We start from the raw sequence: 49,398 nt of genomic DNA, 5'->3' as shown, positions 1-49,398 counted from the left end.
TTGCCGAACAGGATGGTCGAGCCGTCATCAGCCAGGCTGAAGCTGCCGGAATTGCCGGTGCCGCCCTCCTGGCCATGATCGGTTACCAGATCCGGGGGGTAGTCGTCGGCGTCATAGCCGCCGCTGTAATCACCGAAACGGGTGTTCAGGCCCTTGACGGAGGGGCCGACGGTATTGCCCGGTTTGGTCTGCACATTCTCGCCGATCTGCGGGCAAAGGGTGCCGCCTCCGGCCATCAGGTCGCCAACCGTCTTGCCCCCGGAGCCGAAATCGAGCAACTGGAAATTGCCCGGACCTATGTTGGCATCGTTGTGCGAGGCCGACTTGAGCACCTGAAGCGCACCGAAGTCGAAGCCGAAGTTCGCTTGCCCAGGTTCGCCGCAGACCATCACCGGAGCCAGTTCGCAGGGGCTGGTCGGGCTGGGGCCTGCCGTGGCGATAGCGGCTACGGCCTTGTCCGCCGGGTTGCCGAACATCTGCAGGACACCCCAGAAGAACCCTGCCAGCGGGAAGTCCGGCACGGCTACCCGCACGTAGCGCGCATCGCTGCCGGCACTCGTCGCGAAGGGGCCGTAGACGCTTGCCGAGAAGGTGACCAGAGCCAGGTCGCTGACGCCAGCCAACTCGGCATTGCCGGAAGCGGCTGCGTTCAGATCGAGTGTCAGCGTCACCGCGGCCTGGGCGGCAGAGGCCCCGGCGCTCATGTCGCCGCCGACATATTCGCTCAGGGTCTTAGCCCCACTGAGTGCGGCGGCGTCCACCGCGCTCTGCAGGCGGGTCTTGTTGACCAGCATGTGCCCGCCATCCAGGGCCAGGGCGGACATCAGCAGGATGGACACCAGGGCGATGACGATCAGCACTATGGCAGCGCCCCGCTGACGTTGTGGCAGCGCGGTGGAGCGGCGCGGCTTGCGGGGGCTCATGGTGCAGGCTCCTCTAGTCGATGTTGATCTGGATGGGCTGGCTTACCTGCTTGGCATCGCTGGTCTTGCCCCGATAGCCGTCCAGCACGCGCTCGGTCAGCGGCCCGTCGGTTCCCACCGCCGAGGGTGCGCTGCCGGGATTGGCAGCCCGCTCCTTGTCGGCGATCTGCTCATAGTTGGTGGCGTACACGCTCTGTCCCAGGTGACCGACACGCCCCTCGTCGTAGGTCATGCATCCACCCAGCACAACGGCCATGACACACAGCAGATTTAGCGTCTTCATCGTGGCGTCTCCGTTATTTGAGGTCATGGCCGAAGCTGCTGCCGGTGACACCCAGGCTGACCGGCACGGCACGATCGGGGCCGTCACCCTTGGTCTTGCCGAGCAGGTAGAAATCGAGATCGCTGGGCTCGACGAAACGCTCCGTGGGCAGACGTACCAGCTTGGCATCGACCGGCTTGGCGATATGCGGGGTCACCAGTATCACCAGCTCGGTTTCGCCCTTGATGAACTCCTGACTGCGGAACAGGTGGCCGATCACGGCAATGTCACCGAGGCCTGGGAAGCGGCTGACCAGATCGCGGGTGCTCTCGTTGATCAGGCCGGCGATGGCGATGGTCTGACCATTGGCAAGCTCCACCGTGGACTGCGCGCTGCGCTTGGTCAGCGAGGGAATGACCTGGCCTACCCCGTCGCCCAGCGGCGTATCCAGGCCGGTGTCCAGGACCAGGGCATTGGCGTTGGAGATCTCGCTGACCGAGACATTCAGGTTCAGGTTGATACGGTCGGCATCCAGCACCACCGGCAGGAAGCGCACGCCGACGCCGAACTCCTTGTACTCGATGGTGATGCCATCCTCTTCGGTGATCGGTACCGGGAACTCGCCTCCGGAGATGAACTCGGCCTGCTGGCCGGTCAGGGTGACCAGTGTCGGCTCGGCCAGGACCTTGGCCGAGCCATTGTCCTTGGCCGCCTCGAGCACCACGTCGAAGAGGAAGCTGCCGGAAGCGAACTGGGCCAGGAAGCCCTTGCTGTCGCGCAGCAGGCCATCCTCGAGCAGCGAGGAGCCACCATTGAAGGTGCCGATGTCCCAGTTGCCGGCTTCGCCGATGGCCAGGAAATTCACCCCGAGACGCTTGACCAGGTTGCGTTGCATCTCGGCCACCTTGACCTCGAGCATCACCTGCTGGCCACCGCCCACACTGAGCAGATTGACCACCTCCAGCGACTTGCTGGGGCCCGCCTTGGCATCCTGCCCCTCGCCCTGGGCAACGCTGACGCTCTGGGCCGCATAGCTCTTGGCGATACTCATCGCCGAGTCCATGGCGGCCGCGCTGCTGACCTGGCCGCGCAGCACCAGGGCACCCTGAGCGCTGAACACCTCGATCTTCTCGTTCGGCAACAGCTGGTAGAGCTTGCTCTTGAGACCGCCGAGATCGTGCACGACCTCCAGGTCGAGACTGTCGATCAGCCTGTTGTTGCCGTCCCAGAGCAGCACGTTGGTGCTGCCCAGAGCACGCCCGAGCAGGTAGAGCTGGGATGGGCTGGTGATCAGGATATCGGCGATGTCCGGGTTGCCGACCGAAATGCGCTTGACCGGCACCCGCGTGCTGAGCACCCGGGACTTGTAGATCGGTACCTGGATACTGCCGTCATTGAGCGCCGGCATCACGCTGACGGCCGCCTTCTCGGCTGCCTGCAACTGGGTCACCACCAGGCTCAGGCCCAAGAGCAACGCCGAACCCATCACTCGAATGCTTTGCATGTCCCTCTCCTTGCCGGGCCGCTTGTCCCGTATGCGCGGGCTCGGCCCGCGAAGCCTGTCTCGCCAGGGCGCTGGCGCCTACAAACGCACGTTGGCCACTGCAGTGCCGCGAATCACCGTCACCCCTGCTCCCTCGTTGCTGCGCCGTACCACCGGCTTCGGCTGGGGAGCCGGTGCCGGGGCCGGCTGAGCGGCAACAGGCGGGGGTTCGGGCGGGCGCTTCTGGTTGTCCAGCGGGTTGCGCAGGGCCAGCTGCAGGCGCCCCTCAGCCATCGCCTTGACCAGGATTTCGGCCTCCTCGGGAGTCATCTCCAGGGTGACCGCACGCACCACCACGGGCTGGGTCTTGTCAGTGCTGGCGGTCTGGTCCACGGCCAGCACGCGCAGGTCCTCGAGGATGGTCTCGGCCTGGGCATTGGCATTGCCGGTCTTCTTGGTGGCCAGTACATCCACCCGGTTACCCGGCAACAGGAACCCGGCCACCCCGACCACATCGTCGACCCGGACCGAAATGGCGCGCTTGTCGGTTTCGATCAGCGAGGCCAGGGTGCTGCCGCCCAGGTGCTCGGCCAGCCGGGCACTGCGCAGGATGTCTCCACGCAGCATGGAGAAGGTGGCGATCTTGCCGATGGCCTTCTCCGGACTGTCGAACGAGTCGTCGGGAGCCGTGGCCTTGGGCATGCGCACCATGGTGATGTGCTGGGCCTCGATCATGGTGCCGAAGGGAATTTCAACGGCTGCCACCATCACTCCGCGCATGTTGTCATCGGGAGCGGCGCTGAGCCGCTCGCTAAGCCAGTTGTTGGCCATCCAGGCGGCCCCCAGCCCGAGTACCACGGACAGGACCACCAGCGTGAGAGTACGAGAACTCATGTCTGCATCTCCTCAGCCGAGAAAATCGAGTTGCACGAAGTAGTTGTGCCATGCCCACTCGAGCTCCCGAGGCGACAGCGGCCCGGGACTATCGAGGTAGCGTTGGCGGTCCAGCGCCATGCCGAGCAGATCGCGCGGATGACAGGGCACCAGTGGCATGCCCTCCGCCTCGTACAGCCCCTGCAGGACGTAGCGCAGCAGGATCGGATCGAATGCGATGCCGAGCCGCTCGCACTCCTGCCGCCAGATGCGCTCGTAGTCATCCGGCTTGAGGTAATCGAAGTGCAGCTTGTAGCCGATGCGCCGCAGGAAGGCCTCGTCGGCCAGCTCCAGCGGGTTCAGGTTGGTGGAGAACACCAGGATCAGGTCGAACGGCAGTTCGCAGTGCCGGCCGCCACCAAGGCTGAGGAAGTCGCGCTTCTCCTCCATCGGCACTATCCAGCGGTTGAGCAGCTCCGCCGGCGCCATGCGCTGGCGCCCCATGTCGTCGATGATGAACATGCCGTTGCTGGCCTTGAGCTGCAGCGGTGCCTGGTACTGGCGGCTGTAAGGGTCATAGCGGACATCCAGCTGCTCCATGGTCAGCTCGCCGCCGGTGATCACGATCGGTCGCTTGCAGCACAGCAGCCGGCGGTCGATACCCTCGTCCAGCAACAGTGGATTCTGCTGCGGATCTTCCAGGCTCTGGTGCACCTGGGGGTCGTAGACCTCCACCACCGACTCGTTGATGACGATGGCATAGGGCACCCATATGGCCTCGGCGAACAGGCGGATCAGCTTGGTGCTGATGTAGGTCTTCCCGGTACCGGCAGGGCCGTAGATCATGATCGCCCGACCGGAATTCATCGCCACGCCGAGCTGATCCAGCATGCCCTCGCTGAGGACCACGCCCCCGAAGGCCGATCGCATGTCGCGTGACGTGATGTTGCCATGGTGGATGGTCTGCACCTTCAGCAACGAGCGATAGGCGCTCACCGGGAAAGGTGCCGCCCCCAGGTAGCCGCTGCGCTCGAGGGCATCGCGCGCCGAGACCCTGCCACGTTCGGTCAGGCCATAGCGCAGCGCCTGTCCCCCTGTCTGCCCCAGCACCTCGATGCGTCCCTGCTTGCGCAGGAACTGCAGCACCTCTTCCACCACTGCGCCCGTCAGTGCCAGGCGCTCGACCAGGCGCGGCAGGTCGAGGACGCCGGCATCGTGAAGGTGCTTGCACAACAGATCGCCGAGAAAGTTCTCGTTCAGGCCGGTGTCACGGATGCACTTGGGCTGAGGTGCAAGCTTCTGGACGGCCTCGCGCTCGCTGGGATAGGCGTTACTGTCGCTGATGGCGTACATGATTCCCCTCCCTCACCAGGGCCGCAGCGGTAGCCAGTAGAGACTGGCCACAGTCCCCAGCAAGATGGCCAGGGCGAAGGGGAAGCGCAGCTGCGAGGCATCCCCGGCCTGCGCCGGTACGTAGGCACGCAAACTGGCCATGGCCCAGTAACGCTGCGCGAATCGGAACAGCTGGCCGCGCCACAGAAGGATCAGGATGCCCATCAGGCTGCCCGCGATCAGCGTCAGCGCGGCAGCCCATGCCACGCCCAGTGGGCCGAGAAAAGCGCCGACCACGGCCATCAGCTTCACATCGCCCGCCGCCATTCCCCCCATCGCATAGAAGGGCATGAACAGCGCCAGGCCAGCCAGTGCGCCATAAATCGCCTGGGCCGGACTGCCTGACAGCAGGTACTGGCCGAGCAGCCCGGCAAGCAGGCCAATCAGCACGAAAAGATTGGGAATGCGGCGGCAAGCGACATCGCTCGCCGCCGCGAGCATCAGCAGAGCCACCAGCCAATACTGCATCGACATCTGCCAAGCATTCATGGTGGACGACCCGACTAGCAGGGAGTGACGGAGCCGTTGCTCGAGCTCACTGCGCCGCAGAGCTCGCGGATATTGTCATCCACTGCACCGCCCAACAGGTTGAACGCAGCCACCACCGCCAGAGTGATCAGCCCCCCGGCCACCGCGTACTCCACAATCGTCAGGCCTTCTTCATCCTTCAGGAACCTCACTACCGAGGCTTTGACAGTATCGAATTTCATCTCGCTCACCTCTTCAACTGGATCAACGCCAAGCTGGCTGGCAGTCGCGCCTCATGCCCGACCTGTTCCTGACGCTAGTGAAGGCTGGCTCGATGGGTTAGGAGTTTTTTGTCGATCACTAGGAGTTTTTTGCTGCTTCCTCGCATTCGGCATGAATGCCATGCGTGTGCTCCTGCACCCCATTCGCATGCGACAGACGGCAGCCCGTGCGGCAGCCTCTGGCAAGTTTCCGCCGAAGTGCTTCCCTATATGTTTCAAATAGTTGTCATGTCTCCACGGAGCGGTTATCAAAAAAATGACGGATATTGCCATTCGGTATTTGCACTAGTGGCACTGTGACAATACTGCTCAAGTGGGGCGAGAGAAAAAGGCGCAGAGCTAAGGTTATGAAGTCGGACTTGGCCAAAGCACAACGCAGACCATTCCTGTTGTGGATGGATCTGACTCATGATCGTTCGGCAGACGAGCTGATCGCGCAGTTTCGTTCGACCTGCGATTGCCGCCTGGCCAAGGACTCGACGATCTCCGGGCGTGACTCGGGGCAGCCGCCGGACATGATCTGCATGCACTTCGACAGGCCCGATGCTCTGGGGCTGAACCTGCTGCTGGAAGTCAAGCGCACGGTCCCCTCGATCCCCATCAGCATGTTCACCGTCCAGCACTCCGAGGAGTTGGCCGTCTGGGCCATGCGCTCAGGCGTCTGGGAGTACGTGGCACTCCCGCTCTGTGGTACCGAGAAGAGCCGCTTCCTCAGGGCTCTGGAGCGACTCTGCCAACTGCGCTGGCAGGAGGATGTACATGCCCGGAAGCTGCAGATCGAGCGCAGCAGCAACCTGCCGGACAGCATTCGCCTGACCAAGGAGCACCAGAAGCACCATGCTCTGCAGAAGGCCGTGAGTTACATCGACCAGCACTATCAGGAAGGTATCGACCAGAAGGACCTGGCCCAGCGCTGTGGCATGACTCCGTTCCGTTTCTCCCGTCTGTTCAAGGAGGTGCTGGGGCTGGGCTTCATGGAGTACGTGCTGAACAAGCGCATGGAACTGGCCAAGGACCTGCTCGCCAATAGCCAGATGCCGGTCACCAGTATCGGCTACGAGGCGGGCTTCAAGGACCCCTCCTACTTTGCGCGCGCCTTCAAGCAATGCCTGGGCTGTACCCCCAGCGAATACCGCACTGAAAGCCGGCCTCGGGAGATGCCGCGCTTCATGGGCGATGACGAAAAGGCGGGCAACAACGAAGCGCCCAGGGCCTCATGACGCAGGAGTGAATGCAGGCCATGACGATGGAACCCGGCAGGCATCAAGGCAGCTCCGTAGCCTCCTGGCGCCTCTGGCTGGGGGGAACGGTATTCCTGCTGCTGCTCAGCCTGGTCTACCTGCTGTTAACCAGTGCGCCGAAACTGCACATCCTGCTGAAAACCCGGGTTTATGAGTCGATCTTCTCCGGCGGACTGCTTCACTCCCAGTTCGCCTTCGACATGCTGTGGTTCGCCGTGGCGTTCATCCTGCTGCACCTCCTACTCGCCGCGCTGATCCTGGGTTGCTGGCGCTGGCTGTCACCACGCTGGCTTGCCAGGGAAAGAAGCGGATACAGCCTGTTGCTGGTATGGGGCGTCGTACTCGCGCTGGTAGCCAACAGGTGCTTCTTTCCGCAGAGCTTCTTCTCTGGCAGTGAGGAGGCTGGCCCTGTGCTCTGGGCCCTCTTGTGGGGCGGTAGCGCACTCTGGCTGGTGCTGCTACTAGGCGGAGGGATGCTGCGCAAACCCGTGTGGGCGCTGGCACTCATAGGCGTTCTGGCCGCCTGGCTGCCCTGGCCGGATAACCTGGTCACAGACGACGGGCCCAGAGTGCTGCGAGCTCATCCCGATGTCATCATCGTCGGCTTCGACTCCCTGCGCCCGGATGTGATTGGCGACACCTACACGCCACACCTGCAGGGTTATCTGCGCGACTCCGTGATCTTCCCCGATGCGGTGACGCCCCTGGCACATACCTACCCAGCCTGGATGAGCATATTGACTGGCGTCTATCCGGTTCGCCACGGGGCACGCTTCAATCTGATTCCGGACAGCTTCCTGGATCCGCAGTACAGGACCCTCCCCCAGTATCTGAAAACACTCGGCTATCAAAGCATCCTGGCGATGGACGAACGCCGCTTCGCCAATATCTCAGGCCAGCATGGCTTCGACCGAATAGTCGGCCCAGACGTAGGTGCGGGGGATTTCATGCTCGGTGCCACCTCCGACACCCCCGTGCTGAACTTCGCTCGCCAGACCTCGCTGGGTCGCCACCTCTTTCCTTACATCCACAACAACAGAGCGGCCTACAACGCATACCGCGGCTCGGTATTCGTCGACAGTGCAGCCGCCGAACTGGTCGGTATTCCTGTCGAGACCCCCGCTCTAGCTGCCGTGCATTTCTGCATGGCTCACTGGCCTTATGCATTCGTTCCCAAGCGCGCTCTTGCAGAGGAACGCTTCAAGCGTTTCTCTCCTGAGGTCTACAGCGATGAGTACTACCTCAACTACCTGAAAGCCGTCAGCGAAGCCGACGCGCAGTTCGGTCGTTTCATGGCTCAACTGAGGTCTGCCGGCCGTCTCGACAATGCGCTGATCTTCTTCATTTCGGACCATGGAGAATCCTTCTCGACCGATGCCCTGGACCTGGCCGGCACAAGAAGCGATGAGAACAGGTGGCAGTTGTCGGTCAATGGGCACGGAACCCATGCCACGCTCCCCGCCCAGTACCGGGTCCTGCTTGCCATGCAGGTCTATCGGAAGGGTAAACCGACGCTCTCCAGCACGAGTCTGTCGGTCGACAGGCCGGTCGGGCTGATCGATATTCTGCCTACGACTCTCGACCACCTCGGGCTGTCTCCAGATGCCAAACCCGATGGCCTGTCGCTATTCCAGTCTGCCCCCACGCAGCGCGATTTCTTCGTCGAATCGGGATTCTCGGTACCCGCCGTCCGCAGCAACGACCCCGACCCCGACCAGGCACTGCAGCAAGGTATCGGCTATTACCGAGTCCGCCCGAGCGGCGAAATCGAGCTGAAGCCGGAATGGATTCCTGCGCTCATCGAGCGCAAGGAATACACACATATCGGCACAGGCGACATGCTTACCTACGGCAACTATGACGAAGAGCGGGTCGGCTTCCGCCTCCTCGACCTGCGTAACGCGACATGGCAGAAAGTGGATGAGCGCGCCCCCGCCGAACTACTGGCACGGGCACGGAAGCTCTGTCAGCAATTCGCCGGTGACCCCCGCCTGACCAGAGAGCCCGTCTGCCGGCAGACGCTGGTGGTGCAAGACACCGATCAGGCCGCACGTTAATCAGCCCGGATGTTGGGCCAGAAGGTCGATGAACGCGGCCTCGTCCAGCACGCGAACCCCCAGCTCACCGGCCTTGGCCAGCTTCGAGCCAGCCCCTGGCCCTGCCACCACGCAGGTGGTCTTGGCCGACACCGAGCCGGCCACCTTGGCGCCCAGGCTCTCCAGCTTCTCCTTTGCCTGGTCGCGGCTCATGACTTCCAGGGTGCCGGTCAGCACCCAGGTCTGGCCGGCCAGCGGCAAGCCATCGACCACCTTCTTCTCGCTCGCCCAGTGCATGCCGAACTCGCGCAGCTGCGCCTCAATGCGCAAAGCGCGCTCGGCGTTGGCCGGGATGTCGAAGAACTCGCGCAGCGACCTGGCGGCCTTCTCGTTGAGGCGCTCGACCTGGCGCAGGTCGAGCCAGTCGGCGTTGATCACGCCTTGCAGACTGCCGAACCTGGCCGCCAGCTTCTCCGCGCCGGTGGCGGCGATGAAGGGGATGTTGAGCTTGTCGATGAAGCCCGCCAGGGACGCGCAGGCGGAGAACTCGGGACTGAGATCGCCCTCCTCCTGCAACTCGATGCCACGGGCCAGCAGGTCATCGATGACCTTGAGGTTGTGCGCGTCCTCGAAGAAGTTGCGAATTTCCGAGGCCACTTCCAGGCCGACGTCCGGCAGGTAGGTCAGCACTTCCGGCAGGGCCACGCGGATGCGCGCCAGCGAGCCGAGGGCACGGGCCAGCAGTTTGGCGGTCTCCTCGCCTACGTCCGGAATGCCCAGGGCATAGATGAAGCGCGCCAGGGTCGGTCTAGCGCTATCGCGGATTGCCGCCAGCAGGTTGCGCGTGGACAGGTCGGCGAAGCCTTCCAGAACCACCACCTGCTCGTAGGTCAGGGTGTAGAGGTCGGCCGGCGAGGCCACCAGGCCGGTATCGACCAGCTGCTCGACAATCTTGTCGCCCAGGCCCTCGATGTCCAGGGCACGGCGCGAGGCGAAGTGGATGATCGCCTGCTTGAGCTGGGCGGCGCAGGACAGACGACCGACGCAGCGATAGACCGAGCCCTCGCTGGTGGTTTCGCGGCCCTTGCTGCGTTTGACCAGCTGGGTGCGCTCGACAGCCGAGCCACACACCGGGCACTGCTCGGGCACCTGCACCGGGCGGGCATCGGTCGGGCGGCGCTCGGCCACCACCTGCATCACCTGCGGGATCACGTCGCCGGCGCGGCGGATGATCACGGTGTCGCCGATCATCAGGCCCAGGCGCGCGACCTCGTCCATGTTGTGCAGGGTCGCGTTGGAGACGGTGACGCCGGCCACCTTGACTGGTTTCAGGCGCGCCACCGGGGTGACGGCGCCGGTGCGGCCGACCTGGAACTCCACATCGAGCAGCTCGGTGAGCTCCTCCTGGGCGGGGAACTTGTGGGCCAGAGCCCAGTGCGGGGTGCGCGCGCGGAAACCGAGCTGCTGCTGGTCCTCGATGTTGTTGACCTTGAATACCACACCGTCGATGTCATAGGGCAGCGCCATGCGCCGCTCGCCGATATCGCGGTAGTAGGCCAGGCACTGCTCGATGCCGCGCGCCAGCTTCAGCTCGCGGCTGATCGGCACGCCCCAGGCCTTGAGCTGTTCGAGCATGCCGACCTGGGTGGCCGGCAGCTCGCCGCTGACCTGGCCGACGCCGTAGCAGCAGAACTCCAGCGGGCGGCTGGCGGTGATCTTCGGATCGAGCTGGCGCAGGCTGCCGGCGGCCGCATTGCGCGGGTTGGCGAAGGTCTTGGCGCCGCTCTCGGCCTGGCGCGCATTCAGTTCGTCGAAGCCGGCCCTGGGCATGTAGACCTCGCCGCGCACTTCCAGCACAGCCGGCCAGCCCTCGCCCTTGAGCTTCAGCGGCACGTTGCGGATGGTGCGCACGTTGGCGCTGATGTCCTCGCCGGTGCTGCCGTCGCCGCGGGTGGCGCCGCGCACCAGCTGGCCATCGCGGTACAGCAGGCTGACGGCCAGGCCATCGAGTTTGGGCTCGCAGCTGTATTCCACCTCGGCGCCGCCACCGAACAAGTCGCCGCCAGAGAGGCCGAGGCCACCCTGCACGCTGCGGTCGAAGGCGCGCAGGTCCTCCTCCTCGAAGCCGTTGCCCAGGCTGAGCATGGGCACCTCGTGGCGCACCTCGCCGAAGGCGCTGAGCGCCTCGCCACCGACGCGCTGGGTCGGCGACTCCGGCGTCACCAGCTCCGGATGCTCGGCCTCCAGCGCCTGCAGCTCGCGGAACAGACGGTCATACTCGGCGTCGGGCACGCTCGGCTCGTCCAGCACGTAGTAGCGATAGTTGTGCTCATCCAGCTCGGCGCGGAGCTCGGCAATGCGTTGGGCGGCGTCGGTCATGGCTTGGGTCCTGAGAAACGACAAGAGCAGCCTAGGCTGCTCTTGGGGTTGCATGGGGGTGGAGCGCTTAGCGTTTGCCGGCGAGCTGCTTCTTGCGCTCGAACTCGACGATACGCTGGCGATAATGCTCGATGGTCTGCGCGGTCATCACGCTGCGCTGGTCGTCCTTCAGCTCGCCGTTCAGCTCGTGAGCAAGCTTGCGCGCGGCGGCGATCATCACGTCGAAGGCCTGCTTCGGATGGCGCGGGCCCGGCAGGCCGAGGAAGAAGCTCACCGCCGGGGTGTAGAACAGCTCGAAGTCGTCCAGGTCGAAGGTGCCGGGCTTGACGCCGTTGGCCATGGAGAACAGCACTTCGCCGTTGCCAGCCATGCTCTCGTGACGGTGGAAGATGTCCATCTCGCCGAAGCGCAGGCCGCTCTCCAGGATGTTCTGCAGCAGTGCCGGGCCCTTGAAGCCCTCGGCATCGCGGGCGATCACATTGATCACCAGCACTTCCTCGACCGGCGCCTGTTCCTTGGGTTTGGCGGCCGGCTTGTCTTCCTCTTCCTCGACCGGCGTCAGCAGCGTGGGCACAGGCTCGTCAGAATCCAGATTGAGGTCGCCCTGCTGCGGCTCGAGGTTGCGCCGGCGATTGATCTCGCTGGCGCTCATGCTGGGCATGTCGGCTTCGTTGAATTCGGGTTCGCGCTTGCGATCGATGACCCGCGCCGGGCCCAGCAGATCGGGGTCGGCATCGTCGTCGGGCAGATTGCTGAAGCTATGGTCGAGCTTGAACTTCAGCTTGCCGCTACCGCCCCGCATGCGGCGCCAGCCGTCGAACAGAATGCCGACGATGACGATGACACCAATGACGATCAGCCAATAGCGCAGCTCCATGAAACTCCCAAGCCCCTGAACGATGAAAATGTAATGAAAATAAGGGCTTCCTGCCCCTTTGGAACGCGAACAACTGTATGTTTTTACAGGTGATTTTCGCGTGTAACAAAAGTGAGGCCTAAGCTAGCACGACGAACGGTAAATGTGCACCGTCGCAAGGCATTTCCTGACTTTTCAGGCCTCGACCAGGGTCATGGCCTCCTCGACATCCACCGCCACCAGACGCGAGCAGCCCGGCTCGTGCATGGTCACGCCCATCAGCTGATCGGCCATCTCCATGGCGATCTTGTTGTGGGTGATATAGATGAACTGCACCGTCTCCGACATTTCCTTGACCAGCCGCGCATAGCGGCCGACGTTGGCGTCGTCGAGCGGCGCATCCACTTCGTCGAGCATGCAGAACGGCGCCGGATTCAGCTTGAAGATGGCAAACACCAGGGCCAGCGCGGTCAGCGCCTTCTCGCCGCCGGACAGCAGGTGGATGGTGCTGTTCTTCTTGCCCGGCGGCCGCGCCATGATCGCCACGCCGGTATCCAGCAGGTCCTCGCCGGTCAGCTCCAGGTAGGCATGGCCGCCACCGAAGACCTTGGGGAAAAGCGCCTGCAGGCCGGCGTTGATCTGGTCGAAGGTCTCCTTGAAGCGGTTGCGGGTTTCCTTGTCGATCTTGCGGATGACGTTTTCCAGGGTCTCCAGCGCCTCCACCAGGTCGGCGTTCTGCGCATCCAGGTAGCGTTTGCGCTCGGACTGCTGCTGGTATTCGTCGATCGCCGCCAGGTTGATCGCGCCCAGCCGGGCGATGCGCCCGGCCAGTTGCTCCAGCTGCTGGTCCCAGGCTGCCTCGCTGGCGTCGCTGGGCAGGGTGGCGAGCACCCCGTGCAGGTCGTAGCCGTCTTCCAGCAACTGGTCCTGCAGGGCCTTGCGCCGCACGTTGAGGCCCTGCCAGTCCATGCGCTGCTGCTCCAGCTGGCCGCGCAGCAGTTGCGCCTGCTGCTCGGCCTGGCTGCGCCGCTTCTCGGCATCACGCAGCTCGCGATCGGCATCTTCCAGGGCCAGACGGGCGAGCTTGAGCTCGTCCTCCACGCCCATGCGCTTCTCCAGCAGCTCTTCGAGCTTCATGCGCAGCTCTTCCAGCGGCGCGGCACCCTCCTCCAGGTTCAGCGAAAGCTGCTCGCGGCGCTCGATGGCGCGCTCGAACTGCAGCTCCAGACGCTCCAGCGCCTGGCGCGTGGACTCGTGCTGAGCCTTGATCGAACCCAGGCGCACGGCCAGCTGGTGGGCATGATCCTTGTGCTGGCGCGCCTCCTGGCGCACCCGGTCGAGCCGCTCGCGCAGCTGGTCGCGAGTGGCCAGCAGTTGCTCGCGCTGCTCGGTATCGGTGGCCATGGCGTCCAGCGCATCCTGCAGCACCAGGCGCGCTTCGCCCAGCTGCTCCTGCTCCAGCTCGCGCTGCTCGGCAGCCTCCTCCTGCTCTTCCTCCAAGCGGCGACGGCGCAGCGCCAGTTGCTCGGCCTTGGCCTGGCCGGCGGAAAGCCTGGCTTTCAGCTCGCCCTGGCGACGTGATTCGTCCTGCACCAGGCGGCGCTGTTGCTCACGCACCTCTTCCTGTTGGCGCTGGCCGGCCTGCAGGCGCTGCAGGTTGTCCTCGAGATCGGCCAGGGCCGCCTCGCGTTCGTCGCGCTCGCCCTGCAGGCGCTCCAGCTCCTGACCACGGGCGAGCACGCCACTCTCGGCCTCGCTGGCACGGCGCACACGCAGGAAGTGTCGGCCGACCCAGTAGCCGTCACGGCTGATCAGGCTCTCGCCCTCGCCCAGCTGCAAGCGCTGGGCCAGGGCCTGATCGAGGCTCTCCACCGGGCGTACCTTGCCCAGCCAGGGCGCCAGGTCGATGCTGGCCTCGACCTTGTCCAGCAGGCTGCCAGCGACGCGGCCTCCACCGTTCTGCGGATTGACCAGACGCAGCTCGCCCTGGTCGAAACCGCCCAGGTTCAGATTATTGAAATCGTCCAGCAGCACGGCCTGCAGATCGGCACCGAGCACCGTCTCCACCGCCAGCTCCCAGCCGCTTTCCACGCGCAGGCCTTCGGCCAGGCGCGGACGGTTGTTCAACTGGTGTTCGCGCAGCCATTCGGCGGCGCCCTTGCCCGGGTTCAGCGCGGCCTGCTGCAACGCCTCCAGCGAGGCGATGCGGCCATTCAGCCGCTGCAGCTCGCCCTGGGCCTGCTGCTGGGCCTGGGTGGCCTGCTGCAGCTCGCCACGCAACTGTTCGAGGCGTTCGGCCTGGCCTGCTTCGGCGGCGTGCAGCTCTTCCAGCTGCAGCTCGCTGGCGGCCAGATGTTCGGCCAGCTCGAGGATGGCAGCATCTTCCGGATCGGCCGCCAACTGGGCCAATTCGTCGGCCAGGCGGCGCTGGCGCTCGGCCAGACGCTCCAGGCTCTGCTCCAGCTGGGCGATGCGAGACTGCTGTACTTCGGCCTGGCGGCGCGGCTCGGCGCTGCGCTGGTTGAAGCCTTCCCACTGCTCCTGCCAGCCATGCATGGCGCTCTCGGCCTCTTCCAGGGCGGCGGCGGACTCCTCGGCGGCGGCGCTGGTCAGCTCCTGCTCGGGTTCGAGCATGGCCAGCTCTTCCGCCAGGGTCGCCAGCAGGGTGCGGTCATGGCCCAGGTGCGATTCGGTCTCCAGACGCGCGCGCTCGGCCTCGTTGAGATCATCCTGCAGCTGGCGCAGGCGCTGCTGGCCGTGCTGGATGCTCTGTTCGACCCGGGCGATGTCGCCGCCCACGGAATAGAAGCGCGCCTGCACCTGGTTGAAGCGTTCGGACAGCTCGTGGTGGCCGTCGCGCAGGCGCTCGATGCTCGCGTCGGCGCTGCGCTGCTCGGCCACCAGGGCCTCGCAGGCCACTTCCTGGTCGCCGATCACCTGTTCGCGGCTACCGACCTGCAGGTTCAGCGTCTGCCAGCGCAGGGCCGCCAGCTGAGCCTTGAGCTGACGTTCCTCGGCCTTGTATTCCTGGTACTTCTCGGCGGCCTGGGCCTGGCGGTGCAGGCGTTCGAGCTGGCGCTCCAGCTCTTCGCGCAGGTCGGTCAGGCGCGCCAGGTTCTCCTGGGTGCGACGAATGCGGCTCTCGGTCTCGCGGCGGCGCTCCTTGTACTTGGAGATGCCGGCGGCTTCCTCGATGAAATTCCGCAGATCCTCGGGCTTGGCCTCGATCAGCTTGGAGATCATGCCCTGCTCGATGATCGAGTAGCTGCGCGGGCCCAGGCCGGTGCCGAGGAAGATGTCGGTGATGTCGCGGCGGCGGCACTTGGTGCCGTTGAGGAAGTAGGTGTTCTGCCCGTCGCGGGTGACCCGGCGGCGGATGGAAATCTCGGCGAACGCCGCGTACTCGCCCACCAGCGAGTTGTCGCTGTTGTCGAAGATCAGCTCGATGGAGGCCTGGGTCACCGGCTTGCGGGTGTTGGAGCCGTTGAAGATGACGTCGGTCATCGACTCGCCGCGGAGGTTCTTCGCCGAACTCTCGCCCATCACCCAACGCACGGCATCGATGATGTTGGACTTGCCGCAGCCGTTGGGGCCGACCACCGCCGCCATGTTGCTGGGAAAACTGACGGTGGTGGGGTCTACGAAGGACTTGAAGCCCGCCAGCTTGATGCACTTCAGGCGCATGCCGAGGCCTCCGCGAAGGACGGGCGGGAAATGCGCAGGACGAGGCGGTCCGCTGCCATGAAGTGCATGGAGATCCTTGTGACAAGGGGCGAAACGGGAAGTCGCGCGAGTGTATCACAGGGTTTTCCGCGGCCAAGGGCGAGCGCGGAGTGACGCCGCTCAGTGACCTAGGCTGCGCCCCAGAGCGGCCGGCACGCCGCTGCTGTCGGTGGGCTGCCAGGGCCCGCGTGGGCTGCTGGCCCAGCTCCAGCCGCGATCCCAGCGGTAGTAGACGCGCTCGCGGTAATACAGCTTGCTGCTGCCCTGGAGCACGTACACGCCCAGCGCCGGGTCCCAGTAGGCATTGCCGCCGGGTGGCGGCGCGTAGCGCGGATGGCTGTGCTGGCGTGCGGGCTCACCCGCCCCGGGCGTAATGGCGGGTTGCAGGGAGCAACCCGCCAGGGCCAGCGCCAGCAGTGCCGGGGCGAGCCTCAAGGGGCCTGCTCCGGGCTGTCGATCAGCAGCTGTTGCGGCTCGCGGGTGCTGCTGGATATCGGTTGGCCGCGTCCGACCCATTCACCCTGGGTGGCCACGCCGCTGCGCGAAACGCGGGCGACCAGCTGGATCTCGGGGAAGCTGGAGAGCTTGAGCTGCTCCATCATCGCGTCGGCATCGCTGAGCTCGATCTTGGCCGGCAGATCCGCCACGGTCAGGCGCTTGACCGCCAGCGGCATGGGCGGGCCGGAGGCGGCGCGGGCGAAGACGAACACCGCATCGCCCGGCTGCACCTTGGCCTTGAGCTCCGGCGCCAGGTCGACGCTGACGCTGATCACCGCCGCGCTCGGAGCCGCCGGTGCCTCGGGCAGCGACTGGCCGGCGGCCTGCAGCTGCTCACGGGCACGGTCGATGCCAATCTGGATCGAGGCGCGTGACGGGTCGTCCGCCGGCATCTGCGCCAGCAGGCGCTGCCAGTAGTCGACGGCATCGGCGAAGCGCTGGTCCTCGAAGGCGGCGATACCCAGCAGGCCGAGGCTGGTGACCTCGCCCGGGTCGCCCTTGAGCGCCTCGTCGGTCAGCGCCTGCAGCTTGCCGCCCCACTGCTTGCCGGCGGCGAAGTAGCGGGCCTGGGCCAGCTGGCCGAGCAGCTCAGGCGCACGCCCGGCGATGCGGATCACCTGCTCGAAGGCCTTGGCCGCCTCGGCGGCACGGCCCTCGCCCATGTAGATACGACCGAGGAAATACCAGGCCTCGGAAGAATCGGGATTGTCCTTGACTGCCTGCTCCAGCTGCGCGGTCATGCGCTGGATCGATGGCTGCTCCTGCATGGCCGCCAGCTGCTGGCTGGCGCCCCACTGCCAGTACAGGCCGAAGGCCAGGCCCGGCACGGCCAGCGCCATCAGCAACGGCAGCGCCTTGCCCAGGCGATGGATACGCCCGCCCCTGCCGCCCTCGGTATCGGCCAGCAGCTCGCGCGCAGCCTCGGCCTGGCCGGCGTCGAACTGTTCGACGGTCAGGATGCCCGCCTCGCGCTGGGCGGTGAGTTCGGCCAGACGCTCCTGGTACAGGGCGACGTTGAGTGCGGTACGGTCTTCCTCGGCCTGGGCGCGGCGGCCGCGCAGCACGGGAATCAGCAGAAAAGCCGTGCCGACCAGCAAGAGCAGGCCGACGGCGAGCCAGAATTCGATCATCTGTCTTGGGTATCCCGGTTTTCTTTCAGCAGAGCGTCGAGGCGCTCACGTTCGGCGGCGCTCAGGGCGACCTGCGCGGGCGCCCGCTCGACCTTGCGCCGGCGCAGCACCAGCACGCAGAGCACGACGGCGCCCAGGCCCAGCAGGCCGAAGGGGCCGTACCAGAGCAGCCAGGTGCGGCTGTCCAGCGGCGGCTTGTACATCACGAAGTCGCCATAACGCATGACCAGGAAATCGACGATCTCCTTGTCGCTGCGCCCCTCGTCGAGCATGCGGTAGATCTCGCGGCGCAGGTCGGTGGCAATCGGCGCATTCGAGTCGGCGATGTTCTGGTTCTGGCACTTGGGGCAGCGCAGCTCCTCGGTGAGGCTGCGGAAACGCTCACGCTCGACCTCGTCCTTGAACTCGTAGGTGTCGATGGCGGCGCGGGCCACGCCGACTAGGGAGAGGCCGAGCAGGCAGGCGATCAGCAGGCGTTTCACGGCTGGTCCTCCAGCAGCGCCTGGTAGCGCGGCGCCAGTTCCTCGCGCCAGACGCGCTCATCGATGGCGCCCACGTACTTGTGGCGGATGATGCCCTGGGCATCGATGAGGAAGGTCTCGGGCGCGCCATACACGCCCAGGTTGATGCCCAGCGAGCCTTGCGGGTCGGCGACATTGACCTGATAGGGATCGAGATAGTCCTTGAGCCACTGGCGCGCGGCCACGCTGTCGTCCTTGTAGTTGACGCCATGGATCACCACGCCAGCCTTGGCCAGCTGGTTGAGCATCTGGTGCTCGGCCTTGCAGGTCGGGCACCAGGTGGCCCAGACGTTGACCAAGGCCGGCCCCTTGAGGTCCTTCTCGGTGATCAGGCGCTGCTCGTCCTTCAGGTCGGGCAGGCTGAAGGCCGGCAACGGCTTGTCGATCAGCGCCGAGGGCAGCTCCTGCGGATCGAGGAACAGGCCGCGATAGAGAAACAGTGCCATGCCCAGGAACAGCGCCAGCGGCAGCAACAGGATCAGGCGTTTCATGCTGCAGCCTCCTTCAGGCCGAGAACGTCACGCACGCGGGTACGTACCTTGACCCGGTAGCGCGGGTCGAAGGCCGCCAGCAGGCCGCCCAGGCCCATCATCAGACCACCCAGCCAGATCCAGCGTACGTAGGGCTTGATGTGCACGCGCACGGCCCAGGCGCCATTCTCCAGCGGCTCGCCGAGGGCGACGTAGAGATCGCGGGTGAAGCCGGCGTCGATGCCGGCCTCGGTCATCGGCATCTGCTGCACGGTGTACAGACGCTTCTCCGGGTGCAGCACGGCGACTTCCTCGCCGTCCTCCAGCACGCGTACGGTGCCTTTGTCCGAAGTGAAGTTGGGGCCTTCGAAATGCTCGGCGCCTTCGAAGACGAACCGATAGCCGCCCAGCTCCAGCGACTCGCCCGGCGCCAGGCGCAGGTCGCGCTCGGCACTGCTATGGCTGACCAGCACCACACCGATGGCGCAAACGGCCATCCCCAGGTGTGCCAGATGCATCCCCCAGTAGCTGCTGGAGAGGCTGCGCATGCCCTTGAACAGGCCCTTGTGCCGACACTTGTCGAGCAGGTCGCGGACGCCGGCCAGCAGCACCCAGAAGGCCAGCAGGAACACCGCCAGCACGCTCCAGTGGAAGTCGCCGAAAGCCCAGCTGGCGATGAAGCCGAGGATCACGGCGCCGACCAGCACCGGGGTGAGCATGCCGAGTAGCCACTGCACCGGCGTGTCCTTCCAGCGCACCAGCACGCCGACCGCCATGACCAGCATCAGCAGCGCCATCAGCGGCACGAACAGCGCGTTGAAATACGGCGGGCCAACCGACAGCTTGGCGCCGGTCAGGGCATCCAACACCAGCGGATAGAGGGTGCCGAGCAGAATCATGGCAGCCGACACCACCAGAACCAGGTTGTTGCCCAGCAACAGGGTCTCGCGCGACCACAGGGCAAAGCCGACCTGGCTCTTGACCACCGGTGCGCGCAGGGCGAACAGCGCCAGCGAACTGCCAACCACGATCAGCAGGAACACCAGGATGAACACGCCGCGCTCGGGGTCGTTGGCGAAGGCATGCACCGAGGTGAGCACACCGGAGCGGACCAGGAAGGTGCCGAGCAGGCTCAGGGAAAACGCGGCGATGGCCAGCAGCACGGTCCAGCTCTTGAACACGCCACGTTTCTCGGTCACCGCCAGGGAGTGGATCAGCGCGGTGCCGACCAGCCAGGGCATGAACGAGGCGTTCTCTACCGGGTCCCAGAACCACCAGCCGCCCCAGCCCAGCTCGTAGTAGGCCCACCAGGAGCCGAGGGCGATACCGACACCGAGGAAGGCCCAGGCGACTATGGTCCAGGGCCGCGACCAGCGCGCCCAGGCGGCGTCCAGCTTACCGCCGAGCAAGGCGGCGATGGCGAAAGCGAAGGCCACCGAGAAGCCGACATAGCCCATATACAGCATCGGCGGGTGGACGATCAGGCCGAAGTCCTGCAGCAACGGGTTCAGGTCACGGCCATCGGCCGGACTGTTGGGCAGCAGGCGCGCGAAGGGGTTGGAGGTGATGATCAGAAACAGCAGGAAGCCGACGCTGATCATGCCCATCACGGCCAGCACGCGTGCCAGCATCTCGTCCGGCAGCTGGCGCGAGAAAATCGCCACGGCAAAGGTCCAGCCGGCCAGGATCAGTGCCCACAGCAGCAGCGAGCCCTCGTGAGCGCCCCACACGGCGCTGAACTTGTAGTACCAGGGCAAGGCGCTGTTGGAGTTCTGCGCCACGTAGGCCACGGAGAAGTCGTCGGCCATGAAGGCCCAGGTCAGGCAGGCGAAGGCGAAGGCCAGCATGGCGAACTGGCCCCAGGCCGCCGGTTGGGCCAGGCCCATCCACTGGCGGTCGCCCAGCCAGGCGCCGACCAGCGGCAGGCTCGACTGCACCACGGCCAGACACAGGGCGAGGATCAGGGCCAGGTGGCCCAGCTCCGGAATCATCAAAGCGGCAGTCATGGCTTGACCTCAGCGTCGGCCGGCAGCTTACCGCTCTCCTTGAGCGCCTTGGTCACTTCCGGCGGCATGTAGTTCTCGTCGTGCTTGGCCAGCACCTCGTCGGCCACCAGAACGCCGTCCGCGCCCAGCTTGCCGAGGGCGACTATGCCCTGTTCCTCGCGGAACAGGTCCGGCAGGATGCCGCGGTAGCGGATGGTCACATTCTTGGCGAAGTCGGTGACCACGAACTCGACGTCCAACGAGTCGGCGGAACGCTTGACCGAGTCCTTGGCCACCATGCCGCCGGCGCGGATGCGGGTATCCTGGGGCGCCTCGCCATTGGCGATCTGGGTCGGGGTGTAGAACAGGTTGATGTTCTCCTGCAGCGCCGTCAGCGCCAGGGCGACGGCGGCGGAGACGCCGACCAGGATGGCCAGAACGATATACAGGCGTTTCTTGCGGACCGCGTTCACTGTTGCTTCTCCCGGCGCAAACGGCGCGCCTCGTCTTGCAGATAACGTCGACGCGCGAGGATCGGCAGCACCACGTTCAGCGCCAGCACCGCCAGGCTGATGGCGTAGGCCGACCACACGTAGGGGCCATGGTTGCCCATGGCGAGGAAATCGCCGAAGGATTCGAAGCTCATGCCCTGCCCTCCACCAGCCTTGCCACTTCGGCACGCACCCAGCTGCTGCGGGCCTCGCGCTTGAGCACCTCGGTGCGCATGCGATAGAGCAGCACGGCGCCGAGGAAGCAGTAGAAACCGAGTACGCAGAGCAGAAGCGGCAGCCACATCTCCATGCTCATGCTGGCCTTGCCGGTGACCTTGAAGGTGGCCGGCTGGTGCAAGGTGTTCCACCACTCCACCGACTTCTGGATGATCGGGATGTTCACTGCGCCGACCAGCGCCAGCACGGCGCAGGCCTTGGCCGCGCTGTCACGATTGGAGATGGCGTTGCCCAGGGCGATGATGCCGAAATAGAGGAACAGCAGGATCAGCATCGAGGTCAGGCGCGCGTCCCACACCCAGTAGGTGCCCCAGGTCGGCTTGCCCCAGATGGCCCCGGTGACCAGCGCGACGAAGCACAGCCAGGCGCCGATCGGCGCGGCCTGCTGCAGGGCCACGTCGGCCAGCTTCATCTTCCACACCAGGCCGACCAGTCCGGCCACCGCCATCAGCAGGTAGCAGGACTGGGCAAGGAAGGCCGCCGGCACGTGGATGTAGATGATCCGGTAGCTGTTGCCCTGGTACTTCTCCGGTGGCGCGAAGGCCAGGCCCCAAACGATGCCGACCACCAGCAGCAGAACGGCGGCGGCGGCCAGCCACGGCAGCCAGCGGCCGCTACGTTCGTAGAACCACTTGGGCGAACCCCATTGATGGAACCAAGTCCACTTCATCTTCACGCCAACTCTTGGTTATTCGCCGACGCTGATCTTCAGCCCGGCGCCGATTGCAAAGGGTGTCAGGGTGACCGCCAGGGCGGTCAGGCTGGCCAGCCACAACAGGTGGCCGGTCGCCGGCAATCCTTGCAGAGCCGCCTGCAGCGCCCCGCTGCCGAGGATCAGCACCGGGATGTACAGCGGCAGTATCAACAGCGCCAGCAGCAGGCCACCGCGCTTGAGACCAACAGTCAGCGCCGCGCCTACTGCGCCGAGCAGGCTGAGCACCGGGGTGCCGAGCAGCAGCGACAGCAGCAGTACCGGCAGGCAGCGCCCCGGCAGGCCGAGCATCAGCGCCAGCAACGGCGCCAGCAGCACCAGGGCCAACCCCGAGAACAGCCAGTGTGCCAGCACCTTGGCCAGGACCAGAAGGGGCAGCGGGTGCGACGAAAGGACCCACTGCTCCAGCGAGCCATCCTCGAAATCGCTGCGGAACAGCCCGTCCAGCGAGAGCAGCACGGCCAGCAGCGCCGCAACCCAGATCAGCCCCGGCGACAAGGTCTGTAACAGATTGGTCTCCGGGCCGACCGCCAGCGGGAACAGGGCGATGACGATGGCGAAGAACACCAGCGGGTTGGCCAGCTCGGCCGGGCGACGGAACAGCAGGCGCGACTCGCGGGCCAGCAGCAGGAGGAAGACGTTGTTCATTCGCTGCGCTGCCCCAGGTCGAGTACCCGATAACCGGAGGGGGTCTGCTGCAGGCTGTGGTGGGTGGTCAGCACCACCAGGCCACCCTGCTCGCAATGCGCCGCCAGATGGGCCTCCAGCTGCGCCACGCCCTGCTTATCGAGGGCGGTGAAAGGTTCGTCGAGAATCCACAGCGGCGGCGCCCCCAGGTACAACCTGGCCAGGGCCACGCGGCGCTGCTGACCGGCAGACAGGGTGTGACAGGGCACATCCTCGAAGCCGCGCAGGCCCACCGCCTCCAGCGCCTGCCAAATCGCCTCGCGGGGGGCCGGCTGGTGCAGGGCGCAGAGCCAGGCCAGGTTTTCCTCGGCGGTGAGCAGGCCCTTGATCCCGGCGGCATGGCCGATCCACAGCAGGCTGCGGCCAAGCTCGCCATGCTGGCGGGCCAGCGGCTTGCCGTTTAGCAGCACTTCGCCAGCGGTCGGCTGCATCAGCCCAGCGAGCAGGCGCAGCAGGCTGGTCTTGCCGCTGCCGTTGGGCCCGGCCACCTGCAGCAGGGTGCCACCGGCGAGGTCCAGTTCCAGGCCGTCGAAGAGCAGGCGCCAGTCCCGCTCGCAGGCGAGGGCAACGGCTTGGAGTCGTGGACTGGTCACTGCATGGCGTCCCGCAGGGGTTCAAGTCGGAGGGGGGCTGGCCGCTATACTGTGGCAAGTTGACCGCATAGCCAGCCCGAACGGGGCAGCATTATACATGCCGGGCTTCACCCTCCGAAGCCGGCTTTTTGACAGGGTGTAACCCGGCCATGGCAGAAATCAGCAGTCCTCGCCCGCTCCCCGCGACGCCAGCGGCCGTGCGCCCCGCCCAGGTCAGCGCCGCCGACCTGGCGGTGAAGCTGCTGCAGCCCCTGGAAGGCCTGCTGGCCGCCGGCGAGACCGCCAAGGCCGAGGTGCTGGCGGCCAAGGAAACCGCGCAAAGCTTCCAGCTGCTGCTCAAGCTGACACTGGACAGCGGCAAGCAGGCCACCCTGCAGGCCAGCAGCCCACGGCCACTGGCCCAGGGCACCGCGCTGACCGTCACCGCGCTGTCGGAAACACGCCTGGCGCTGGCCCTGCAGGGCGGCGACAGCAAGCTGCTGACCAGCCTGGACCTGGAGCAGCTGCCGGTCGGCACCCTGCTGCAGGGCAAGGTCGAGGCCCGTGAACAGATCGCCCAACTCAAGGCCCAGCAGGCCCTGTACCGGGTGGTGGTCAACCTGCTCAACACGCCACTGGCCGGCAGCAAGCTGAGCGTGGAGACGCCATTGCCGCTGCCGCTGGGCAGCCTGCTCACCGCTCAGGTACAAGGCAGCCAGAGCCTCGGATTCCTGCCCCTGAGCGGCCGACTGGACCAACTGGTGCTGGGCCAGCAACTGGCGGCCCAGCAAGGTCGCCAGGGCTCGCTGGAGGGCCTGTTCAAGGGCCTACAGGGCATGGCCCGGCAGGATGGCCTGCCGACCGAACTGCGCGCCAGCATCGACAAGCTGCTCGGCCTGCTGCCCGACGGCAAGCAGCTGGGTAGCGCCGACGGCCTGGCCAAGGCCATGGAGCAGAGCGGCGTGTTCCTCGAAGCCAAGCTGCTCGGCGGCCAGACCCAGCAGCTGCCGCAGGATCTCAAGGCCAACCTGCTGCGCCTGGTCGCCCAGCTGCTGCCCAGCCTGCCTGGCAGTGCTGCCCTACCCTCGGCCAACGCCGGCAATGCCCTGGCGCAGGCCCTGCCCAGCTTCGTCCGCAATGCCCTGGGCGCACTCGGCCAGGCCAGCCTGCGGCAGCAGGCCATGAGCTTCCCCCTGCCCTCGCGCCTGCTGCAGTCAATGGACGAAGAGGCCGACCTGGAAACCCTGCTCAAGCTGGCCGCGGCCGCCGTGTCGCGCCTGCAGACCCACCAGCTGTCGAGCCTGGCGCAGACCCAGGTGACCCCGGAAGGCAACCTGCTGACCACCTGGCAGCTGGAGCTGCCGATGCGCAACCAGCAGGACGTGGTACCCCTGCAGGTCAAGCTGCAGCGCGAGGAGTCCGGCGCGCAGGGCGGCAAGGAGCAGAAGGAAACCCTGTGGCGCATCGAGCTGGCTTTCGACCTCGATCCCCTGGGGCCGCTGCAGGTGCAGGCACAGCTGCTGCGCGGCAGTCTGTCCAGCCAGCTGTGGGCCGAGCGTGCCGACACCGCGCAGCTGATCGACCGCGAACTGGACAACCTGCGCCAGCGCCTGCAGGGCTCCGGCCTGGAGGTCGGCGAGCTGAGCTGTCGCCAGGGCATGCCGCCACAAGGGCCGAAGACTCATCTGGAACAGCGCTGGGTGGACGAGACCGCATGAAGCACAAAGCACCACGCCAGGCCATCGCCCTCTCCTACGACGGCGCCAGCGCTCCCAGCCTGACCGCCAAGGGCGACGATGAACTGGCGGAAGCCATCCTGGCCATCGCCCGCGAGTACGAGGTGCCGATCTACGAGAATGCCGAGCTGGTACGCCTGCTGGCTCGCCTGGAACTGGGCGATGCGATCCCCGAGCCGCTGTACCGCAGCATTGCCGAGATCATCGCCTTCGCCTGGTACCTGAAGGGCAAGCGCCCGGACGGTTTCGTCGAGGATCCGGCGGAGCGCGACGTCACGCCAGACCGGGTCAGTCCGGCCCCGCCGCTGTTGGCGGCGCCCCGGGAATGAAGGCGATCAGCTCGCCGGCGCTGCCCTTGCCCTGGGGAAAGTCCAGCAACTGCCAGGCGAAGTAGCCGGAGCGGAAGTAGTACACCTGCTGATAGCCCCAGCCCACGGCGCGGCGCGCGGCCTCGGCGCCCTGCGGGCAGACCTCGCTGTCGCAGTACAGCACCATCGGCATGCCACGCGGCCAGTCAGGCTGGGCCAGGTCGGCGAAACGCCCGTCCAGCGCCATGTGCAGGGCACCATGCACGTGGCCCCAGCTCCACTCGCGGGCCGGCCGTACATCGATGAACAGCACGCCAAGCTCGTAGAGCTGGCGCGCCTGCGCCGCGTTCACCGTGGTGGCCCCCCTGACTTCCAGCGGCGCCTCGCTGGCCTCCAGATTCGGCACGACCAGGCACAACAGCAACATCAGTGCAAAACGCATGGTGGACCTCCTCGGAAGCCGGCCCCATGCATTCAGCTTAGGTAGAGGGGTGCGCCGCGCTTGGAATCAATAGCGCGGGCCACCGGGAAGGTAAGAACGGAAGGGAGTAAGGCAGCTCAGCCGCGCTGCTTCTGCGCCTGGTGCAAGCGACTGACCAGCTCGGCCTCGGCCTGGCTGAGGCCGCAGGAGTGGGTCAGGTCGTCGACGCTGGCGCCCATCCCCACCAGGCGCGCGGCCTGGGTGAAGGACAGGCTGGAGGGATCGCGCTGCTCCATCTGGCTGAGCTTGTCGGGCAGTGGCGCGACGATGCGGCGCAGCTCGTGCAGCTCCTCGCCCATGCGGATGCTGCCGGTCAGGTAGGCATCCAGGCGCCGGCTCACCTCCTTGAGCCGCTGATCGCGGAGGGCGTCACGCTCCTTCTGCAGCTCGGCCTGCTGGCGCAGCTTCAGCGACAGCTGATAGCAGAAGCCTGCGAGCAGCACGCAGAACAGGCCGAGCACGGCCACCGCGATCTCCAGCATGGGTCAGATGCTCTCCAGCTCGGACCACTCTTCCTCGGACATCATCTTGTCCAGTTCGACCAGGATGAGCAGTTCGCCGTTCTTGTTGCAAACGCCCTGGATGAACTTGGCCGACTCCTCGTTGCCTACGTTCGGCGCGGTCTCGACCTCAGACTGGCGCAGGTAGACCACTTCGGCGACGCTGTCGACCAGGATGCCCACCACCTGCTTGTCCGCCTCGATGATGACGATGCGGGTGTTGTCGGTCACCGGCGCCGGCGACAGCCCGAAGCGCTGGCGGGTGTCGATCACCGTGACCACGTTACCACGCAGGTTGATGATGCCCAGCACATAGGCCGGCGCGCCCGGAACCGGAGCGATCTCGGTGTAGCGCAGGACTTCCTGCACCTGCATCACGTTGATGCCATAGGTCTCGTTATCTAGGCGGAAGGTTACCCACTGCAGGATAGGATCTTCGGAACCTTGCGCTGACGTTTTCTTCATGTCCCTAGCCTCGGTCTGATTGCCGCCCTCGGCGGCGTTCGCGGGTGAGCCCGCTTGTCGTTAACTATAGAGCGCCGGCCGCTTCAGTGCGGGCGGGCTGCCCCGTTGCGCGTGGCGCCGCTGGCGATCAACTCGGCCAAGGCCGAGACGTCCAGCAGCGCGCACATGTGTTCGATCACCGTACCGGCCAGCCACGGGCGTTGCGAGCGCTGGCTGCGCCACTTGATCTCGCTCGGCTGCAGGCGGATCGAGCGGCTGACCTGGTGCACCGCCAGGCCCCATTCGTAGCCCTCGACGGAGATCACGTACTGCAGGCCCTCACGGAAATCATCGCGGTAGCGCTCGGGCATCACCCAGCGCGCGGTATCCAGTACCTTCAGGTTGCCGGCCTGGCACGGCAATATGCCGAGGAACCAGTCCGGCTGGCCGAACAGCGGGGTCAACTCGGCGCCCGCCAGCGGGTAGATGCTGCCCAGGCACACCAGCGGTACCGCCAGGGTCAGGCCGGCGACGTCGAACAGCAGGCACTCGAACGGCTCCTCGGCCCAGCTCGGCCGGCCATCGAAACTCACTGCGGCAGCCGGACGCTCCGCTTGCACCATGGTCGGCTGCGGCTCGACAACCTGGACCACCGGTGCGGCGGGTTCCTGCACCATCGGCATGGGCAGCTCGATAGTCGGCAGCACCGGAGGCCTGGCCTCGGCCAGCGCCAGGGGGCGGGCCAGGACCGGGCGCGGCTCGTCGCGGCGTGCGTCGCGCACCTGCTCCTCGAGCACCGCGGCCTCGAATTCATCGATGTCGACGCTCTGTTCCAGCTCGGCAGCCGCCTCCTGCAGCAGGGCGTCCAGATAGGACTGCAGGGCCTGCTGGGAGCGGGTGGCGGGGACGGCGGTGCGACTCATAGGGCGTTCCACGAAAGAGGTCTGTACAGCCTATCGGCAGGTCTGGGCGCTGACTTGAACCGGTTTGTTGAGCATAGCCGGCTCCCTCAGGCTACCTGAGCGGTCGGCTGGCCGGCCAGCAAATGCTTGAGCAGCGCACGATAGGCGATCACGCCACGGCTGTTGCCGTCGAACTGCGAGGGCGTGAGCCCAGCACGGCTGGCATCGCGCAGGCGGGTGTCGACCGGGATGTAGGCCTGCCACAGGTGCTCGGGATAGGCGTTGCGCAGCACCCGCAGGGTGTTCAGCGAGGCCTGAGTACGGCGGTCGAACAGGGTCGGCACTATGGTGTAGGGCAAGGCCTGCTTGCGCGAGCGGTTGACCATGTTGAGGGTGTTGACCATGCGCTCCAGGCCCTTCACGGCGAGGAACTCGGTCTGTACCGGAATCACCAGCTGCTGGCTGGCAGCCAGGGCATTGACCATCAGCACGCCGAGCAACGGCGGACTGTCGATGATGGCGTGATCGAACTTGTCCCACAGCTGCGCCAGGCTTTTGGCGATGACCAGCCCCAGACCGCTCTGCCCCGGCGACTGGCGCTCCAGGGTGGCCAGCGCGGTGCTGGACGGCAGCAAGGCAATGCTCTCGTGGCTGGTCGGCAGCAGCAGGCTGGCCGGCAGCCCCCGCGGTACATTGCCCTGGTGCAGGAACAGGTCGTAGTTGCTGTGCTCCAGGGCATCCGGATCGTGGCCGAAATAGCTGGTCATCGACCCGTGCGGATCGAGGTCGACCACCACCACGCGCTTGCCCGCATCGGCCAGCAGGCCCGCCAGGGCGATGGACGTGGTGGTCTTGCCGACCCCACCTTTTTGATTGGCTACTGCCCAGACTTTCATCGTCATCGTCCTCCCGGCGCGGTCATGCCTTACCGAGAACTGATAGGCGCCTCATGGCGCAGGCGTCGAAATATTGGCGGGACCGGTCACCGGCGCCGCCACAGGAGCTGGCGGTGCAGATTGCGTGCCAGCCCGCTGCAGTGCCGGGTCCGCCTGGGCCTTGGCACTGCCGACCCCGCTGATACTGCGCCGAACGTCGAGATTGCGCGAGATCACCAGCACCACCCGGCGATTGCGAGAGCGCCCCTCCTCGGTGGCATTGTCGGCCACCGGCTGGAACTCGCCATAGCCGACCGCTGCCAGACGCCCAGGGTTGACCCCGTCCATCGCCAACATCCGCACTATGCTGGCCGCCCGCGCGGTGGACAGCTCCCAGTTACTGGGGAACTGCGCGGTATTGATCGGCAGGTTGTCTGTGAAGCCTTCTACGTGAATCGGGTTCTCGTAGGGCGCAAGGATCTTCGCCACCTTCTCGATCAAGGCGAAAGCCGTCTCGTTAGGCACTGCGTCGCCGCTGGGGAACAGCAGGCTGGAGTTCAGCTCGATTTCCACCCACAGCTCGTTGCCGCGCACGGTCAGCTGCTCGGAGGCGATCAGGTCGCCGAAGGCATCGCGCATGCTGGAGGCGATCTCCTGCAGTGGGTCGCTCACCTCCTCGCTGGCGCTGCCGTTGGGATTGTCCTCGATCATCGAGCGATCGGGCTCGGTGGTGCGCGGCTTCTCGTCGCCGATGGGAATCGGCTTGATCGCCCGCTCCGGCTCGCTGAACACCCCGACCAGGCTCTCCGACAGCACCTTGTACTTGCCTTCGTTGATCGAGGAGATCGAGTACATCACCACGAAGAAAGCGAACAGCAGGGTGATGAAGTCCGCGTAGGACACCAGCCAGCGTTCGTGATTCTCGTGCTCTTCGTGATTGCGCCGCCGGGCCATGCGCCCTACCCCGTCAGTCCATGAAGCCTTGCAGCTTCAGCTCGATGGAACGGGGGTTCTCACCCTCGGCGATGGACAGGATGCCTTCCAGCAGCATCTCGCGATAACGCGACTGACGCATGGCAATGGCCTTGAGCTTGTTGCCCACCGGCAGCAGCAGCAGGTTGGCGAAGGCCACGCCGTAGATGGTGGCGACGAAGGCTACGGCGATACCGCTGCCGAGCTTGCTCGGGTCGGCCAGGTTGCCCATCACGTGGATCAGGCCCATCACCGCACCGATGATACCGATGGTCGGTGCATAGCCGCCCATGCTCTCGTAGACCTTGGCCGCCTGAATGTCACGGGCTTCCTGGGTATACAGGTCGACCTCGAGGATGCTGCGGATGGCCTCCGGCTCAGCGCCGTCCACCAGCAGCTGCAGGCCCTTGCGCGCATAGGGGTCGGCCTCGATGTCGGCCACCGACTCGAGGCCCAGCAGCCCCTCCTTGCGCGCGGTCATGCTCCAGGCCACCACGCTGTTGATGCCACCGGCCAGGTCGATGCGCGGCGGGAAGATGATCCAGCGCAGGATCGCCAGCGCGCGCTTGAAAACCGCCATCGGCGCCTGGATGAAGGCCGCGCCCAGGGTTCCGCCGATCACGATCAGCGCCGCGGGGCCGTTGATCAACGCGCCGGCATGCCCGCCCTCCAGGTAGTTGCCGCCGATGATGGCGACGAAGGCGAGGATGACGCCGATGAGGCTGAGTACATCCATCAGATGCAGGCCTCGGCCAGGTGCCGGCCGATCTCGTCGAGGCCGTACACGGCGTCGGCCAGGTTGGCCTTGACCACCGCCATGGGCATGCCATAGATCACGCAGCTGGCCTCGTCCTGGGCCCATACCTGGCTGCCGCTCTGCTTGAGCAGGCGCGCACCCTCGCGGCCATCGGCACCCATGCCGGTGAGCACCACGGCCAGCACCTTGTCGCTGAACGACTTGGCCGCCGAACCGAAGGTGATGTCGACGCAGGGTTTGTAGTTGAGACGCTCATCACCCGGCAGGATGCGCACCGCACCGCGCGGATCGACCATCATCTGCTTGCCGCCGGGCGCCAGCAGGGCCAGGCCAGGACGCAGCACATCGCCATCCTCGGCTTCCTTCACACTGATCCGGCACAGTTTATCCAGACGCTCGGCGAAAGCCTTGGTAAAGGCTGCCGGCATGTGCTGGATGAGCACGATGGGCGCCGGAAAATTGGCCGGCAGCTGGGTCAGTACGCGCTGCAGGGCCACCGGGCCACCAGTGGAAGTACCGATGGCCACCAGTCTGTAGGACTTGCGCTTTGGCGCCGCACCCTGAGCCGGAGTCGCCGGTGCCGCGCTGGGCCGGCTGGCAGGGGCCGCGACGGGTGTGGCGCTACTACGCGCTGTTGCCTGGGTCGCGGCAGCCGGCGCCGGGCTGGCCGCAGGAGTGCTGAAAGTGCTGTAACGCCGGTTGCTGCGGGCGATGGTATGGACTTTCTCGCACAACAGCGCCTTGACCTTCTCGGGGTTGCGCGAGATGTCCTCGAAGTTCTTCGGCAGGTAGTCCACCGCGCCGGCATCCAGCGCATCGAGGGTGACGCGGGCGCCCTCGTGAGTCAGCGAGGAGAACATCAGTACCGGGGTCGGGCAGCGCTGCATGATGTTCTTGACTGCCGTGATGCCATCCATCATCGGCATCTCGTAGTCCATGGTGATCACGTCCGGCTTCAGCGCCAGCGCCTGATCGATGGCCTCGCGACCGTTGGTGGCGGTACCAACCACCTGGATATTGGGGTCGGCGGAGAGAATCTCCGAGACCCGGCGGCGGAAAAAGCCGGAATCATCCACCACCAGGACCTTGACTGCCATAAACACTCCAGAGCGACTGGCCGAGCCAGCCGCGAACGATCAGATACGACGCGCGTAGCGCTTGAGCATGCTCGGCACGTCGAGAATCAGGGCGATGCGCCCGTCACCGGTAATGGTAGCGCCGGACATGCCCGGGGTGCCCTGCAGCATCTTGCCCAGCGGCTTGATCACCACCTCCTCCTGGCCCACCAGCTGGTCGACCACGAAGCCGATGCGCTGACTGCCGACGGTGAGGATGACCACGTGCCCCTCGCGCTGTTCCTCGTCGACCGCGCCATTGACCAGCCAGCGCTTGAGGTAGAACAGCGGCAGCGCCTTGTCGCGCACGATGACCACTTCCTGGCCGTCCACCACGTTGGTGCGCGACAGGTCGAGGTGGAAGATCTCGTTGACGTTGACCAGCGGGAAAGCGAAGGCCTGGTTGCCCAGCATCACCATCAGGGTCGGCATGATCGCCAGGGTCAGCGGCACCTTGATGACGATCTTCGAGCCCTGGCCCTTGGCCGAGTGCACGTTGATGATGCCGTTGAGCTGGGAAATCTTGGTCTTCACCACGTCCATGCCGACACCGCGGCCGGACACGTCGGAAATTTCGGTCTTGGTCGAAAAGCCCGGGGCGAAGATCAGGTTGTAGCACTCGGTCTCGCTCAGGCGATCGGCCGCGTCCTTGTCCAGCAGCCCCTTCTCCACCGCCTTGGCGCGGAGGATCTCCGGGTCCATGCCCTTGCCGTCGTCGGAGATCGACAACAGGATGTGGTCGCCCTCCTGCTCGGCCGACAGCACCACGCGGCCAGCGCGCGCCTTGCCGGCGGCCTCGCGTTCCTCGGGGCTCTCGATGCCATGGTCGACGGCGTTGCGCACCAGGTGCACCAGCGGGTCGGCGAGGGCCTCGACCAGGTTCTTGTCGAGGTCGGTTTCTTCGCCGACCAGCTCCAGATTGATCTCTTTCTTCAGGTTGCGCGCCAGGTCGCGAACCAGGCGCGGGAAGCGGCCGAAGACCTTCTTGATCGGCTGCATGCGGGTCTTCATGACCGAGGTCTGCAGGTCCGCGGTGACCACATCGAGGTTGGACACGGCCTTGGCCATGGCCTCGTCGCCGCTGTTCAGGCCAAGGCGCACCAGGCGGTTACGCACCAGCACCAGCTCGCCGACCATGTTCATGATCTCGTCCAGGCGTGCGGTATCGACGCGCACCGTGGTTTCCGCCTCGCTGGGGGCGGCGGCCGCAGCGGCAGGTGCCGGTTTGGCGGGCTCGGACTTGGCTGCGGGTTTGGCAGCCACGGGCTTAGCCGGCTCCACCTTCTTGGCTGCAGGCGTCGAGGTCGCCGCTTTGACTGCAGGCGCCTCTTCCACGGCGCCGGCGAACTTGCCCTTGCCATGCAACTGGTCGAGCAGCGCCTCGAACTCGTCATCGGTGATCTCGTCGCCACCGCTCGCCGCAGCCGGAGCAGCAGGAGCTGCCGCTTTGGCTGCGGGGGGCTCTTCCACCGCGCCGGCGAACTTGCCCTTGCCGTGCAGCTGGTCGAGCAGTGCCTCGAACTCGTCGTCGGTGATCTCGTCAGCAGCGGATGCAGCAGCCGGGGCCGCCGCTTTGGCTACCGGGGCCTCTTCGGCCGCACCGGCGAACTTGCCCTTGCCGTGCAGCTGGTCGAGCAGCGCCTCGAACTCGTCATCGGTGATCTCGTCGCCACCGCCTGCGGCGGGAGTCTCGGCAGCCGGCTGGTCGCCGATGGCATCGAGCAGTTGCTCGAACTCGCTGTCGGTGATATCGCCACCGGGTGCCGCTTCGGCCACCGGCTCGGGCTCAGGCTCGGCAGCCTGCTCGTCGGCGCTCTCCGGTTCGGCCAGGCGTGCCAGCGCGGCCAGCAGCTCGGGAGTGGCCGGGGTCGGCTCGGTGCGTTCGCGCACCTGACTGAACATTTCGTTGACCGCATCCAGCGCCTGCAGGACCACGTCCATCAGCTCGGCGGTGACCCGCCGCTCACCCTTGCGCAGGATGTCGAAGACGTTCTCCGCGATGTGACAGCACTCCACCAGCTCATTGAGCTGGAGGAAGCCGGCGCCACCCTTGACCGTGTGGAAACCACGGAAGATGGCATTGAGCAGGTCCATGTCATCCGGCCGGCTCTCCAGCTCGACCAGTTGCTCGGACAGCAGCTCAAGAATTTCGCCGGCCTCTACCAGGAAGTCCTGGAGGATTTCTTCATCGGCGTCGAAGCTCATCGGTGCGCTCCAAAGGCTCTTCTAGAGCCCTAAAATCCAAGGCTGGACAGCAGGTCGTCGACATCGTCCTGGCTGGACGCGACGTCATCACGCTTATCGGCATGAATCTGCGGACCTTCACCCTTGGAAGGCTCTTTTTGTTGTTCTTGCTCGGCACGCAGCGCCTCCAGGTCATGCTCGATACCGGCGAAGCGGTCGACATGGCTGGCCATCAGCATCAGCTTGAGCAGGTCGCGCTCCACTTCGGTGACCAGCTGGGTCACGCGCTTGATCACCTGCCCGGTGAGATCCTGGAAATCCTGGGCCAAGAGAATGTCGTTGAGGTAGCCGGACAGACGCTGGCTGTCACGCTCGCTGCGAGCGAGGAACAGTTCGATGCGCTTGGCCAGGTCGCGGAAAGCGTCGGCGCCCATCTCGCGGCGCATGAACTTGCCCCAGTCGGCAGACAGGGCCTGTGCCTCGTCGCCCAGGTCGTTGACCAGCGGCGCGCTCTGCTCGACCAGGTCCATGGTGCGGTTGGCCGCTTTCTCGGTCATCTGCACCACATAGGACAAGCGCTCGGTGGCGTCGGTGATCTGCGAGATCTCCTGCGCGTGCGGATTGCGCGGGTCGATCTGGAAGTTGACGATCGAGTTGTGCAGTTCGCGGGTGAGCTTGCCGACTTCCTGATACAGGCCGTGGTCGCGCGCCTTGTTGAGCTCGTGGATCAGGCTGACCGCCTCGCCGAAACGGCCCTTCTCCAGGCTCTCGACGAGTTGGGTGGCATGCGCCTTCAGGGTCGATTCGAGTTCGCCCAGGTGTGAATCATCGTGTGCCATAGCGCCCTCGCGGCGATCATCAGCCGTTAACCCGTTCGAAGATCTTCTCGATCTTCTCCTTCAGCACCTGGGCGGTGAACGGCTTGACGACATAGCCATTCACGCCAGCCTGGGCGGCCTCGATGATCTGTTCGCGCTTGGCCTCGGCGGTCACCATCAGCACCGGCAGATTCTTCAGGCGCTCGTCCGCGCGCACCGCGCGCAGCAGGTCGATACCGGTCATGCCGGGCATGTTCCAGTCGGTCACCAGGAAGTCGAAACTGCCGCTCTGCAGCATGGGCAGGGCCGTATTGCCGTCGTCGGCCTCGGCCGTGTTGGTGAACCCCAAATCACGCAGGAGGTTCTTGATGATCCGTCGCATCGTCGAGAAATCGTCAACGATGAGGATTTTCATGTTCTTGTCCAAGTCGACCTCCGTACAGTCCTAAACGCCACCGGCACCCCGGGACGTCGCAAATCTTGAAACCGGCTCTTCGTCAGCTGGCCCGCCACTCGCCCAGACGTGCGCGCAAACGGGCGGCGCACTGGCTGTGCAACTGACTGACCCGGGACTCGCTGACCCCCAGAACTTCGCCGATTTCCTTCAAATTCAATTCTTCGTCGTAGTACAGCGCCAGCACCAGCCGCTCGCGCTCCGGCAGATGGGCGATGGCATCGGCCAGCGCCGCCTGGAAACGCTCGTCTTCCAGGCCGTGCAGGGGACCACTGTGGCTACTGGCATCCTCGAGCAAACCGCCATGCTCGCCGTCCTGCATCAGGTCGTCGAAGCTGAACAGGCGGCTCCCCTGAGTGTCGCCAAGGATGCCGTAGTAATCCTCGAGACTCAATTGGAGTTCGGCCGCAACCTCTTGATCTTTAGCGTCTCGACCGGTTCTGGCCTCGATTGCGCGGATGGCATCGCTGACCATGCGGCTGTTGCGGTGCACCGAGCGCGGTGCCCAGTCACCCTTGCGCACCTCGTCGAGCATGGCGCCACGAATGCGGATGCCGGCGTAGGTCTCGAAGCTGGCGCCCTTGCTGCCATCGTATTTCTTTGAGGCTTCCAGCAGGCCGATCATGCCGGCCTGCATCAGATCGTCGACCTGCACGCTGGCCGGCAGGCGCGCCAGCAGGTGATAGGCGATGCGCTTGACCAGCGGCGCGTATCGCTCGATCAGCTGGTGCTGGGAATCCTGCGCTTGCGCCTTGTTGTACATGCGAAGTCCACTGGCTGCTGTCATACGGCCGTCCCCGCGATCGGCTGCTGCACCAGACGCTCGACGAAGAACTCCAGATGGCCGCGCGGGTTGGCCGGAAGCGGCCAGGTGTCGACTTTCTGGGCAATCGCCTTGAACGCCAGTGCGCATTTCGAGCGCGGGAAGGCTTCGTACACCGCGCGCTGTTTCTGCACGGCCTTGCGGACGGATTCGTCGTAGGGAACGGCGCCCACGTACTGCAAGGCCACATCGAGGAAGCGATCGGTCACCTTGGTCAGTTTAGCAAAGAGGTTGCGCCCTTCCTGCGGGCTGTGGGCCATGTTGGCGAGGACGCGGAAGCGGTTCATGCCGTAATCGCGGTTGAGCAGCTTGATCAGCGCGTAGGCGTCGGTGATCGAGGTCGGCTCGTCGCAGACCACCACCAGCACCTCCTGGGCGGCACGGACGAAGCTGACCACGCCGTCGCCGATGCCGGCGGCGGTGTCGATTACCAGCACATCAAGGTTGTCGCTGATGTCGCTGAAGGCCTGGATCAGGCCGGCATGCTGTACCGGCGACAGCTGCACCATGCTCTGCGTACCGGATGCCGCGGGCACGATGCGGATGCCGCCGGGCCCTTGCAGCAGCACGTCCTTGAGGTCGCACTCGCCGTTTATCACATCGGCCAGGGTGCGCTTGGGCGTCAGGCCGAGCAGTACGTCGACGTTGGCCAGGCCCAGGTCGGCGTCCATCAGCATGACCCGGCGACCGAGGTCGGCCAGCGCCAGCGACAGATTCACCGACACGTTGGTCTTGCCGACGCCGCCCTTGCCGCCAGTGACTGCGATCACCTGTACGGGATGCATACTACCCATGTTCTTCTCTTACCTTGTCTTGCCTGGTCTGGGCTGGTCGGGCAACTACACCGACCTGTTCCTACACACTAGAACGCCTTGCGCGCCACCGCCTGCCCTACCCCGCGCGACGCGGGTGGTAGAAGCCGGCAAACATGTCGGCCATGGCTTCCTCGCTCGGATCTTCCTCGGTCTGCAGGCTCACGGCGCGACTCACCAACTGGTGGCTGCGCGGTACCTGCAGATCGTCCGGAATCTTCGGCCCGTCAGCCAGATAGGCTACCGGGAGATGCTGGCTGATGGCCAGCCCCAGAACTTCACCTAGGTTGGCCGCCTCGTCCACCTTGCTCAGGATGCAGCCGGCCAGGCCGCACTGCTTGTAGCTGTGATAGGCGGCCTTGAGCACCTGAGCCTGGCTGGTGGCAGCCAGCACCAGATAGTTCTTCGCCTTCAGGCCGCGCGCAGCCAGGCTCTCCAGCTGCAGGCGCAGGGCCGGGTCGTTGCCCGGCAGGCCGGCGGTGTCGATCAGGATCACCTTCTTGCGCGCCAGCGGTGCCAGGGCCTGGATCAGCGACTGGCCCGGATCGACCTGGGTCACGGAAACGTTGAGGATGCGGCCGAGGGTCTTGATCTGCTCCTGGGCGCCGATACGGAAGCTGTCCATGCTGACCAGGGCGATGCTCTGCGAGCCGTACTTCAGCACGTAGCGCGCGGCCATCTTGGCCAGGGTGGTGGTCTTGCCCATGCCGGCCGGGCCGACCAGGGCGATCACCCCGCCCTCCTCTAGCGGCTCGACCGCCGGGGTCTTGATCGCGTGGGCCAGATGGGCCAGCAGCATGCGCCAGGCCTGGCGCGGATCGGCGACCTTGGCCACGCGCTCCAGCAGCGCCTTGGACAGCTCGGCGGACAGGCCCATGCGCTGCAGGCGACGCCACAGGTTGGCCTGCTGCGGCTTGCGGTTCTGCAGCTGGCCCCAGGCGATGGAGCCCAGCTGCACCTCGATCAGTTCACGCAGACCGTGCAGCTCGAAGCGCATGGCATCCAGGGCGCGCTGGTCGACCGCGGCGGCGGCCGGCTTGCTGGCAGCCTGCGGAGCGGCCACCGGGCGCTGCACCTTGACCGCAGTGGCCGGCAGCTCGGGGGCGATCAGCGATTCGTTGGCGAACAGCTGGCGGTCCTTGCGCTCGTCGGCCACCGCGCGGATGGTCAGCTCGGCCTGGGCATTGGCGATCTTCGCCTGGGTCTTGCGCAGCTCGGCCTCCAGCGCCGGGTTGGGCGTACGCGCCGGGGTGGCCGGCTGGTAGTCCAGCGCCGCGGTCAGCTCCACGCCGCCGGCCACGCGGCGGTTGCCGATGATGGCGGCGTCGGCGCCCAGTTCGTCACGCACCAGCTTCATGGCGGTACGCATATCGGCGGCGAAGAAGCGTTTGACTTGCATGGCTTAGAACCCTCAGTTCTGGCCGACCGTGGCGACGATCGTGACCTGCTTGTTGTCCGGTATTTCCTGGTAGGCCAGTACATGCATGTTGGGTACGGCGAGCCGCGCGAATCGCGACAGCATCGCCCGGACCGGGCCGGCCACCAGCAGGATCACCGGCTTGCCGAGCATTTCCTGGCGCTGCGCCGCTTCCACCAGGGAGCGTTGCAGCTTCTCGGCCATTCCGGGTTCGAGGAGGATGCCATCCTCGGAGCCCTGACCGGCCTTCTGCAGGCTATTGAGCAATAACTGTTCCAACCTGGGCTCCAGAGTGATCACAGGCAGCTCCGGCTCTAGTCCCACAATGCTTTGCACGATTGCGCGGGCCAGCGCGACGCGAACCGCGGCGACCATCGCGGCGGGATCTTGACTCTTGCCGGCGACATTGGAGATGGCCTCGGCGATGCTGCGGATATCGCGCACCGGCACCTGTTCCTGCAGCAGTGCCTGCAGCACCTTGAGCAGGGTCGACAGCGAAACCATCCCCGGCACCAGCTCCTCGGCCAGCTTCGGCGAGGTCTTGGCCAGCAGCTGCAGCAACTGCTGCACCTCCTCGTGGCCGATCAGCTCGTGGGCATGCTTGTGCAGGACCTGGTTGAGGTGGGTGGCGACCACGGTGCTGGCATCCACCACCGTGTAGCCGAGCGACTGCGCCTGGTCGCGCTGGCTCGGGTCGATCCACACCGCCTCCAGGCCGAACGCCGGATCCTTGGCGGCGATGCCGTTGAGCGTGCCGAACACCTGGCCGGGGTTGATCGCCAGTTCGCGCTCCGGATACACCTCGGCCTCGGCCACGCTGACGCCCATCAGAGTCAGGCGGTAGGCATTGGGCAACAGGTCGAGGTTGTCGCGGATGTGCACCGAGGGCATCAGGAAGCCCATCTCCTGCGACAGCTTCTTGCGTACGCCCTTGATCCGCGCCAGCAACTGGCCGCCCTGGTTGCGGTCAACCAGCGGGATCAGGCGGTAGCCGACCTCCAGACCGACCATGTCCACCGGGGTGACGTCGTCCCAGCCCAGCTCCTTGACCTCCTGGGCCTTCTGCGCCGGCAGCAGCTCCTGCTGGCGCTTGACCTCCTTGACCTCCTCCTCCTTGACCTTGCGCTGCTTGTTGGCAATCCAGTAGGCAGCACCGGCGGCCACCAGGCCGAGGCCGATGAAGGGCACATGCGGCATGCCCGGCACCAGGCCCATGGTGATCATGATCGCCGCTGCCACGGCCAGGGCCTTGGGCGAGGCGAACATCTGCCGGCTGACCTGGGCGCCCATGTCTTCGGAGGTGGAGACCCGGGTGACCATGATGGCGGCCGCGGTGGACAGCAGCAGCGAAGGGATCTGCGCCACCAGACCGTCACCGATGGTCAGCAGGGTGTAGATGCGTCCGGCCTCGGCGAAGGGCAGATCATGCTGGGCCACGCCGATGGCGATGCCACCGATGAGGTTGATGAAGAGGATCAGCAGGCCGGCCACGGCGTCGCCACGGACGAACTTCGAGGCACCGTCCATCGAGCCGTAGAAGTCGGCCTCCTGGGCCACCTCGGCACGGCGCCGCTTGGCCTCGGCCTGGTCGATCAGGCCGGCATTAAGGTCGGCGTCGATGGCCATCTGTTTGCCGGGCATGGCGTCCAGGGTGAAACGCGCGCTCACCTCGGAAATGCGCCCGGCACCCTTGGTGACCACCACGAAGTTGATGATCATCAGGATGGCGAACACCACGGCGCCGACCACGTAGTTACCGCCGATCACCACCTCGCCGAAGGCCTGGATCACCTTGCCCGCGGCGTCATGCCCCTCCTGGCCGTGCAGCAGCACCACGCGGGTGGAGGCGACGTTCAGCGCCAGGCGCAGCAGGGTCGCGGCCAGCAGCACGGTGGGGAAGACGGCGAAGTCCAGCGGCCTCAGCGAGTAGATGGCGACCAGCAGGACCACGATGGACAGGGCGATGCTGAAGGTGAACAGCACGTCGAGGAGGAACGGCGGGATCGGCAGCATGACCATGGCGAGCATGACCAGCAGCAGCAGCGGAATACCCAGATTGCCATGGCGCAACCCCGCCAGGTTGCTGCGTACGTCCCCGATGATTTGCGCACGATCCACTGCCACTTGTTATCCCCAGCCCATTCAATCTTTTGACGCGAAAGGCGCCGTGCAGGGGTAATCGCAAGAAGCATTCCAACTCTGCCGTGAAGGCACGAGAGACGGCCACGCCGCTACTCGTCGCGGCGCAAATCCGGCGGGATCGGCAGGTCCGGCAGCGGTCCCGGGCGTTTGCCCTTGCCGGCGCGGAACTGCTTGAGCTGGTAGACGTAGGCCAGCACCTGGGCCACCGCCAGATAAAGACCGGCGGGGATTTCCTGGTCGACCTCGGTGGAGAAGTACACCGCCCGCGCCAGGGCCGGCGACTCGAGCAGGGTGACCTTGTGCTCCTGGGCAATCTCGCGGATCTTCAGCGCCAGGAAATCGCCACCCTTGGCCAGCAGCACCGGCGCATTGCCCTTCTCCGGGTCGTACTTGAGGGCCACGGCGAAGTGGGTCGGGTTGGTGATCACCACGTCCGCCTCCGGCACCTGCTGCATCATGCGCCGCTCCGCCATCTGCCGCTGCAACTGGCGGATCTTCGACTTGACCTCGGGCTTGCCTTCGCTGTCCTTGTACTCGTCCTTGACCTCCTGCTTGGTCATCATCAGCTTCTGCTTGGTGTCCCAGAGCTGGAACGGCACATCCACCGCGGCGATCAGGATCAACCCGCAGGCCATCCACAGCAGGCTCCAGCCGGTCACCAGCATGGCATGCAGGATGGCTGCCTCGACCGGCTCGTTGGCGATGGCCAGCAGGTCGTCCTGGTCCGCCTTGAGCACCAGCAGTGCCACCAGCAGGATGATCACGAACTTGGCCAGGGCCTTGAGCAGCTCGACCAGGGCCTTGGCGGAGAACATCCGCTTGAGCCCCTCCCAAGGGTTCATGCGGCTGAACTTGGGCTGCAGCGCCTCGCTGGAAAACAGCCAGCCGCCCAGGGCGACCGGCCCGATGATGGAGGCGATCAGCATGACGATGAAGAACGGCTGCAGCGCCAGCAGCGCCTCCATCCCGGTGCGCAACAGATAACGGGCCATGGAACCATCATCCAGCAGCACCTCGCGCGGCAGAGCGAAGTTGCCCTGCATCATGCCGAGCATGGCCTGGCCCATCTGCGCGCCGAAGATCAGCAGCGCGGCGGCGCCGCCGAAGGTCACCGCCAGGGTGCTGAGCTCCTTGGAGCGAGCGATCTGACCTTTCTTGCGCGCCTCCTCGAGGCGCTTACTAGTAGGTTCCTCGCTCTTGTCCGCGCCGCTTTCGCTCTCGGCCATTGAGCCTCCTCAGCGCAGGCGCGCGAGTTCGCGCAACTGTTGCAGGGCTTCGCTGGTGAACACCTGGAAGTGTGCCAGGAAGTCGGTCAGCCCCAGCCAGAAGATGAACATGCCGAGCACTAGGGTCAGCGGGAAGCCGATGGAGAAGATGTTCAGCTGCGGCGCGGCGCGGGTCATCACGCCGAAGGCCAGGTTGATGATCAGCAGCGCGGTGACCGCCGGCAGCGACAGCAGCAGGCCGGCGGCGATCACCCAGGCCAGCTTGCCGGCCAGTTCCCAGTAATGGTCGAGCAGCAGGCCCTGGCCCACCGGCAGGGTGACGAAGCTCTCGGCCAGCACCTCGAACACCACCAGGTGGCCGTTCATGGCGAGGAACAGCAGGGTCACCAGCATCAGCAGGAATTGCGCCAGTACCGCTACCGACACGCCGTTGGCCGGATCGACCATGGAAGCGAAACCCAGGCCCATCTGCATGGCGATGATCTGCCCGGCCACGGTGAACAGGTGGAAGTACAGCTGCAGGACGAAGCCGAACATCACCCCGATCAGCACCTGTTCGCCGATCAGCAGCATGGCCTGCAGGCTCACCGCGTCCACCCGCGGCATCGGCGGCAGGGTCGGCGCCAGCACCAGGCAGATGGCCAGGGCCAGGTACAGACGTACCCGCGCCGGCACCAGCTGGGTGCCGATCACCGGCATCACCATCAGCATGGAGGCGATGCGGAACAGCGGCAGGAGGAACTGGCCCACCCAGCCGCCGATCTGCGCATTAGTCAGTTCGAGCATCAGCCGATCAACAGCGGAATGTTCTGCACCAGCGTCTGGGTGTACTCCATCAGCTCGCGCACCAGCCAGGGCCCCGCCCACATCAGGGTGAGCAGCATCACCAGCAGGCGCGGGATGAAGCTCAGGGTCTGTTCGTTGATCTGCGTGGCGGCCTGGAACATGGCCACCAGCAGGCCCACCAGCAGGCTCGGCAGCACCAGCAGGCCGACGATCAGGGCGGTCAGCCAGAGCGCTTCGCGGAACAGGTCGACGGCGATTTCGGGAGTCATATGGGCCTCGCTATATCGTGCCGAAGCTGCCGGCCAGGGTGCCCATGATCAGCGCCCAGCCATCGACCAGGACGAACAGCATGATCTTGAACGGCAGGGAAATGATCAGTGGCGACAGCATCATCATGCCCATGGCCATGAGGATGCTGGCCACCACCATGTCGATGATCAGGAACGGGATGAAGATCATGAAGCCGATCTGGAACGCGGTCTTCAGCTCGGAGGTGACGAAGGCCGGGATCAGGATGGTCAGCGGCGCCTGCTCGGGCGAGGCGATATCGGTACGCTTGGACAGGCGCACGAACAGCTCCAGGTCCGAGGCGCGGGTCTGCGCCAGCATGAACTCCTTGATCGGCACCTCGGCCCGGGCGATCGCCTGCTGCGCCGGCAGCTGCTCGTTGAGGTAGGGCTGCAGGGCGTCCTGGTTAATCCTGTCGAACACCGGGGCCATGATGAACAGGGTCAGGAACAGGGCCAGGCCGATCAGGATCTGGTTCGACGGCGTCTGCTGCAGGCCCAGGGCCTGACGCAGGATGGAGAACACGATGATGATGCGGGTGAAGCTGGTCATCAGCATGACGAACGCCGGGATGAAGCTCAGCGCCGTCATGATCAGCAGGATCTGCAGGCTGACCGAATACTCCTGCTGCCCCTCGGCGTTGGTGCTGAGGGTGATGGCCTTGATCGACAGCGGGTCGTCGGCGCCGAACGCCAGGGGCGCGGCCAGGGCCAGCAAGAGGGTCAGCAGGATGCGCCAGGGGCTCATGTCTTGTCCTTCTGGTCCTTGCCGAGTAGCTCCATCAGGCGCTGGGCGAATTCCGGGGTAGCCGGCGTGGCGGCGTCGAGCGGCACCGGCTCCCTGAGCACGTGCAGCGGCGTGATGCGCCCGGCGCTGATGCCGAGCAGGACCTGCTCGCCACCGACCTGGACCAGCAGCAGGCGGTCACGCGGGCCCAGGGCCTGGCTGGCCACCAGCTTGATCGCCTGGTTGCCGCGCGGACCGATCTGCTGCACCCGGCGCAGCAGCCAGGCCAGGGCGAAGATCAGGCCGACCACCAGCAGCAGGCCGAACAGCAACTGCGCCAGCTGGCCACCGATATCGCTGCTGGCCATGGGCGTGGTCGCCGCCTTGGCCACCGGTTCGGCGGCCAGCGCCGTCAACGGCGCCAGCAGGAGAAGGCTGCAAAATCCACGCATCATCACCTCAGCGCAGCTTCTTGATGCGTTCGCTGGGGCTGATCACGTCGGTCAGGCGGATGCCGAACTTCTCGTTGACCACCACCACCTCGCCATGGGCGATTAGGGTGCCGTTGACCAGCACGTCAAGCGGCTCGCCGGCCAGGCGGTCGAGCTCCACCACCGAGCCCTGGTTGAGCTGCAGCAGGTTGCGGATGCTGATCTCGGTGCTGCCGACTTCCATGGAGATGGACACCGGGATGTCGAGGATCACATCCAGGTTCGGGCCCTCCAGGGCCACCGGACCATTGCCCGGCTTGGGCGCGGCGCCGAACTCTTCCATCGCCATGCGCGGCGCGGCCGGAGCGGCGGCGCCACCCTGGTTCATCAGCGCATCGATGTCGTCCTGCCCGGCATCACCGGCCTCGGCCAGGGCCGCGGCCCACTCGTCGGCCAGGGCCTGCTCTTCTGGGCTGGTACCTTCGTTTTCGTCTGCCATCGCTCTACCTCGGCTGGCTGTCTATCTGTTCATCTGGCGGGCCGGACCGGCCGCTCAGGTTAATGACTACCCGCGTCAGCGCGCCTTAGCGCAGGCGTTCCACGGGTTCGAGAATCTGCAGGGCCAGGTTGCCCTTGTGCGCGCCCAGCTTGACCTTGAAGGCAGCCACGCCATTGGCGCGCATGATCATCTGCTCCGGCAGTTCCACCGGGATCACATCGCCCGGCTGCATGTGCAGGATGTCGCGCAGCTTGAGCTGGCGGTGGGCCAGGGTCGCGCCGAGCGGCACCTTGACGTCGAGGATGTCCTCGCGCAGGGCCTTGATCCAGCGCTCGTCCTGGTCGTCGACGTCGGACTGGAAGCCGGCGTCGAGCATCTCGCGGATCGGCTCGATCATCGAATAGGGCATGGTGATGTGCAGGTCGCCACCACCGCCGTCCAGCTCGATATGGAAGGTGGAAACCACCACCACCTCACTGGGGCTGACGATGTTGGCCAGGGCCGGGTTCACTTCCGAGTTGATGTACTCGAAGTTGACGTCCATCACCGCGTGCCAGGCTTCCTTCAGGTCGATGAAGGCCTGGTCGATGACCATGCGCACCACTCGCAGCTCGGTGGGGGTGAACTCGCGGCCCTCGATCTTGGCATGGCGACCGTCGCCGCCGAAGAAGTTGTCCACCAGCTTGAACACCAGCTTGGCGTCGAGGATGAACAGCGCGGTGCCGCGCAGCGGCTTCATCTTCACCAGGTTGAGGCTGGTCGGCACGTAGAGCGAATGCACGTACTCGCCGAACTTCATCACCTGCACGCCGCCCACCGCCACGTCGGCGGAACGGCGCAGCAGGTTGAACATGCTGATGCGGGTATAGCGGGCGAAACGCTCGTTGATCATCTCCAGGGTCGGCATGCGTCCGCGGACGATGCGATCCTGGCTGGTCAGGTCATAGCTCTTGACGCTACCGGGTTCGCCGGCATCCTCGGTCTCGACCAGGCCATCGTCGACGCCATGCAGCAGCGCGTCGATCTCGTCCTGTGACAGCAGGTCTTGTACGGCCATGGCTAGCTCCCGCCTACTGCAGCACGATGTTGGTGAACAGTACCTGTTCGACCACGGTTTTGCCGGTTTCCTTCTGCGCCAGCTCCTGCACCACCGCGGTAGCCTGGCTGCGCAGCATCTCCTTGCCGACCGGGGTCATCAGGGCGCCAAAGTCCTGGCCGGAGAACAGCATGACCAGGCGGTTGCGCACCAGCGGCAGATGCACCTTGAGGGCGTCCAGTTCGGCCTGGTTGCGCGCCATCAGCGCCACGCTGACCTGCATGTAGCGCTGCCGCCCCTGGTAGTTGTAGTTGGCGATGAAAGCCGGGGCGATGGCCTCGTAGATGGCCGGCTGCTTGACCGGTGGCGCCGTTTCGCTGGCGCTCTCCTCGGCCGCCGCCTCATCCTCGGCCCCCTTGTCCTTGCCCAGGAAGAACAGCGTCGCGCCCACCGACAGGCCCACCGCCAGCAGCAGGGCCACGACGATCAGGATGATGAGCTTGAGCTTGCCCTTGCCGCCGGTCTTCTCGCCGCCTTCGGCCGCCGGGGGTTTGGGAGCTGGTTTCTTTGCCATGCCAGAAATCCGTCACTGAACTGAGATTTGTCCTTGGTCAAGGGCTTAGGAGCAAGTGTTATGCCACCTTGTAAACAAGATAGTCCTTTACCGCGTCCCCCGATACCGGCTGCCGATATACCAAGGCAACGGTCACCTGTCACCCTAAAACGACTGCGCCCGGTGCTTTATCGGCACCGGGCGCAGTTCACTGCAACAGGCTCTGGCAGGCGTCAGGCGTAGTAATCCACCAGCCCGCGCGGCGCCGAGCCGGCGGCCGGAGTGCGGATCTCGCTGACACCGCTCAGCACTTCCTCATCGCCGGAGCCACCCAGGCCGCGACCCGCAGAGCGCCCCTGGCCCTCCTCGCTACCGCCCTGGGAGCCACGCGCCAGGGACTGGTCAGAGACGTTGACGTCGAGCTGGTTCATGCCCTGCTGGGCGAAAAGCTCGCGCAGACGGTGGGCCTGGCCTTCCAGCTGGTCACGCACGTTGGCATTGGCGCTGACGAAGGTGACCTGGGCCGCCTGGTCCTTGTTCAGCTCGATACGCACCTCCAGGCGCCCCAGCTCGGCTGGGTCGAGCTGGATCTCGGCGGACTTGAGGTTCTGGCTGGACAGCCACATGACCTTGTCCACCACCGCCTCGCTCATCCCAGGCTGGCCGACCTGCAGCGGCTGACCCGGTACCAGTGGCAGGCGCTGGGCGGCGCCGGTCTGCTGGTTGATGGCCTGGCTCAGGGCGCTGAGCTTGCTGGCGAAGGCTTCGGCCCGCGCATCACTCTGCCCTTCGCGAAGATTCGGCACTGAGGTATCCAGGGCCTCGCCGAGCAACTCGCCCTCCAGCCCCTCGCTCGGCGCGTCCTCGCTAGGCATAGCTTCGCCGGCGAAGGCCGCCAGGGCATTGGCGAAGCCCTGGCCCGGGTTGCTGGCCCGCTCGGCGGCGACCGCGCCAGGGCTCAACTGCTGCTGGGCTGCGGCCTGATTCTGGGCGCCGATCTCAAGCGCCAGCTTCACCGCTGGCAGGCTGTTGAGCATGTCCAGCTCGGGATCGTGACTGGCCTCGGTGAGGGTGGCCGGTGCGGCGCTGGCCACCGTCGGGGTTGCCGCCTGCAACAGCGGATCGGCCGTGTCGGCCGCCATCTGCGCGTCACCGCTCAGTGCCGGATCGACGGTCTCCTCGGCCGGCAGCTGGCCGGTCATGGCCATCAGCAGCAGCGGGTCGACGCCCTCCTCGCCGCCTTCGGGCAGATCCTCCGGCAAGCCTTTGCCGCTTTCGGCAACGACCGACTGCTCGACGGCAGCCTCGCCCTCGGCCTCGTCTGTCGGCCTGGCTTCGGCCGAGCGTTCCTCAGCAGCCTTGGCGCTCGCCTCCTTGCGCTCGGCAGCCTTGGCCTGGCGCTCCTTGGCATAGACCTCCGCGAAGCTGGAGTCGGCGTTCTTGACGGGCTCCGCGCCTCCGGACGGGGCCTTGGCGGCAGGCGCCTTGGGCCGCACTTCGGGCGCGGACTGGAGGAGAAAGTCGGGTGCAACGGACATGGGTACTCTCCGTTAGGGATGGATCGTACCGGGGATAGAGCAAGGGCCGGGCCAACTCGGCCACTCCGCCCGAAAAGACTTCAGCGGTAACGTTGGCGCTCGGACTTGAGCAGGATGCGCACGATGGCGAACTCGCGGCCGATCTGTTCGATCAGCGCCGGCGCTTCCTCCAGCCGCTCGCGCCGGGCGGCCTCCTCCAACTGCTTGCACAGCCCGGCCAGCAGGGGCGCGCCCATGTTGCTGCAGCTGCCCTTGAAGCTGTGGGCGGCCAGGCGCAGGGCCTGGGCGTCGGCGGCGGCCATGGCCGCCTGGATATGCCTTTGGCGCTCGTCCGAATCGACCAGGAAGGTATCCAGCAGCACGGGATACTCTTCCCCCATGACATCCTGCAGGGAGGCCAACACGTTCTGATCGAGATGGTTATCGGACACCGGCTCACTCCATGATCGGACAACGCCGCGATTATGCCTGAGATGGGAGGCGCGTCGCCTGCGCATATTGGCAATACGCCATCACCGTCACACTGGCCAGCGAAACTCCACCCTCACGCCGCGGCCATCGCTGCTCCACTGGCACTGGTCGGCCAGCTTGCGCACCAGGCGCAGGCCGCGCCCGCTCAGGCGGCCGCAATCGGCCGGCTGGGCGAAGACATCGGCCACATCGAAACCGGCGCCGCTGTCCTGCACGTCGATAGTCAGGCGCCCGCCCTCGGCTTCCGGGCTCAGGTGCAGGTCGAAGCGTACGAAACCATCCTGCAGCCCCTGCAGGCGCGAACCACGCTCCTGGTAATAGCGGGCAAAGCCCTGCGCATCGGCCTTGAGCGCCGAGTCCAGGCCCAGCACGCCATGCTCCAATGCATTGGAATAGAGCTCGGCCAGCACGGTGTAGAGCGCCCCGCCCTGGGCCCGCAGGCCCTGCACTTCCATCAGCAGCTGCAGCAGGAAGGGCAGCGGGTTGAAGCGCTTGAGCGTCTCGGCACGAAACTCGAAGCTGGCCGACCAGTCCAGCGGGCTGCTCTGCCCGCTGTCGGAAAAGGACAGCGCCGGGCGTCTGAGCTCGCCCTCCTCGGCCATGCACAGCTCGATCATGCTGACATCGTCCTGGGCCTCGCCGCGAAAAGCCGCCAGGGCCCGCTGGATCTCGTCGAACATGTCTGCCGGCGGGTGACCGGCGGCGAACACCTGCAGCAGGCGCTCCTCGCCGAACAGATGGCCAGCGGCATCGCGGGTCTCCAGCACGCCGTCGGACAACAGGAAGATGCGATCGCCCGCCTCCAGCGGGTGAACCTCGTAGTCGTCCTTGAAGGACGCCGGCTCGAGCACCCCCAGCGGCAGATGGCGCGACACCAGCGGCACCCGCTCGCCAGTGGCGGCGCGCAGCAGGTGGCCATCCGGCAGGCCACCGTTCCATACCTCCACCACCCGGCGCTGGAAACTCAGGTTGAGCAGCGTGGCGCAGCAGAACACGCCAACCGGCAGGATGCGTTTGAGCTTGGCGTTCATCTCGCGCAGGATCTCGGCCATCGAGAAGCCCTTGGCGGTCATGCCGTAGAACACCTCGGCCAGCGGCATGGCGCCGATCGCCGCCGGCAGGCCGTGGCCGGTGAAGTCGCCGAGCAGCACGTGCATGCCGCCGGAGGGCTTGAACGCGGCCAGCAACAGGTCGCCATTGAACAGGGCGAAGGGCGACTGCAGGTAGCGGATATTGGCGGCATTGAGGCAGCCGGAGTGGGCCACCTTGTCGAACACCGCCTTGGCCACCCGCTGCTCGTTGACCAGATGCTCGTTGTGCTTGGCGATCAGGTCACGCTGCCGGCGCACCGTGTCCTGCAGGCGGCGCAGGCGATCCATGGCGCGGATCTTGGCATCCAGGATGACCTGGTTGTAGGGCTTGGCGAGGAAGTCGTCTCCCACCTCCAGGCAGCGCACCAGGGCTTCGCTCTCGGTCAGCGAGGTGAGGAAGATGATCGGCACCAGCTCCTCGCCGGCCAGCTCCTTGATCCGCCGCGCAGCCTCGAAACCGTCCATCACCGGCATCAGGGCGTCCATCAGCACCAGCTGCGGGCGTTCCTGCTCGAACAGCGCCAGCGCCTCCAGGCCATTGCCGGCGGTCAGCACCCGGTGCCCCTGACGGCTGACGATGGTGGACAGCAGCATGCGGTCGGCCGCGCTGTCCTCGGCGATCAGGATGGACAGGCGCCCGGTCATGGTGATCAGCCGATCTGGAACAGCTGTTCGAAGTTGGAGATGGAGAGGATCTTGCGCACGTCGGGGTTGCAGTTGACCAGGCTGATGCGCGCATGGTCGCCGCCGGCGTGGTCGCGCAGCAGCAGGAGCATGCCCAGGGCCGAGCTAT

51 protein-coding genes (1 of these 51 cut by a window edge) are annotated in these 49,398 nt (G+C 65.9%); 4 read left to right on the top strand and 47 right to left on the bottom strand.

Annotation, left to right across the window (positions count from 1 at the left end; translation table 11 throughout):
- The 7 genes from DMO17_RS17520 to DMO17_RS17490 form a co-directional block, all read right to left on the bottom strand.
- Positions 1-923: pilus assembly protein TadG-related protein (locus DMO17_RS17520; protein WP_110683761.1), on the bottom strand; the 923-nt coding region annotated here is incomplete at its 3' end.
- Positions 924-936: 13 nt separating this feature from the next.
- Positions 937-1,206, bottom strand: a complete 270-nt coding sequence (locus tag DMO17_RS17515; protein WP_110683760.1) for a hypothetical protein — start codon at positions 1,204-1,206, stop codon at positions 937-939.
- 13 nt (positions 1,207-1,219) lie between these two features.
- Positions 1,220-2,689 carry a type II and III secretion system protein family protein gene (locus DMO17_RS17510; RefSeq protein WP_110683759.1) on the bottom strand — a complete coding sequence of 490 codons (1,470 nt, stop codon included), beginning with the start codon at positions 2,687-2,689 and terminating at the stop codon, positions 1,220-1,222.
- A 78-nt stretch (positions 2,690-2,767) separates the two neighbouring features.
- A complete protein-coding gene (gene cpaB, locus DMO17_RS17505) occupies positions 2,768-3,562 on the bottom strand; it encodes a Flp pilus assembly protein CpaB (RefSeq protein WP_110683758.1) in 795 nt (264 codons plus the stop codon).
- Positions 3,563-3,574: 12 nt separating this feature from the next.
- On the bottom strand, positions 3,575-4,894 hold the full coding sequence (locus DMO17_RS17500; RefSeq protein ID WP_110683757.1) for a P-loop NTPase family protein: 1,320 nt from the start codon (positions 4,892-4,894) through the stop codon (positions 3,575-3,577).
- A 12-nt stretch (positions 4,895-4,906) separates the two neighbouring features.
- Positions 4,907-5,422 (bottom strand): A24 family peptidase, encoded by a 516-nt coding sequence (locus tag DMO17_RS17495; RefSeq protein WP_110683756.1) that lies wholly within the window; start codon positions 5,420-5,422, stop codon positions 4,907-4,909.
- Between the two features lie 14 nt (positions 5,423-5,436).
- Positions 5,437-5,643, bottom strand: a complete 207-nt coding sequence (locus DMO17_RS17490) for a Flp family type IVb pilin (protein WP_110683755.1) — start codon at positions 5,641-5,643, stop codon at positions 5,437-5,439.
- 386 nt (positions 5,644-6,029) lie between these two features.
- On the opposite strand from DMO17_RS17490, the gene DMO17_RS17485 reads away from it, so the two are divergent.
- Together DMO17_RS17485 and DMO17_RS17480 are read left to right on the top strand one after the other, a co-directional pair.
- Positions 6,030-6,902 carry a response regulator transcription factor gene (locus DMO17_RS17485; protein WP_110683754.1) on the top strand — a complete coding sequence of 291 codons (873 nt, stop codon included), beginning with the start codon at positions 6,030-6,032 and terminating at the stop codon, positions 6,900-6,902.
- A 20-nt stretch (positions 6,903-6,922) separates the two neighbouring features.
- Entirely contained in the window at positions 6,923-8,980 is a 2,058-nt protein-coding gene (locus DMO17_RS17480) for a sulfatase-like hydrolase/transferase (protein WP_181418807.1), read from the top strand.
- On the opposite strand, the gene ligA is transcribed toward DMO17_RS17480, so the two are convergent.
- The 13 genes from ligA to ccmA all read right to left on the bottom strand — a co-directional run bounded on the left by ligA (position 8,981) and on the right by ccmA (position 23,241).
- Positions 8,981-11,338 (bottom strand): NAD-dependent DNA ligase LigA, encoded by a 2,358-nt coding sequence (gene ligA / locus DMO17_RS17475; protein ID WP_110683752.1) that lies wholly within the window; start codon positions 11,336-11,338, stop codon positions 8,981-8,983.
- A gap of 67 nt (positions 11,339-11,405) precedes the next feature.
- Positions 11,406-12,215: a cell division protein ZipA gene (gene zipA / locus DMO17_RS17470; RefSeq protein ID WP_110683751.1), complete on the bottom strand. Its 810-nt coding sequence runs from the start codon at positions 12,213-12,215 to the stop codon at positions 11,406-11,408.
- A 174-nt stretch (positions 12,216-12,389) separates the two neighbouring features.
- Positions 12,390-15,878, bottom strand: a complete 3,489-nt coding sequence (gene smc, locus DMO17_RS17465; RefSeq protein WP_110683750.1) for a chromosome segregation protein SMC — start codon at positions 15,876-15,878, stop codon at positions 12,390-12,392.
- Positions 15,879-16,037: 159 nt separating this feature from the next.
- A complete protein-coding gene (locus tag DMO17_RS17460) occupies positions 16,038-16,352 on the bottom strand; it encodes a hypothetical protein (protein WP_110683749.1) in 315 nt (104 codons plus the stop codon).
- Positions 16,349-17,545, bottom strand: coding sequence for a c-type cytochrome biogenesis protein CcmI (gene ccmI, locus DMO17_RS17455; RefSeq protein ID WP_110683748.1), 1,197 nt, complete (start codon positions 17,543-17,545; stop codon positions 16,349-16,351). The genes DMO17_RS17460 and ccmI overlap by 4 nt, the downstream gene beginning before the upstream one ends.
- Complete coding sequence (locus DMO17_RS17450; protein ID WP_110683747.1) at positions 17,542-18,027, bottom strand: cytochrome c-type biogenesis protein; 486 nt, start codon at positions 18,025-18,027, stop codon at positions 17,542-17,544. The genes ccmI and DMO17_RS17450 overlap by 4 nt, the downstream gene beginning before the upstream one ends.
- Positions 18,024-18,557, bottom strand: a complete 534-nt coding sequence (locus tag DMO17_RS17445; RefSeq protein WP_110683746.1) for a DsbE family thiol:disulfide interchange protein — start codon at positions 18,555-18,557, stop codon at positions 18,024-18,026. The genes DMO17_RS17450 and DMO17_RS17445 overlap by 4 nt, the downstream gene beginning before the upstream one ends.
- Positions 18,554-20,527, bottom strand: coding sequence for a heme lyase CcmF/NrfE family subunit (locus DMO17_RS17440; protein WP_110683768.1), 1,974 nt, complete (start codon positions 20,525-20,527; stop codon positions 18,554-18,556). Before DMO17_RS17440 ends, DMO17_RS17445 begins: the two co-directional genes overlap by 4 nt.
- Positions 20,528-20,538: 11 nt before the next feature.
- Positions 20,539-20,994: a cytochrome c maturation protein CcmE gene (gene ccmE, locus DMO17_RS17435; protein ID WP_110683745.1), complete on the bottom strand. Its 456-nt coding sequence runs from the start codon at positions 20,992-20,994 to the stop codon at positions 20,539-20,541.
- Positions 20,991-21,167: a heme exporter protein CcmD gene (gene ccmD / locus DMO17_RS17430; protein ID WP_110683744.1), complete on the bottom strand. Its 177-nt coding sequence runs from the start codon at positions 21,165-21,167 to the stop codon at positions 20,991-20,993. Before ccmD ends, ccmE begins: the two co-directional genes overlap by 4 nt.
- Entirely contained in the window at positions 21,164-21,919 is a 756-nt protein-coding gene (locus DMO17_RS17425) for a heme ABC transporter permease (protein ID WP_110683767.1), read from the bottom strand. Before DMO17_RS17425 ends, ccmD begins: the two co-directional genes overlap by 4 nt.
- Positions 21,920-21,937: 18 nt before the next feature.
- Entirely contained in the window at positions 21,938-22,609 is a 672-nt protein-coding gene (gene ccmB, locus DMO17_RS17420; protein WP_110683743.1) for a heme exporter protein CcmB, read from the bottom strand.
- Entirely contained in the window at positions 22,606-23,241 is a 636-nt protein-coding gene (gene ccmA, locus DMO17_RS17415) for a cytochrome c biogenesis heme-transporting ATPase CcmA (protein ID WP_110683742.1), read from the bottom strand. The genes ccmB and ccmA overlap by 4 nt, the downstream gene beginning before the upstream one ends.
- 149 nt (positions 23,242-23,390) lie before the next feature.
- On the opposite strand from ccmA, the gene fliK reads away from it, so the two are divergent.
- On the top strand, positions 23,391-24,938 hold the full coding sequence (gene fliK, locus DMO17_RS17410; protein WP_110683741.1) for a flagellar hook-length control protein FliK: 1,548 nt from the start codon (positions 23,391-23,393) through the stop codon (positions 24,936-24,938).
- Positions 24,935-25,285 (top strand): EscU/YscU/HrcU family type III secretion system export apparatus switch protein, encoded by a 351-nt coding sequence (locus DMO17_RS17405; protein WP_110683740.1) that lies wholly within the window; start codon positions 24,935-24,937, stop codon positions 25,283-25,285. Before fliK ends, DMO17_RS17405 begins: the two co-directional genes overlap by 4 nt.
- Here DMO17_RS17405 and DMO17_RS17400 read toward each other — a convergent pair.
- The 27 genes from DMO17_RS17400 to DMO17_RS17270 all read right to left on the bottom strand — a co-directional run.
- Positions 25,245-25,706 (bottom strand): rhodanese-like domain-containing protein, encoded by a 462-nt coding sequence (locus DMO17_RS17400; protein ID WP_110683739.1) that lies wholly within the window; start codon positions 25,704-25,706, stop codon positions 25,245-25,247. The genes DMO17_RS17405 and DMO17_RS17400 overlap by 41 nt on opposite strands.
- Before the next feature lie 116 nt (positions 25,707-25,822).
- The gene (locus DMO17_RS17395) at positions 25,823-26,227 is read right to left on the bottom strand and encodes a DUF2802 domain-containing protein (protein WP_110683738.1); all 405 of its coding nucleotides are present in this window, start codon (positions 26,225-26,227) and stop codon (positions 25,823-25,825) included.
- Positions 26,228-26,230: 3 nt separating this feature from the next.
- Entirely contained in the window at positions 26,231-26,710 is a 480-nt protein-coding gene (locus tag DMO17_RS17390; RefSeq protein WP_110683737.1) for a chemotaxis protein CheW, read from the bottom strand.
- 83 nt (positions 26,711-26,793) lie between these two features.
- Positions 26,794-27,612 (bottom strand): CheW domain-containing protein, encoded by an 819-nt coding sequence (locus DMO17_RS17385; RefSeq protein ID WP_110683736.1) that lies wholly within the window; start codon positions 27,610-27,612, stop codon positions 26,794-26,796.
- An 86-nt stretch (positions 27,613-27,698) separates the two neighbouring features.
- Positions 27,699-28,487, bottom strand: coding sequence for a ParA family protein (locus tag DMO17_RS17380; RefSeq protein WP_110683735.1), 789 nt, complete (start codon positions 28,485-28,487; stop codon positions 27,699-27,701).
- Between the two features lie 51 nt (positions 28,488-28,538).
- Positions 28,539-29,420, bottom strand: coding sequence for a flagellar motor protein MotD (motD, locus tag DMO17_RS17375; RefSeq protein WP_110683734.1), 882 nt, complete (start codon positions 29,418-29,420; stop codon positions 28,539-28,541).
- 13 nt (positions 29,421-29,433) lie between these two features.
- Entirely contained in the window at positions 29,434-30,174 is a 741-nt protein-coding gene (locus DMO17_RS17370; RefSeq protein ID WP_110683733.1) for a flagellar motor protein, read from the bottom strand.
- Entirely contained in the window at positions 30,174-31,292 is a 1,119-nt protein-coding gene (locus tag DMO17_RS17365; RefSeq protein WP_110683732.1) for a protein-glutamate methylesterase/protein-glutamine glutaminase, read from the bottom strand. The genes DMO17_RS17370 and DMO17_RS17365 overlap by 1 nt, the downstream gene beginning before the upstream one ends.
- 39 nt (positions 31,293-31,331) lie before the next feature.
- Positions 31,332-33,515, bottom strand: coding sequence for a chemotaxis protein CheA (locus DMO17_RS17360; protein WP_110683731.1), 2,184 nt, complete (start codon positions 33,513-33,515; stop codon positions 31,332-31,334).
- Between the two features lie 29 nt (positions 33,516-33,544).
- Positions 33,545-34,333: a protein phosphatase CheZ gene (locus DMO17_RS17355; protein WP_110683730.1), complete on the bottom strand. Its 789-nt coding sequence runs from the start codon at positions 34,331-34,333 to the stop codon at positions 33,545-33,547.
- A 19-nt stretch (positions 34,334-34,352) separates the two neighbouring features.
- A complete protein-coding gene (locus DMO17_RS17350) occupies positions 34,353-34,727 on the bottom strand; it encodes a chemotaxis response regulator CheY (protein WP_181418812.1) in 375 nt (124 codons plus the stop codon).
- An 82-nt stretch (positions 34,728-34,809) separates the two neighbouring features.
- Entirely contained in the window at positions 34,810-35,553 is a 744-nt protein-coding gene (fliA, locus tag DMO17_RS17345) for an RNA polymerase sigma factor FliA (protein ID WP_110683728.1), read from the bottom strand.
- Complete coding sequence (fleN, locus tag DMO17_RS17340; protein WP_110683727.1) at positions 35,550-36,383, bottom strand: flagellar synthesis regulator FleN; 834 nt, start codon at positions 36,381-36,383, stop codon at positions 35,550-35,552. The genes fliA and fleN overlap by 4 nt, the downstream gene beginning before the upstream one ends.
- Positions 36,384-36,480: 97 nt before the next feature.
- Positions 36,481-37,800 (bottom strand): flagellar biosynthesis protein FlhF, encoded by a 1,320-nt coding sequence (gene flhF / locus DMO17_RS17335; RefSeq protein WP_110683726.1) that lies wholly within the window; start codon positions 37,798-37,800, stop codon positions 36,481-36,483.
- A 12-nt stretch (positions 37,801-37,812) separates the two neighbouring features.
- Positions 37,813-39,936 carry a flagellar biosynthesis protein FlhA gene (gene flhA, locus DMO17_RS17330; RefSeq protein WP_110683725.1) on the bottom strand — a complete coding sequence of 708 codons (2,124 nt, stop codon included), beginning with the start codon at positions 39,934-39,936 and terminating at the stop codon, positions 37,813-37,815.
- Between the two features lie 113 nt (positions 39,937-40,049).
- On the bottom strand, positions 40,050-41,186 hold the full coding sequence (flhB, locus tag DMO17_RS17325) for a flagellar biosynthesis protein FlhB (protein WP_110683724.1): 1,137 nt from the start codon (positions 41,184-41,186) through the stop codon (positions 40,050-40,052).
- Positions 41,187-41,195: 9 nt separating this feature from the next.
- The gene (fliR, locus tag DMO17_RS17320; RefSeq protein WP_110683723.1) at positions 41,196-41,972 is read right to left on the bottom strand and encodes a flagellar biosynthetic protein FliR; all 777 of its coding nucleotides are present in this window, start codon (positions 41,970-41,972) and stop codon (positions 41,196-41,198) included.
- Positions 41,972-42,241, bottom strand: a complete 270-nt coding sequence (gene fliQ / locus DMO17_RS17315) for a flagellar biosynthesis protein FliQ (RefSeq protein ID WP_110683722.1) — start codon at positions 42,239-42,241, stop codon at positions 41,972-41,974. Before fliQ ends, fliR begins: the two co-directional genes overlap by 1 nt.
- A gap of 10 nt (positions 42,242-42,251) precedes the next feature.
- Positions 42,252-43,007, bottom strand: a complete 756-nt coding sequence (gene fliP / locus DMO17_RS17310; protein ID WP_110683721.1) for a flagellar type III secretion system pore protein FliP — start codon at positions 43,005-43,007, stop codon at positions 42,252-42,254.
- Complete coding sequence (fliO, locus tag DMO17_RS17305) at positions 43,004-43,438, bottom strand: flagellar biosynthetic protein FliO (protein ID WP_110683766.1); 435 nt, start codon at positions 43,436-43,438, stop codon at positions 43,004-43,006. Before fliO ends, fliP begins: the two co-directional genes overlap by 4 nt.
- A 7-nt stretch (positions 43,439-43,445) precedes the next feature.
- On the bottom strand, positions 43,446-43,916 hold the full coding sequence (gene fliN / locus DMO17_RS17300) for a flagellar motor switch protein FliN (RefSeq protein WP_110683720.1): 471 nt from the start codon (positions 43,914-43,916) through the stop codon (positions 43,446-43,448).
- Positions 43,917-44,001: 85 nt separating this feature from the next.
- Positions 44,002-44,973, bottom strand: coding sequence for a flagellar motor switch protein FliM (gene fliM / locus DMO17_RS17295; RefSeq protein WP_110683719.1), 972 nt, complete (start codon positions 44,971-44,973; stop codon positions 44,002-44,004).
- A 13-nt stretch (positions 44,974-44,986) separates the two neighbouring features.
- Positions 44,987-45,526 carry a flagellar basal body-associated protein FliL gene (fliL, locus tag DMO17_RS17290; protein WP_110683718.1) on the bottom strand — a complete coding sequence of 180 codons (540 nt, stop codon included), beginning with the start codon at positions 45,524-45,526 and terminating at the stop codon, positions 44,987-44,989.
- 212 nt (positions 45,527-45,738) lie between these two features.
- Positions 45,739-47,043 carry a flagellar hook-length control protein FliK gene (locus tag DMO17_RS17285; protein WP_110683717.1) on the bottom strand — a complete coding sequence of 435 codons (1,305 nt, stop codon included), beginning with the start codon at positions 47,041-47,043 and terminating at the stop codon, positions 45,739-45,741.
- An 80-nt stretch (positions 47,044-47,123) separates the two neighbouring features.
- Positions 47,124-47,474, bottom strand: coding sequence for an Hpt domain-containing protein (locus tag DMO17_RS17280; RefSeq protein ID WP_110683716.1), 351 nt, complete (start codon positions 47,472-47,474; stop codon positions 47,124-47,126).
- Positions 47,475-47,561: 87 nt separating this feature from the next.
- Positions 47,562-49,250: a fused response regulator/phosphatase gene (locus DMO17_RS17275; RefSeq protein ID WP_110683715.1), complete on the bottom strand. Its 1,689-nt coding sequence runs from the start codon at positions 49,248-49,250 to the stop codon at positions 47,562-47,564.
- 5 nt (positions 49,251-49,255) lie between these two features.
- Positions 49,256-49,398, bottom strand: partial view of an STAS domain-containing protein gene (locus DMO17_RS17270; RefSeq protein ID WP_021702607.1) — the 3' end only. Its footprint extends 163 nt past the window's final position; the window shows 143 of its 306 coding nt (coding positions 164-306); its start codon lies off the right edge, out of view; it ends in the stop codon at positions 49,256-49,258.

It is taken from the genome of Aquipseudomonas alcaligenes, assembly GCF_003205495.1.
In the GTDB taxonomy this organism is placed as follows: Bacteria; Pseudomonadota; Gammaproteobacteria; order Pseudomonadales; family Pseudomonadaceae; genus Aquipseudomonas; species Aquipseudomonas alcaligenes_B.
The sequence above is the reverse complement of the archived record's forward strand: the minus strand, read 5'-3'. Positions and strand labels throughout refer to the sequence as shown.

Coding starts and splice junctions, on each gene's coding strand:
- DMO17_RS17515 (WP_110683760.1), bottom strand. CDS start 1,206: ATGAAGACGCTAAATCTGCTGTGTGTCATGGCCGTTGTGCTGGGTGGA.
- DMO17_RS17510 (WP_110683759.1), bottom strand. CDS start 2,689: ATGCAAAGCATTCGAGTGATGGGTTCGGCGTTGCTCTTGGGCCTGAGC.
- cpaB (WP_110683758.1), bottom strand. CDS start 3,562: ATGAGTTCTCGTACTCTCACGCTGGTGGTCCTGTCCGTGGTACTCGGG.
- DMO17_RS17500 (WP_110683757.1), bottom strand. CDS start 4,894: ATGTACGCCATCAGCGACAGTAACGCCTATCCCAGCGAGCGCGAGGCC.
- DMO17_RS17495 (WP_110683756.1), bottom strand. CDS start 5,422: ATGAATGCTTGGCAGATGTCGATGCAGTATTGGCTGGTGGCTCTGCTG.
- DMO17_RS17490 (WP_110683755.1), bottom strand. CDS start 5,643: ATGAAATTCGATACTGTCAAAGCCTCGGTAGTGAGGTTCCTGAAGGAT.
- DMO17_RS17485 (WP_110683754.1), top strand. CDS start 6,030: ATGAAGTCGGACTTGGCCAAAGCACAACGCAGACCATTCCTGTTGTGG.
- DMO17_RS17480 (WP_181418807.1), top strand. CDS start 6,923: ATGACGATGGAACCCGGCAGGCATCAAGGCAGCTCCGTAGCCTCCTGG.
- ligA (WP_110683752.1), bottom strand. CDS start 11,338: ATGACCGACGCCGCCCAACGCATTGCCGAGCTCCGCGCCGAGCTGGAT.
- zipA (WP_110683751.1), bottom strand. CDS start 12,215: ATGGAGCTGCGCTATTGGCTGATCGTCATTGGTGTCATCGTCATCGTC.
- smc (WP_110683750.1), bottom strand. CDS start 15,878: ATGCGCCTGAAGTGCATCAAGCTGGCGGGCTTCAAGTCCTTCGTAGAC.
- ccmI (WP_110683748.1), bottom strand. CDS start 17,545: ATGATCGAATTCTGGCTCGCCGTCGGCCTGCTCTTGCTGGTCGGCACG.
- DMO17_RS17445 (WP_110683746.1), bottom strand. CDS start 18,557: ATGAAACGCCTGATCCTGTTGCTGCCGCTGGCGCTGTTCCTGGGCATG.
- DMO17_RS17440 (WP_110683768.1), bottom strand. CDS start 20,527: ATGATTCCGGAGCTGGGCCACCTGGCCCTGATCCTCGCCCTGTGTCTG.
- ccmD (WP_110683744.1), bottom strand. CDS start 21,167: ATGAGCTTCGAATCCTTCGGCGATTTCCTCGCCATGGGCAACCATGGC.
- DMO17_RS17425 (WP_110683767.1), bottom strand. CDS start 21,919: ATGAAGTGGACTTGGTTCCATCAATGGGGTTCGCCCAAGTGGTTCTAC.
- ccmB (WP_110683743.1), bottom strand. CDS start 22,609: ATGAACAACGTCTTCCTCCTGCTGCTGGCCCGCGAGTCGCGCCTGCTG.
- fliK (WP_110683741.1), top strand. CDS start 23,391: ATGGCAGAAATCAGCAGTCCTCGCCCGCTCCCCGCGACGCCAGCGGCC.
- DMO17_RS17405 (WP_110683740.1), top strand. CDS start 24,935: ATGAAGCACAAAGCACCACGCCAGGCCATCGCCCTCTCCTACGACGGC.
- DMO17_RS17400 (WP_110683739.1), bottom strand. CDS start 25,706: ATGCGTTTTGCACTGATGTTGCTGTTGTGCCTGGTCGTGCCGAATCTG.
- DMO17_RS17395 (WP_110683738.1), bottom strand. CDS start 26,227: ATGCTGGAGATCGCGGTGGCCGTGCTCGGCCTGTTCTGCGTGCTGCTC.
- DMO17_RS17390 (WP_110683737.1), bottom strand. CDS start 26,710: ATGAAGAAAACGTCAGCGCAAGGTTCCGAAGATCCTATCCTGCAGTGG.
- DMO17_RS17385 (WP_110683736.1), bottom strand. CDS start 27,612: ATGAGTCGCACCGCCGTCCCCGCCACCCGCTCCCAGCAGGCCCTGCAG.
- DMO17_RS17380 (WP_110683735.1), bottom strand. CDS start 28,487: ATGAAAGTCTGGGCAGTAGCCAATCAAAAAGGTGGGGTCGGCAAGACC.
- motD (WP_110683734.1), bottom strand. CDS start 29,420: ATGGCCCGGCGGCGCAATCACGAAGAGCACGAGAATCACGAACGCTGG.
- DMO17_RS17370 (WP_110683733.1), bottom strand. CDS start 30,174: ATGGATGTACTCAGCCTCATCGGCGTCATCCTCGCCTTCGTCGCCATC.
- DMO17_RS17365 (WP_110683732.1), bottom strand. CDS start 31,292: ATGGCAGTCAAGGTCCTGGTGGTGGATGATTCCGGCTTTTTCCGCCGC.
- DMO17_RS17360 (WP_110683731.1), bottom strand. CDS start 33,515: ATGAGCTTCGACGCCGATGAAGAAATCCTCCAGGACTTCCTGGTAGAG.
- DMO17_RS17355 (WP_110683730.1), bottom strand. CDS start 34,333: ATGGCACACGATGATTCACACCTGGGCGAACTCGAATCGACCCTGAAG.
- DMO17_RS17350 (WP_181418812.1), bottom strand. CDS start 34,727: ATGAAAATCCTCATCGTTGACGATTTCTCGACGATGCGACGGATCATC.
- fliA (WP_110683728.1), bottom strand. CDS start 35,553: ATGACAGCAGCCAGTGGACTTCGCATGTACAACAAGGCGCAAGCGCAG.
- fleN (WP_110683727.1), bottom strand. CDS start 36,383: ATGGGTAGTATGCATCCCGTACAGGTGATCGCAGTCACTGGCGGCAAG.
- flhF (WP_110683726.1), bottom strand. CDS start 37,800: ATGCAAGTCAAACGCTTCTTCGCCGCCGATATGCGTACCGCCATGAAG.
- flhB (WP_110683724.1), bottom strand. CDS start 41,186: ATGGCCGAGAGCGAAAGCGGCGCGGACAAGAGCGAGGAACCTACTAGT.
- fliR (WP_110683723.1), bottom strand. CDS start 41,972: ATGCTCGAACTGACTAATGCGCAGATCGGCGGCTGGGTGGGCCAGTTC.
- fliQ (WP_110683722.1), bottom strand. CDS start 42,241: ATGACTCCCGAAATCGCCGTCGACCTGTTCCGCGAAGCGCTCTGGCTG.
- fliP (WP_110683721.1), bottom strand. CDS start 43,007: ATGAGCCCCTGGCGCATCCTGCTGACCCTCTTGCTGGCCCTGGCCGCG.
- fliO (WP_110683766.1), bottom strand. CDS start 43,438: ATGCGTGGATTTTGCAGCCTTCTCCTGCTGGCGCCGTTGACGGCGCTG.
- fliN (WP_110683720.1), bottom strand. CDS start 43,916: ATGGCAGACGAAAACGAAGGTACCAGCCCAGAAGAGCAGGCCCTGGCC.
- fliM (WP_110683719.1), bottom strand. CDS start 44,973: ATGGCCGTACAAGACCTGCTGTCACAGGACGAGATCGACGCGCTGCTG.
- fliL (WP_110683718.1), bottom strand. CDS start 45,526: ATGGCAAAGAAACCAGCTCCCAAACCCCCGGCGGCCGAAGGCGGCGAG.
- DMO17_RS17285 (WP_110683717.1), bottom strand. CDS start 47,043: ATGTCCGTTGCACCCGACTTTCTCCTCCAGTCCGCGCCCGAAGTGCGG.
- DMO17_RS17275 (WP_110683715.1), bottom strand. CDS start 49,250: ATGACCGGGCGCCTGTCCATCCTGATCGCCGAGGACAGCGCGGCCGAC.